Source organism: Vibrio sp. 10N.261.54.E10, from assembly GCF_002877735.2.
GTDB lineage: Bacteria > Pseudomonadota > Gammaproteobacteria > Enterobacterales > Vibrionaceae > Vibrio > Vibrio crassostreae_C.
The window spans coordinates 1-57,671 of sequence record NZ_MCXE02000003.1; the positions used below are offsets into that span (position 1 = coordinate 1).

59 protein-coding genes, 1 tRNA gene and 1 riboswitch (1 of these 61 running past the window's edge) are annotated in these 57,671 nt (G+C 44.8%); of the genes, 33 read left to right on the forward strand and 27 right to left on the reverse strand.

All coding sequences use genetic code 11. The features are described 5' to 3' along the window. Positions 1 to 338: 338 nt before the first annotated feature. The 3 genes from BCU07_RS18795 to BCU07_RS18805 form a co-directional block, all read right to left on the reverse strand. Positions 339 to 1,592 carry an HD-GYP domain-containing protein gene (locus BCU07_RS18795; RefSeq protein ID WP_017063746.1) on the reverse strand — a complete coding sequence of 418 codons (1,254 nt, stop codon included), beginning with the start codon at positions 1,590 to 1,592 and terminating at the stop codon, positions 339 to 341. Positions 1,593 to 1,675: 83 nt separating this feature from the next. Next, complete coding sequence (locus BCU07_RS18800) at positions 1,676 to 2,083, reverse strand: VOC family protein (RefSeq protein WP_017058940.1); 408 nt, start codon at positions 2,081 to 2,083, stop codon at positions 1,676 to 1,678. A 582-nt stretch (positions 2,084 to 2,665) separates the two neighbouring features. Then, positions 2,666 to 2,750, reverse strand: a tRNA-Leu gene (locus BCU07_RS18805). A gap of 194 nt (positions 2,751 to 2,944) precedes the next feature. Between BCU07_RS18805 and BCU07_RS18810 the strand changes: the two genes are divergently transcribed. Next, positions 2,945 to 3,421: an RDD family protein gene (locus BCU07_RS18810; protein WP_102427921.1), complete on the forward strand. Its 477-nt coding sequence runs from the start codon at positions 2,945 to 2,947 to the stop codon at positions 3,419 to 3,421. Positions 3,422 to 3,485: 64 nt separating this feature from the next. On the opposite strand, the gene lptG is transcribed toward BCU07_RS18810, so the two are convergent. Both lptG and lptF read right to left on the reverse strand, forming a co-directional pair. Next, positions 3,486 to 4,556, reverse strand: coding sequence for an LPS export ABC transporter permease LptG (gene lptG, locus BCU07_RS18815; RefSeq protein WP_017058938.1), 1,071 nt, complete (start codon positions 4,554 to 4,556; stop codon positions 3,486 to 3,488). A gap of 3 nt (positions 4,557 to 4,559) precedes the next feature. Next, positions 4,560 to 5,660 carry an LPS export ABC transporter permease LptF gene (gene lptF / locus BCU07_RS18820; RefSeq protein WP_017058937.1) on the reverse strand — a complete coding sequence of 367 codons (1,101 nt, stop codon included), beginning with the start codon at positions 5,658 to 5,660 and terminating at the stop codon, positions 4,560 to 4,562. A 192-nt stretch (positions 5,661 to 5,852) separates the two neighbouring features. Between lptF and pepA the strand changes: the two genes are divergently transcribed. The 5 genes from pepA (at position 5,853) to BCU07_RS18845 (ending at position 12,073) form a co-directional block, all read left to right on the forward strand. Continuing rightward, positions 5,853 to 7,373: a leucyl aminopeptidase gene (pepA, locus tag BCU07_RS18825; protein WP_017058936.1), complete on the forward strand. Its 1,521-nt coding sequence runs from the start codon at positions 5,853 to 5,855 to the stop codon at positions 7,371 to 7,373. A gap of 99 nt (positions 7,374 to 7,472) precedes the next feature. Beyond that, complete coding sequence (locus tag BCU07_RS18830; protein WP_017055302.1) at positions 7,473 to 7,922, forward strand: DNA polymerase III subunit chi; 450 nt, start codon at positions 7,473 to 7,475, stop codon at positions 7,920 to 7,922. Positions 7,923 to 8,024: 102 nt separating this feature from the next. Then, positions 8,025 to 10,898 (forward strand): valine--tRNA ligase, encoded by a 2,874-nt coding sequence (locus tag BCU07_RS18835; protein ID WP_102427920.1) that lies wholly within the window; start codon positions 8,025 to 8,027, stop codon positions 10,896 to 10,898. Positions 10,899 to 11,126: 228 nt separating this feature from the next. Further along, positions 11,127 to 11,531: a DUF2061 domain-containing protein gene (locus BCU07_RS18840; RefSeq protein WP_017058933.1), complete on the forward strand. Its 405-nt coding sequence runs from the start codon at positions 11,127 to 11,129 to the stop codon at positions 11,529 to 11,531. A 47-nt stretch (positions 11,532 to 11,578) separates the two neighbouring features. Next, positions 11,579 to 12,073 carry a GNAT family N-acetyltransferase gene (locus BCU07_RS18845; protein ID WP_017066666.1) on the forward strand — a complete coding sequence of 165 codons (495 nt, stop codon included), beginning with the start codon at positions 11,579 to 11,581 and terminating at the stop codon, positions 12,071 to 12,073. Positions 12,074 to 12,122: 49 nt separating this feature from the next. Here the strand turns inward: BCU07_RS18845 and BCU07_RS18850 are convergent, their stop codons facing one another. Both BCU07_RS18850 and rraB read right to left on the reverse strand, forming a co-directional pair. Continuing rightward, complete coding sequence (locus tag BCU07_RS18850; protein ID WP_017058931.1) at positions 12,123 to 12,917, reverse strand: glycosyl hydrolase 2 galactose-binding domain-containing protein; 795 nt, start codon at positions 12,915 to 12,917, stop codon at positions 12,123 to 12,125. A 125-nt stretch (positions 12,918 to 13,042) separates the two neighbouring features. Beyond that, complete coding sequence (gene rraB / locus BCU07_RS18855; protein ID WP_017058930.1) at positions 13,043 to 13,459, reverse strand: ribonuclease E inhibitor RraB; 417 nt, start codon at positions 13,457 to 13,459, stop codon at positions 13,043 to 13,045. A gap of 576 nt (positions 13,460 to 14,035) precedes the next feature. Between rraB and arcA the strand changes: the two genes are divergently transcribed. From arcA to BCU07_RS18880, 5 genes are all read left to right on the forward strand, one after another. After that, entirely contained in the window at positions 14,036 to 15,256 is a 1,221-nt protein-coding gene (arcA, locus tag BCU07_RS18860) for an arginine deiminase (protein WP_017069412.1), read from the forward strand. Between the two features lie 157 nt (positions 15,257 to 15,413). After that, on the forward strand, positions 15,414 to 16,418 hold the full coding sequence (locus BCU07_RS18865; RefSeq protein ID WP_102427919.1) for an ornithine carbamoyltransferase: 1,005 nt from the start codon (positions 15,414 to 15,416) through the stop codon (positions 16,416 to 16,418). 287 nt (positions 16,419 to 16,705) lie between these two features. Then, positions 16,706 to 17,635 (forward strand): aspartate carbamoyltransferase, encoded by a 930-nt coding sequence (gene pyrB, locus BCU07_RS18870; RefSeq protein WP_012604860.1) that lies wholly within the window; start codon positions 16,706 to 16,708, stop codon positions 17,633 to 17,635. Positions 17,636 to 17,647: 12 nt separating this feature from the next. Beyond that, positions 17,648 to 18,109: an aspartate carbamoyltransferase regulatory subunit gene (gene pyrI / locus BCU07_RS18875; RefSeq protein WP_017058927.1), complete on the forward strand. Its 462-nt coding sequence runs from the start codon at positions 17,648 to 17,650 to the stop codon at positions 18,107 to 18,109. Between the two features lie 136 nt (positions 18,110 to 18,245). Continuing rightward, a complete protein-coding gene (locus BCU07_RS18880) occupies positions 18,246 to 18,635 on the forward strand; it encodes a RidA family protein (RefSeq protein ID WP_004735319.1) in 390 nt (129 codons plus the stop codon). Between the two features lie 125 nt (positions 18,636 to 18,760). Here BCU07_RS18880 and BCU07_RS18885 read toward each other — a convergent pair whose 3' ends face one another. From BCU07_RS18885 to mlaF, 8 genes are all read right to left on the reverse strand, one after another. After that, positions 18,761 to 19,486, reverse strand: a complete 726-nt coding sequence (locus tag BCU07_RS18885) for a 1-acylglycerol-3-phosphate O-acyltransferase (protein ID WP_010435026.1) — start codon at positions 19,484 to 19,486, stop codon at positions 18,761 to 18,763. Between the two features lie 152 nt (positions 19,487 to 19,638). Continuing rightward, positions 19,639 to 20,904, reverse strand: coding sequence for a UDP-N-acetylglucosamine 1-carboxyvinyltransferase (murA, locus tag BCU07_RS18890; protein WP_017058925.1), 1,266 nt, complete (start codon positions 20,902 to 20,904; stop codon positions 19,639 to 19,641). A gap of 8 nt (positions 20,905 to 20,912) precedes the next feature. Continuing rightward, positions 20,913 to 21,167, reverse strand: coding sequence for a BolA family iron metabolism protein IbaG (ibaG, locus tag BCU07_RS18895; RefSeq protein WP_102427918.1), 255 nt, complete (start codon positions 21,165 to 21,167; stop codon positions 20,913 to 20,915). 13 nt (positions 21,168 to 21,180) lie between these two features. Continuing rightward, positions 21,181 to 21,489 (reverse strand): lipid asymmetry maintenance protein MlaB, encoded by a 309-nt coding sequence (locus BCU07_RS18900; protein WP_017058923.1) that lies wholly within the window; start codon positions 21,487 to 21,489, stop codon positions 21,181 to 21,183. After that, complete coding sequence (locus BCU07_RS18905) at positions 21,489 to 22,118, reverse strand: phospholipid-binding protein MlaC (protein ID WP_120459707.1); 630 nt, start codon at positions 22,116 to 22,118, stop codon at positions 21,489 to 21,491. Before BCU07_RS18905 ends, BCU07_RS18900 begins: the two co-directional genes overlap by 1 nt. A 52-nt stretch (positions 22,119 to 22,170) precedes the next feature. Then, complete coding sequence (mlaD, locus tag BCU07_RS18910; RefSeq protein ID WP_017058921.1) at positions 22,171 to 22,662, reverse strand: outer membrane lipid asymmetry maintenance protein MlaD; 492 nt, start codon at positions 22,660 to 22,662, stop codon at positions 22,171 to 22,173. 2 nt (positions 22,663 to 22,664) lie between these two features. Then, positions 22,665 to 23,444 (reverse strand): lipid asymmetry maintenance ABC transporter permease subunit MlaE, encoded by a 780-nt coding sequence (gene mlaE, locus BCU07_RS18915; RefSeq protein ID WP_017058920.1) that lies wholly within the window; start codon positions 23,442 to 23,444, stop codon positions 22,665 to 22,667. A 1-nt stretch (position 23,445) separates the two neighbouring features. Continuing rightward, positions 23,446 to 24,240 carry a phospholipid ABC transporter ATP-binding protein MlaF gene (gene mlaF / locus BCU07_RS18920; RefSeq protein WP_102427917.1) on the reverse strand — a complete coding sequence of 265 codons (795 nt, stop codon included), beginning with the start codon at positions 24,238 to 24,240 and terminating at the stop codon, positions 23,446 to 23,448. A 264-nt stretch (positions 24,241 to 24,504) separates the two neighbouring features. Between mlaF and BCU07_RS18925 the strand changes: the two genes are divergently transcribed. The 12 genes from BCU07_RS18925 (at position 24,505) to mgtE (ending at position 33,777) form a co-directional block, all read left to right on the forward strand. Next, entirely contained in the window at positions 24,505 to 25,470 is a 966-nt protein-coding gene (locus tag BCU07_RS18925; RefSeq protein ID WP_017063737.1) for a calcium/sodium antiporter, read from the forward strand. Between the two features lie 34 nt (positions 25,471 to 25,504). Continuing rightward, positions 25,505 to 26,476: an arabinose-5-phosphate isomerase KdsD gene (kdsD, locus tag BCU07_RS18930; RefSeq protein ID WP_017058917.1), complete on the forward strand. Its 972-nt coding sequence runs from the start codon at positions 25,505 to 25,507 to the stop codon at positions 26,474 to 26,476. Further along, the gene (gene kdsC, locus BCU07_RS18935; RefSeq protein ID WP_017058916.1) at positions 26,476 to 27,033 is read left to right on the forward strand and encodes a 3-deoxy-manno-octulosonate-8-phosphatase KdsC; all 558 of its coding nucleotides are present in this window, start codon (positions 26,476 to 26,478) and stop codon (positions 27,031 to 27,033) included. The genes kdsD and kdsC overlap by 1 nt, the downstream gene beginning before the upstream one ends. Then, positions 27,030 to 27,593 (forward strand): LPS export ABC transporter periplasmic protein LptC, encoded by a 564-nt coding sequence (lptC, locus tag BCU07_RS18940; protein ID WP_004735306.1) that lies wholly within the window; start codon positions 27,030 to 27,032, stop codon positions 27,591 to 27,593. Before kdsC ends, lptC begins: the two co-directional genes overlap by 4 nt. Then, entirely contained in the window at positions 27,574 to 28,068 is a 495-nt protein-coding gene (lptA, locus tag BCU07_RS18945) for a lipopolysaccharide transport periplasmic protein LptA (protein ID WP_017058914.1), read from the forward strand. Before lptC ends, lptA begins: the two co-directional genes overlap by 20 nt. Before the next feature lie 2 nt (positions 28,069 to 28,070). Continuing rightward, a complete protein-coding gene (lptB, locus tag BCU07_RS18950; RefSeq protein ID WP_004735304.1) occupies positions 28,071 to 28,796 on the forward strand; it encodes an LPS export ABC transporter ATP-binding protein in 726 nt (241 codons plus the stop codon). 54 nt (positions 28,797 to 28,850) lie between these two features. Next, positions 28,851 to 30,311 (forward strand): RNA polymerase factor sigma-54, encoded by a 1,461-nt coding sequence (locus tag BCU07_RS18955; RefSeq protein WP_017058913.1) that lies wholly within the window; start codon positions 28,851 to 28,853, stop codon positions 30,309 to 30,311. Positions 30,312 to 30,373: 62 nt separating this feature from the next. Beyond that, positions 30,374 to 30,661: a ribosome hibernation promoting factor gene (gene hpf, locus BCU07_RS18960; RefSeq protein WP_009847742.1), complete on the forward strand. Its 288-nt coding sequence runs from the start codon at positions 30,374 to 30,376 to the stop codon at positions 30,659 to 30,661. A gap of 1 nt (position 30,662) precedes the next feature. After that, positions 30,663 to 31,124 carry a PTS IIA-like nitrogen regulatory protein PtsN gene (gene ptsN / locus BCU07_RS18965; RefSeq protein WP_004738707.1) on the forward strand — a complete coding sequence of 154 codons (462 nt, stop codon included), beginning with the start codon at positions 30,663 to 30,665 and terminating at the stop codon, positions 31,122 to 31,124. Position 31,125: 1 nt separating this feature from the next. After that, the gene (gene rapZ / locus BCU07_RS18970) at positions 31,126 to 31,995 is read left to right on the forward strand and encodes an RNase adapter RapZ (RefSeq protein WP_017063735.1); all 870 of its coding nucleotides are present in this window, start codon (positions 31,126 to 31,128) and stop codon (positions 31,993 to 31,995) included. Between the two features lie 2 nt (positions 31,996 to 31,997). Beyond that, on the forward strand, positions 31,998 to 32,273 hold the full coding sequence (locus BCU07_RS18975) for an HPr family phosphocarrier protein (RefSeq protein WP_017066670.1): 276 nt from the start codon (positions 31,998 to 32,000) through the stop codon (positions 32,271 to 32,273). A gap of 148 nt (positions 32,274 to 32,421) precedes the next feature. Further along, positions 32,422 to 33,777, forward strand: coding sequence for a magnesium transporter (gene mgtE / locus BCU07_RS18980; RefSeq protein ID WP_017058911.1), 1,356 nt, complete (start codon positions 32,422 to 32,424; stop codon positions 33,775 to 33,777). Between the two features lie 96 nt (positions 33,778 to 33,873). Here the strand turns inward: mgtE and pmbA are convergent, their stop codons facing one another. Continuing rightward, complete coding sequence (pmbA, locus tag BCU07_RS18985) at positions 33,874 to 35,217, reverse strand: metalloprotease PmbA (RefSeq protein WP_017058910.1); 1,344 nt, start codon at positions 35,215 to 35,217, stop codon at positions 33,874 to 33,876. A gap of 118 nt (positions 35,218 to 35,335) precedes the next feature. Between pmbA and yjgA the strand changes: the two genes are divergently transcribed. Continuing rightward, a complete protein-coding gene (yjgA, locus tag BCU07_RS18990; RefSeq protein ID WP_017058909.1) occupies positions 35,336 to 35,860 on the forward strand; it encodes a ribosome biogenesis factor YjgA in 525 nt (174 codons plus the stop codon). Between the two features lie 106 nt (positions 35,861 to 35,966). Here the strand turns inward: yjgA and thiQ are convergent, their stop codons facing one another. The 5 genes from thiQ to mpl form a co-directional block, all read right to left on the reverse strand. Continuing rightward, a complete protein-coding gene (gene thiQ, locus BCU07_RS18995; protein WP_102427916.1) occupies positions 35,967 to 36,671 on the reverse strand; it encodes a thiamine ABC transporter ATP-binding protein in 705 nt (234 codons plus the stop codon). Further along, entirely contained in the window at positions 36,671 to 38,284 is a 1,614-nt protein-coding gene (gene thiP, locus BCU07_RS19000; RefSeq protein WP_102427915.1) for a thiamine/thiamine pyrophosphate ABC transporter permease ThiP, read from the reverse strand. The genes thiQ and thiP overlap by 1 nt, the downstream gene beginning before the upstream one ends. A gap of 92 nt (positions 38,285 to 38,376) precedes the next feature. Continuing rightward, complete coding sequence (thiB, locus tag BCU07_RS19005; protein ID WP_017058906.1) at positions 38,377 to 39,369, reverse strand: thiamine ABC transporter substrate binding subunit; 993 nt, start codon at positions 39,367 to 39,369, stop codon at positions 38,377 to 38,379. Positions 39,370 to 39,422: 53 nt separating this feature from the next. After that, positions 39,423 to 39,542, reverse strand: a riboswitch (TPP riboswitch). 43 nt (positions 39,543 to 39,585) lie between these two features. Beyond that, positions 39,586 to 40,209: a flavin prenyltransferase UbiX gene (locus tag BCU07_RS19010; RefSeq protein ID WP_016787846.1), complete on the reverse strand. Its 624-nt coding sequence runs from the start codon at positions 40,207 to 40,209 to the stop codon at positions 39,586 to 39,588. Positions 40,210 to 40,247: 38 nt separating this feature from the next. Continuing rightward, on the reverse strand, positions 40,248 to 41,606 hold the full coding sequence (gene mpl, locus BCU07_RS19015) for a UDP-N-acetylmuramate:L-alanyl-gamma-D-glutamyl-meso-diaminopimelate ligase (protein ID WP_017071296.1): 1,359 nt from the start codon (positions 41,604 to 41,606) through the stop codon (positions 40,248 to 40,250). A 270-nt stretch (positions 41,607 to 41,876) separates the two neighbouring features. On the opposite strand from mpl, the gene fbp reads away from it, so the two are divergent. Next, entirely contained in the window at positions 41,877 to 42,887 is a 1,011-nt protein-coding gene (fbp, locus tag BCU07_RS19020) for a class 1 fructose-bisphosphatase (protein WP_008220458.1), read from the forward strand. 87 nt (positions 42,888 to 42,974) lie between these two features. Here the strand turns inward: fbp and BCU07_RS19025 are convergent, their stop codons facing one another. From BCU07_RS19025 to BCU07_RS19035, 3 genes are read right to left on the reverse strand one after another with little or no spacing between them, the layout of a single operon-like run. Beyond that, entirely contained in the window at positions 42,975 to 43,331 is a 357-nt protein-coding gene (locus tag BCU07_RS19025) for a gamma-glutamylcyclotransferase (RefSeq protein ID WP_017069403.1), read from the reverse strand. Positions 43,332 to 43,349: 18 nt separating this feature from the next. Continuing rightward, a complete protein-coding gene (locus BCU07_RS19030; protein ID WP_102427914.1) occupies positions 43,350 to 47,108 on the reverse strand; it encodes a translocation/assembly module TamB domain-containing protein in 3,759 nt (1,252 codons plus the stop codon). Beyond that, the gene (locus tag BCU07_RS19035; RefSeq protein ID WP_017063725.1) at positions 47,105 to 48,817 is read right to left on the reverse strand and encodes an autotransporter assembly complex protein TamA; all 1,713 of its coding nucleotides are present in this window, start codon (positions 48,815 to 48,817) and stop codon (positions 47,105 to 47,107) included. Before BCU07_RS19035 ends, BCU07_RS19030 begins: the two co-directional genes overlap by 4 nt. A gap of 195 nt (positions 48,818 to 49,012) precedes the next feature. Between BCU07_RS19035 and msrA the strand changes: the two genes are divergently transcribed. Then, complete coding sequence (gene msrA / locus BCU07_RS19040) at positions 49,013 to 49,642, forward strand: peptide-methionine (S)-S-oxide reductase MsrA (protein ID WP_017058899.1); 630 nt, start codon at positions 49,013 to 49,015, stop codon at positions 49,640 to 49,642. 110 nt (positions 49,643 to 49,752) lie between these two features. Here msrA and BCU07_RS19045 read toward each other — a convergent pair whose 3' ends face one another. After that, positions 49,753 to 49,953, reverse strand: coding sequence for a DUF1107 family protein (locus tag BCU07_RS19045; RefSeq protein ID WP_017058898.1), 201 nt, complete (start codon positions 49,951 to 49,953; stop codon positions 49,753 to 49,755). Between the two features lie 253 nt (positions 49,954 to 50,206). Between BCU07_RS19045 and BCU07_RS19050 the strand changes: the two genes are divergently transcribed. The 7 genes from BCU07_RS19050 (at position 50,207) to BCU07_RS19080 (ending at position 55,964) form a co-directional block, all read left to right on the forward strand. Then, positions 50,207 to 50,758: a YtfJ family protein gene (locus BCU07_RS19050; protein WP_017063723.1), complete on the forward strand. Its 552-nt coding sequence runs from the start codon at positions 50,207 to 50,209 to the stop codon at positions 50,756 to 50,758. A gap of 91 nt (positions 50,759 to 50,849) precedes the next feature. Beyond that, entirely contained in the window at positions 50,850 to 51,140 is a 291-nt protein-coding gene (locus tag BCU07_RS19055) for a DUF2607 family protein (protein ID WP_017063722.1), read from the forward strand. Positions 51,141 to 51,180: 40 nt separating this feature from the next. Then, complete coding sequence (gene zrgA, locus BCU07_RS19060; RefSeq protein WP_102427913.1) at positions 51,181 to 51,897, forward strand: zinc uptake protein ZrgA; 717 nt, start codon at positions 51,181 to 51,183, stop codon at positions 51,895 to 51,897. Between the two features lie 141 nt (positions 51,898 to 52,038). Further along, complete coding sequence (locus tag BCU07_RS19065; RefSeq protein ID WP_017058894.1) at positions 52,039 to 52,755, forward strand: ABC transporter ATP-binding protein; 717 nt, start codon at positions 52,039 to 52,041, stop codon at positions 52,753 to 52,755. Beyond that, entirely contained in the window at positions 52,752 to 54,011 is a 1,260-nt protein-coding gene (locus tag BCU07_RS19070) for an ABC transporter permease (RefSeq protein ID WP_102427912.1), read from the forward strand. The genes BCU07_RS19065 and BCU07_RS19070 overlap by 4 nt, the downstream gene beginning before the upstream one ends. 14 nt (positions 54,012 to 54,025) lie before the next feature. Continuing rightward, a complete protein-coding gene (locus BCU07_RS19075) occupies positions 54,026 to 54,541 on the forward strand; it encodes a DUF3299 domain-containing protein (protein ID WP_017058892.1) in 516 nt (171 codons plus the stop codon). Between the two features lie 514 nt (positions 54,542 to 55,055). After that, entirely contained in the window at positions 55,056 to 55,964 is a 909-nt protein-coding gene (locus BCU07_RS19080; RefSeq protein ID WP_017069397.1) for a TIGR03899 family protein, read from the forward strand. A gap of 163 nt (positions 55,965 to 56,127) precedes the next feature. Here the strand turns inward: BCU07_RS19080 and cysC are convergent, their stop codons facing one another. Both cysC and BCU07_RS19090 read right to left on the reverse strand, forming a co-directional pair. Continuing rightward, positions 56,128 to 56,748, reverse strand: a complete 621-nt coding sequence (gene cysC, locus BCU07_RS19085) for an adenylyl-sulfate kinase (protein ID WP_102427911.1) — start codon at positions 56,746 to 56,748, stop codon at positions 56,128 to 56,130. A 24-nt stretch (positions 56,749 to 56,772) separates the two neighbouring features. Further along, positions 56,773 to 57,671, reverse strand: the 3' portion of a protein-coding gene (locus BCU07_RS19090) for an SLC13 family permease (protein ID WP_017067554.1). Its footprint extends 826 nt past the window's final position; only the last 899 of its 1,725 coding nucleotides appear in the window; its start codon lies off the right edge, out of view — the gene reads right to left on this strand; the stop codon is at positions 56,773 to 56,775.

Genomic DNA, 57,671 nt, shown 5'->3' on the forward strand with positions numbered 1-57,671 from the left:
CTTCTCTTCGTTGTGACTTACATCACTTCGGAAGAGGCGGTCATTCTAGCGATTTAATTCTCAGTGTCAAACACTTATTTGGAATTAATTCCTACTTTCTAAAAGTAGAAGCGAATCATCGCTTAAAGCTAGTTGCCTTACTAACATTTCTCGCTGAAGCCTTGTGGCGTCTGCCGTGTCAGTGAGGCGGCATTATAGAGATGCCGCTCATATTGGCAAGCAATAAATGCGTTTTTTATTAAAAAAAGAGGTTAAGCGAAGACATTTCAACCAAGGGCTTATTTATACCACTTTCACCCCAAGTTTCGAACAAATTACCCACAACGACCTGTGGATAACTACTCTCCACTATCAAAAAAGTAAGATAAACGAGCCCTAGGGTTTAGATACTCTCGAACTTGTTCAGGTAATTTGCTTGGATGAACGGCATTAACGATTTTGATCTCTTTAATAAAGAGGTCAATGATCGGAGCTTGGGTTCTTGGCACGCTAGGATCATAGATAAGTACATTTGGATAAAGCATATGTTTAGCGTTAACGGATATCACAATCCCAATAGAATCATTTGAAAGCTGTACTACAGTTCCTGGTGGATAGACTCCCATGAACTTAACTAACAGCCCCAAGTTATCTTGGCTATATAGATGCTTGCAGCTCTTATATAGGTGGGACAGTGCCAAATACGGGATCATTTGTTGAGATTGCGTTTTACCATGGCAAAGGTTATCAAATGCATTAGCCACGGCGACTATCTTGGCAAATTCATCAATCTCATGTTCTTTTAAGCCCTCGGGGTAGCCAGAACCATCATTCATCTCATGATGTTGAGCGATCACCTTTTTAGCACTTTCAGGAAAGTCATCAATTGCCGATACAATATCCGCACCGTATTTAGTATGAAGCTTCAGGTAGTTCTCTTCTGGCACCGTTAGTGCACTCTGCTTTCTTAGTATCGCGACTGGTATTTTGATCTTGCCTACATCGTGAAACAACGCTGCGAATGAGAGGTCTTTCAATTGCTGTGTGTTATAGCCTTTGGCCTTTCCTATCATCAGTGCAACAACCGAAACATTTAGAGTATGAAAGTAAATATCTTCGAAATCTGCTTTAGCATTCATAAGGTGCAAGGTGACGTTATCATCGCTCACTAGAGTTTCAACGATATCATCAACAAGAGCCTTAACCTCCCCTACCGCATCTAAAGGTCTGTTACGGATCTTGGTCATCACAGATCGCATTCGAGCAAGCGAACGTTCAAACTCTCTCTCACAATGACTCACCCTGCGGCGGTAAGAGCTAAGGGTTTCGATACGCTCATGCTTATCTTTCCACATTCTTTCCGTTTCAAGGCTTACCTGTGAATCAATATCGACTTCTTGTTCACCTACGTGATTAACAGGTAAAGGTGAGGTATCACTTTGACTCAGGTTTATATAGACGTGCTTAATCCCAAGATGTCGAATTACTTTTACTTGAGCGTCATCTTTGATTTTAAAGCTGTTGAATAAAAATGGGTGTTCATTCCATTTTACGGGGAGTCGTATATGCAGACCGGGCTGAATGCGATCTACGGTAATCTTTATGCTGCCCATTTTTATATATAATATTGATGATTAATCTCTATTTATAATTCTAATAAAACCAAGCAGCAATTTCACTATCCAATTTCACAGGCTCAACTTAAAGAGTCGCAGTGCACCATCCAGCGTATACCGAATTTATCTTCTACTTTGCCAAATCGAGCCCCCCAAAAAGTATCTGCGAGTGGAGTCATTATCCGCCCTCCCTTCTTGAGCTTTTCAAAGATTTGTTCTTGAGTCGCGCTATCTTCAGTCACAAGAGAGAGAGCGAGATTGTTGCCTTCAAGTTCTTTTGCCTTAACACCATCAGACATCATCAGCTTCATACCAAACGCTTCAAACTCAGCATGCATAACCCAATCAGGTTGAGCGCCCTCGATTACCTGTGGTGCATCACTAAAAAGCTGCTTAGATAAAACCACACCACCAAAGCACTTGTGATAAAAATCCAACGCTTCATTACAACGACCATCAAAAAACAAGTAAGGGGTTACTGTCAGCATATCTATCTCCTCTGTTAGTCCTTTAAACATAGACAATAGAAAAGAGAATGACAGGTAACATCATGATTTAAGATAATTAATTCATTATCAGATCGAATAGCGAAGGGAAATTATGAGATTTAGGAGTGAAACATCAAGATCTGTCTGATTGAAGAGCAACTGCAACGACACGCCGGATTTCAAATTCACATACGTCCAAAACATAGAAAGGTCGCTATAAAAGCGACCTTTCTATGTTTGGTACCGATAGGCGGACTGATTGGACAGGCATTCTTGCCGCCACCGTGAAGGCAATGCTTCCTATACCCCACAACAAAGCCCCGATTTTCATCTAGGCTTTGTCATTTAAATATGGTGCCGGTAGGTGACTTGACTGGGCTTGCATCCAAGCCGACACGCTGGATTTAAAATTCACAAACGCCCAAAACGACGAAAGGTCGCTATAAAAGCGACCTTTCTATGTTTGGTACCGGTAGGCGGACTGATTGGACAGGCATTCCTGCCGCCACCGCGAAGGCAACGCTTCCTATATCCCAGATACAACAAAGCCCCGACTTTCGTCGAGGCTTTGTCATTTAAATATGGTACCGGTAGGCGGACTTGAACCGCCACGCCCGAAGGCAACGGATTTTGAATCCGTCGTGTATACCAATTTCACCATACCGGCATTATCTTGGGGCATTGCCCTTTCGATGTTTGGCATTATACGTATGCGAACTGATGTGGCAAGTATAAAAACTTGAATTCATGTGTGTTTGCCGATAATTTCGCCACTAAGTCATAAGCTGTGCGTCATGTCTCTTTTCAGGCTAAGCCTTAAACTATATTCTGACGCCTCAATTTTTAAAGAAGTAATAACACATGACATCAACAAACACTCTGCCACCAGCAGGAGTCATGCGCCGATTTGGTGCCTTGTTCTACGACGCTCTGATCGTAATCGCTATTGAAATGTTGGCGGCTGGCGTCATTGTCGCTCTACTGCACGCGCTCATGGCTCTCGGCATTTTTAACCACAGCGGTTATGCCGATGTTAGTGACTTCTTAACCAACCATCCGATTTGGAGCCCTGCATATACCTTTTACTTAGTCGCCGTTTGGGTATATTTCTTCGTGTTCTTCTGGACTAGAGCTGGTCAAACTCTCGGCATGAGAGCTTGGAAGCTGCGCGTTCAAAACAAAGATGGCTCAGCGATCACAGTAACTCAGGCGCTGATTCGTTTAGGTACTTCAGGTTTTGGATTGGCAAACCTATGTGTTCCATTCGATCCAAAAAAGCGTGGCTTTCACGATATCTGGGCAAAGACCGAAGTCGTTGTGTTACCACAAGCACGATAATGTGATTTAAGTTAGCTCCAATCAAGATCAAAAAAGGAAGGCGTTATGCCTTCCTTTTTACTATTTACAGTTTCCGCCTCAAGAGCATGATGGCAATTCCAAGGAACACCACGCTCGGGGCTATTGCGCCAAAGGCGGGTGGTATTTGATAAACCAAACTCACTGGGCCAAAGAACTCACTGGATATATAGAAGGTAAAGCCAGCAATAACACCTGACAAAATCCTCGCACCCATGGTCACACTACGCAAAGGACCAAAGATAAACGACAGTGCCATCAACATCATAACCGCGATCGAAATTGGCTGGGTTATCTTTCTCCACAGCGCCAATTCATAGCGTGATGCATCTTGCTCTGACGCCTTCAGATAAGAAACATAATCATACAACCCACTTAACGATAGCTCTTCTGGTTTAACCGTTACTATCGCCAACTTATCTGGAGCTAATGACGTTTCCCAAGAGTAAGTCGGTAAACTTTCTTTAGTAATTTGAAGTTCGTTTTCAAAAGACGTGATCTCTACATCCTTCATCGTCCACACGTTGTCTCCAACGTAATCAACTTCGTCAGAATAAATAGCGGTTTTAAGTGCCTTGTTTTCATCAAAGCGCCACATGTTCATTCCATATAGCTTCTGGTCATCGATTTTGACAATGAAGATGAAGTCATTGGCATCACGAGCCCAGACACCACTTTGCGTCGAAATAATATTACCACCAGCAATCGAGATAGTTCTTAAATCACGAGCCATTTTCTGCGCTTGCGGTGCTCCCCATTGACCAAGCAATGTCACCACGATCATCAGTGGAATAGCTGTTTTAAGTACTGATAGGCCGATATCTAACTTAGAGAAACCAGCTGCCTGCATAACGACAAGCTCAGAACTTGCAGCAAGCATACCAAGCCCTATCAATGCGCCAAGCAATGCAGCCATTGGAAAGAACATTTCGATATCACGAGGGATACTCAATAAAACGAAATACAGCGCTTGTAATAGATCGTATGTACCACGGCCAACTTTTCTTAGCTGTTCTACATATTTGATGATCCCAGAGAGACCAACAAACGTCACCAATACCAGTGACGTCGTTGCGATGATGGTTCTGCCTATATATAAATCGAGAATCTTAAACACGGCTTAAGCCAACCTCTTATTCTTGAATTTTTCTTTCAAACGCCTTACTGGCACGCTATCCATAAAGTTGGCACCAATCGCGACAAATAACAATAACGCATTGATTGGCCACATGCCGATTACCGCAGGAATGCTCCCCTCTTCGATTGAAGACTTGGTTGCACTGATTGCTAAGAAATAGGTGAGATAAATCAGTATTGCTGGGCCGATTTTCGCAAAACGACCTTGTCGAGGGTTTACCGCAGACAGTGGCACGACAAGCATGGTCAACAATGGAATACAAAGTACCAAAGAAATACGCCACTGCAACTCTGCTTTCGCACTATTATTTGAGTTACCAATCAGTTCAAGCGTAGGGATCGCTTCCCAGTCTCGACCTTTCTTCTCAACTTCACGCTGACCAATCAGGCCTTCGTATTCTTCAAAGTGCGTCACCCTGTAGTCGAGGCGAGTCGGAATGCCTTCATGACGAGTACCATCGTACATTACGATCACTTGGCGACCATCACTGAGCTCTTTTACATCACCTGACTTCGAGAACATCACACTTGGCAGTACAGAATCACGCGGACGCATTTGAGCTACGAACACGTTTTCTAACTTATTACCGTCGATATCATCAATAAACACGACAGAAGAGCCATCCGGCGTACCTTCAAACTTACCTTTTGGTAGCAAATCAACGCTGTTCTCTGCAGCTACTTCTTCATACATTTGTTCAACTTTGTCTTGTGACCAAGGAGATAACCAAAATGAGTTAAAGGCTGCAACAGATGCCGTAATTAAAGCGAGGTAAAGCGCAGATTGGATCAGGAATTTATTACCGATACCGGTGGCGTTCATGACCACTATTTCACTTTCAGCGTAAAGGCGGCCAAAAGTAAGCAAAATACCAATATAGATACTGAGTGGAAGCATCAATAGGCCCATCGCTGGCATATTTAAGCCAACAATCGACAATATAAGACTCGCAGGGATATCACCATCAGAGGCATCCGCTAAAACACTGATGAATTTTTGGCTGAGAAACACGAGAAAGAGAACAAAAAAGATCGCAAATTGGCTCTTGATTGTCTCGCGGATCAAATATCTAACAATAATCACGCTCAAATTACCTATACAAAACTTGTTTTTTTGATTGAATCACTATAATTTCCCGTTGAACCTTTTATTTTTTTAAATTTTTAGCTAAGTGTTAGCGTTCTTCTTTAAGGTTAGTTCCATTATAGGATCCAACAAGTAAGAACCCATTATCTAACATTTAGTTCGATTTGTCTTCAGGATGTAGGAGTACGCATGGAGTTCAGTGTAAAAAGTGGCAGCCCAGAGAAACAACGCAGCGCATGTATCGTTGTCGGTGTATTCGAACCGCGCCGCCTTTCTCCAGTCGCCGAGCAATTAGATAAGATTAGCGATGGCTATATTAGTTCACTGCTTCGTCGCGGTGATCTAGAGGGTAAACCTGGCCAGATGCTACTACTGCATCAAGTACCTGGTGTACTTTCAGAACGTGTTCTACTGGTAGGCTGTGGTAAAGAGCGTGAGCTAGGCGAACGTCAATACAAAGAAATCATCCAAAAAACCATCAGCACACTAAACGAAACAGGTTCTATGGAAGCAGTATGTTTCCTTACAGAACTTCACGTTAAAGGTCGCGACACTTACTGGAAAGTTCGTCAAGCTGTAGAAGCAACTAAAGATGGCCTTTACACGTTTGACCAATTCAAGAGTAATAAGCCAGAGACTCGTCGCCCACTACGTAAATTGGTATTCAACGTACCTACACGTCGTGAATTGAGCCTTGGTGAGAAAGCTATTTCTCATGGCCTTGCTATTGCTTCAGGTGTGAAAGCATCGAAAGATCTAGGCAATATGCCACCGAACATCGCAAACCCTGCTTACCTTGCATCTCAAGCTCGTCGCCTAGCTGACGATTATGAAACTGTGAAGACTAAGATCATTGGCGAAGAAGAGATGGAAAAACTGGGTATGACTTCATACCTAGCAGTAGGCCGTGGCTCTAAGAACGAATCGATGATGTCTATCATGGAATACAAAGGCGCTCCGGATCCAGACGCAAAACCTATCGTCCTAGTCGGTAAAGGTCTTACTTTCGATTCAGGCGGTATCTCACTTAAGCCTGGCGAAGGCATGGATGAGATGAAGTACGATATGTGTGGTGCTGCCTCTGTATTCGGTACAATGAAAGCATTGGCGAAACTTAACCTGCCAATCAACGTTGTTGGTATTCTAGCGGGTTGTGAAAATATGCCTGGTAGCAACGCTTATCGCCCTGGTGACATCCTAACTACGATGTCTGGTCAAACCGTTGAAGTATTAAATACTGATGCAGAAGGTCGTTTGGTTTTATGTGATGCTCTAACTTACGTTGAGCGTTTTGAACCTGATTGTGTTGTCGACGTTGCGACACTAACTGGCGCATGTGTTATTGCTCTAGGTCACCACATCAGTGGCGTTCTATCAAACCACAACCCACTATCTCATGAACTTGTTAATGCTTCAGAGCAAGCAAGCGACCGAGCATGGCGTCTACCTATGGCTGACGAATACCATGAGCAGCTAAACAGCCCATTCGCTGATATGGCGAACATCGGCGGCCGTCCTGGCGGCACAATTACTGCTGGTTGCTTCCTGTCTAAATTCACTAAGAAGTACCACTGGGCACACATCGACAGTGCTGGTACGGCGTGGAAGTCAGGCGCAGCGAAAGGCTCGACAGGTCGTCCTGTCTCAATGCTTGTCCAATTCTTATTGAACCGCAGCGGCCAAGAGACTGAAGAGCAATCTTCAAAATAATGAAAAGGGCCTACGGGCCCTTTTTTAATAAGCGCTATTTGTTAGAGTCGATTGACCCAGTAAGATGAATAGCCACGATTTCCAGTTCGAGTATTAAGCATGCAGACAGCTACGTTTTACATAGTGTCATCAGACAGCCCGCAAGCCAGTGAAGAAGGTTTTGCTCACTATGTGCTGTTTCTTGCTCAGCACTTTGCGAAACAAGGCGCTAAACTTTACCTCAACTGTAATGACAAAGAACATGCCGAGCGTATCGCAGAGATTTTCTGGCAAGTTGAACCCAGCGAATTTATTGCGCACAACTTAGTTGGCGAAGGGCCGAAATATTCAACCAACATTGAAATCGGCTACCAAGGTGTAAAACACAATTGGAATCGTCAGCTAGTAATTAATCTGGCCGATAATCATACAACCTTTGCGAACGCCTTTGCTCAGGTGATAGACTTCGTCCCTTGCGAAGAAAAAGCTAAGCAACTCGCTCGAGAAAGGTATAAAATTTACCGTCAAGCTGGATATCAGCTACAAACTATCGAGATTCAACATCCATAGTCAAACCTCATAGTTAAAGCTATCTTTGGATTTAGATTCAAGAAGCTTCACTTATGAAGTTTGACCACGATTAACCATTCACAGTATCCGTTTAAGAGCACTATGGAAAAGACATACAACCCAACATCAATCGAACAAGCTCTGTATAAGACTTGGGAAGAGAAAGGCTACTTTAAGCCACACGGTGACACATCAAAAGAAGCTTACAGCATCATGATCCCGCCACCGAACGTCACTGGCAGCCTACACATGGGTCACGCGTTCCAAGATACGATCATGGATACGCTTATCCGTGCTCAACGTATGAAAGGCAAAAACACGCTTTGGCAAGTGGGTACTGACCACGCTGGTATCGCAACTCAAATGGTTGTTGAGCGTAAGATTGCTGCCGAAGAAGGCAAAACAAAACACGACTACGGCCGTGAAGCTTTCATCGACAAGATCTGGGAATGGAAAGGCGAATCAGGTGGCACGATCACTCAACAACTTCGTCGTCTTGGTGCATCTGTAGATTGGGATCGTGAACGATTCACTATGGATGACGGCCTATCGGCTGCGACTCAAGAAGTGTTTGTTCGTCTATACGAAGAAGACCTAATCTACCGTGGTAAACGTCTAGTAAACTGGGATCCTAAACTGCACACGGCAATCTCGGATCTTGAAGTTGAAAACAAAGACAAAAAAGGTTTCATGTGGCACTTCCGCTACCCGCTAGCGAACGGTGTTAAAACGGCAGATGGTAAAGACTACATCGTTGTTGCGACGACTCGTCCTGAAACCATGCTTGGCGATACTGGTGTTGCTGTTAACCCAGAAGATCCTCGTTACAAAGATCTTATCGGCAAAGAAATCCTACTTCCTGTTGTAAACCGTCTTATCCCTATCGTAGGCGATGAGCACGCAGACATGGAAAAAGGCACGGGTTGTGTGAAGATCACTCCAGCTCATGACTTTAACGATTACGAAGTGGGTAAGCGCAACAACCTACCGATGATCAACATCCTAACGTTCAATGCTGATATCCGTGATGCTGCTGAAGTCTTCACGACTAACGGCGAAGAAAGCGATGTTTACTCAACAGGTATCCCTGCTAAGTACCAAGGTATGGAGCGTTTTGCTGCACGTAAAGCTATCGTTGCTGAATTCGATGAGCTTGGTCTTCTTGAAGAGATCAAAGATCACGACCTGACTGTCCCTTACGGCGACCGTGGTGGCGTGGTTATCGAACCAATGCTGACTGACCAATGGTACGTGCGCACAGCACCTCTTGCAGAACCTGCAGTTAAAGCGGTTGAAGATGGTCAAATCCAATTCGTACCTAAGCAGTACGAAAACATGTACTTCGCGTGGATGCGTGACGTGCAAGACTGGTGTATCTCTCGTCAACTTTGGTGGGGCCACCGTATCCCAGCATGGTACGACAACGATGGTAAAGTTTACGTAGGTCGCACTGAAGAAGAAGTTCGTGAAAAGAACAACCTAGCGCCTGTTGTTGTGCTTAAGCAAGACGACGACGTACTGGATACTTGGTTCTCTTCTGCACTTTGGACGTTCGGCACACAAGGCTGGCCTGAAGATACTGAAGCACTGAAAACATTCCACCCATCTGAAGTACTAGTATCTGGTTTTGATATTATCTTCTTCTGGGTTGCTCGTATGATCATGATGACCATGCACTTCGTGAAAGACGAAGATGGCAAGGCTCAAGTACCTTTCAAAACTGTTTACATGACAGGTCTTATCCGTGATGAAAACGGCGATAAGATGTCTAAGTCGAAAGGTAACGTACTTGACCCAATCGACATGATTGACGGCATCGGCCTTGAAGAGCTAGTAGAGAAGCGTTGTGGCAACATGATGCAACCTAAACTGGCTGCTAAGATCGAAAAGAACACACGTAAAACATTCGAAAACGGTATCGAACCCTACGGTACTGACGCACTGCGTTTCACTCTTGCTGCTATGGCTTCAACTGGCCGTGACATCAACTGGGACATGAAGCGTCTTGAAGGTTACCGTAACTTCTGTAACAAGCTATGGAACGCAAGCCGTTACGTACTGATGAACACAGAAGAGCACGACTGTGGCATGTCACTGTCTGTAGAAGACCGTGCAAACAGGGAATTCTCTCTAGCCGATAAGTGGATTGAGTCTCAGTTTGAAGTTGCAGCGAAAGAGTTTAATGCTCACCTAGACAACTACCGTCTAGACATGGCAGCAAACACGCTTTACGAATTCATCTGGAACCAATTCTGTGACTGGTACTTAGAGCTAACTAAACCTGTTCTTTGGAAAGGTACTGAAGCTCAACAACAAGCGACTCGTTACACGCTTATCACGGTTCTTGAGAAGACTCTGCGTCTTGCTCACCCTGTTCTTCCTTACATCACTGAATCTATCTGGCAGAGCGTTAAGCCGCTAGTAGACGGCGTTAAAGGCGAGACGATCATGACTCAAGCGCTTCCTCAGTTTAATGAAGCTAACTTCAATGCTGAGATCGTTGACGACATCGAATGGGTTAAGACTTTCATCACTGCTATCCGTAACCTACGTGCGGAATACGACATTGCACCAAGCCAAGGCTTAGAAGTAATGATCAAGGTTGCTGATGAGAAAGATGCCGCTCGTATCGAAGCGAACAAGATCGTTCTTACTTCTCTAGCTAAGCTAGACGATATTAAAGTTCTAGCTGATGGTGAAGAGACTCCTGCTTGTGCAACTAAACTGGTTGGCAAATCTGAGTTGATGATCCCAATGGCGGGTCTTATCGACAAAGATGCAGAGCTTGCTCGTCTAGATAAAGAAGTCGCTAAGACTCACGGCGAGATTAAACGTATCGAAGGTAAGCTAGGTAACGAAGGTTTCGTTGCTAAAGCACCAGAAGCAGTTATCGCGAAAGAGCGTGAAAAGCTTGAAGGCTACAAGGAAACTCTTGTTAAGCTTGAAGAGCAAAAAGCGACAATCGCTGCGCTTTAAAACCGAGTGAACGAGAAGGCTTCAAACTTCTCGGTCTAAATAGAAAGGTTGGTCTTGGTGACCAGCCTTTTTTTATGTCCCTGATTCCAATATTCCAATGCTTCTCACTCTAGCCGCACTGATTGATAGGTTTCATCTATCAAATTAATCTCTACTTCCCATTATACTTAATGATAATAATTCTCAATAATAGACCTATCAAAACAACACAACGACTGAGTAATTATCATGAAAAAGACACTAACCTTTGCTGCATTACATTTTACTATCGCATTTAGTGTCGCTTATGTACTAACAGGCGACATCTTAATTGGTAGCTTAATCGCTATGATTGAGCCCTCTGTGAATACTGTTGCCTTCTATTTTCATGAAAAGGCGTGGGCTCAAGTTCCAGCTCTTAAAGCTCGCCAGTGGATGACCAAATTAAAAACAGCAAGCTTTGCTACCATCCACTTTAGTGTTGCCTTTACCGTTGTCTACTTGTTGACTGGAGATGCTTTCATCGGCGGCGTGATGGCTTTGCTAGAGCCAACTTTAAATACCGTTGCTTACTACTTCCACGAGAAAGTCTGGTTACGTAAATCAGGCGACCAAATGGCACAACAACAATTCTGTTTGCACCAACATGCTTAGTCACCATATATTGGGTCACATATTAGTGACCCTTTCATAGGCAGATCATGGAACAAATTGCTGAGTTCACCCTTAGACCCATTACACCGCAAGACAACCCAAGCATCGCACAAATCATTCGCCAAGTTTCGGCTGAGCATGGACTCACAGAAGATAAAGGTTATGGCGTAGCCGACCCAACACTCGATGATATGTACTCTGTCTATAGCCAAGCGAATGCAATGTACTGGGTTATCGAACACAACGGAAAGATCGTCGGAGGCGGTGGCTTTGCCCCTCTAGCAGGTAAACCCAATGTGTGTGAGCTACAAAAGATGTACTTCTTACCGCAAACTCGAGGGCATGGCCTAGCCAAGCGAATTGTCGCTTTGAGCTTAAAGCAAGCCAAGCAACTTGGGTATCAACACATGTATTTAGAAACGACGAAGTGCTTGGGTGCTGCGGTCAAACTCTATGAGAAGCTTGGGTTTGAGCATCTTGAGTCAGCTTGGGGAGAAACAGGCCACGACGCTTGTGAGGTTGTCATGGCCAAGTCGTTATAAGCAGAATGCGCCGCTATAGCGAAAGAAGATAACGCTAAAATATACGGAGTTAACGTAGAAAGTTACTGACGCAAGAAGTTGGGTTCAAGGCAACAAAAGAACTCTCTTCTTGCCCATCAAGTACCACTTCTAATGGGTATAGATACTTGGGGTTAGGATTCTCAATATCAAAAATGATAGGAGCTTCGACCTGGAACACGACGCCAGTATGTTCAGCGCGTACATCAATCGGCATCACGAGAGTCATACCATTAAACTTGATGGATGCCGATACTAACCCCGCCTTTAGCGTTTGATAGATAACATCCACTTTAAACTCACAGCCACCACCGTGGTGCCAGATCTGCTCTGTGACAACTTGCTCTAGCTTGACGTTTCGAACGAACTGCAGGTATGGCGCTTGCCAAATCCCGATGCGTGAATCAGATTTAGCGATAGCCTGTGAAGATACAGAGTCATCCATGTCTTCTTCAAGCAATAGGCTCTCCTCTTCTTCAAGGAAAAGGATCTCGAAACGGTTTCGGCCGGACTGCATATAAGGACGGATATCTTTACGGTATTCAGCTTGGCTACCATCACAATCAAAAACAGCCACACCATTAAGTCGAACTTCAGCAAAATAATCGACTCCAGCCATCACTAACTCAACAAATGGACACGCTAACATAGCGTCATCCACTTCGATGTCGTGCATCAGGTGCCACTCTTGCTCTGCAATTTGACTTTCACTCAAGCTATCAGGGAGCTTTGAGCTTAACGGAGCCGGAAAGGTGATGTCATCTTGTGGGATAGAGAGATCCGTCAGTGGCGAAATTTGCCAAAGACCATCGAGAAGCAACCGCATATCATTCCTTGAGCTAGATCAATTTTGACCGCATTATAATGAATGAATGCATATAAAGACATTTATTTTTCTGAGGGTAAAAAAATGCCAGCTCGAGGCTGGCATTTTTTAAAATTGGGAAAGAATTACTCTTCGCCTTCATCATCTTCGTCTGGGTAGATAGCATCTTCACCTTCGTAGTAAGTGCCCCAACCGTCGTAGATAATGTCAAACTTCTCTGCAAGGTTTACAAGCTTCTCAACTTGCTCATCAATCGCTTCTGCATTCAGAGTACATTGCATCGTTGCATCACAACAAAGTAGCTTATTGCCATCTTCGTCTTCTGTCTCTTCAGCTTCAAGCACTTCAAAGCCCATTTTGAATGCTTCAACAACCGCTTTCTCAAGCACATCGAAATCTTCAGCAAATAGGTGATGCTCGATATCGTATAGAGCTTCAGGATCGCTACCATCTTCAATTAATGCTGTAATGATGTCGCGAGTCTCTTCCTTTTGAAATTCAATTAATTCCGCTACTGATAGATATTCATCTTCGTGAGACATGTGTCTGCTCCAGAGTGTTGACTATGAAAAGATCAAATTTGATTGCCACGAAATATGGCACGGATCGTCCAGAAAAGCCACCCAGATCAGGCCTAGAAAGGTAAGTTTATCGCGAGATCGCAGCGCCAATATCAATTCAAAAGTGAAATCAAAATCACAGAAACAAATTTTCAACATTTTATTAACTGCGCCGTATTTTAGCATTTCGTTTTTGTGGCCACTTTAGGGCTTATTGAATAAAACTTGCGTGATTAGTCACGTTAGGTGCATACGCTAAACCGCTTTGGGGGTGCATAAATCCTCAGCTTGTTATCAAAAAGTGCATAATAGTGAATAAAAAATCACGATTAATAAGCAAAATTCAATTCTAACAAGCCACGAATTGAGCATAGATCCTCAAAAACGTTGTTCCGTTCGATAGCCAGTTAGTTGGAATTTAATCTGTATAAACTTAAAAATAACAGGTTTTATGACCAATTATTACCCAAATACCTTGTATTAACTCAATCTACAAAACTTGCATATTACGGACAAGCTTGTCATAAATAGACGCTGGATTAATAGTAAGGATGCAAAATGAGTAAGCTGTACGTTGGCTCCGAAGTCGGTCAATTGAGACGAGTTCTCCTAAATAGACCTGAAAGAGCACTCACCCACCTCACCCCTTCAAACTGTCATGATCTTCTATTTGATGATGTACTTGCCGTTGAAGCCGCTGGTGAAGAACATGATGCCTTTGCAGAAACGCTGCGCAGCCAAGACGTAGAAGTACTACTGCTGCATGACCTGCTAGTAGAAACGCTTGCCGTATCTCAGGCTCGTGAGTGGTTGCTGAATACTCAAATCTCAGATTTCCGTTATGGGCCGACTTTCGCCCGTGACTTAAGAAACTACCTTGCTCAAATGGATAATGAGCATCTAGCAACGATCTTACTCGGTGGCTTGGCCTACTCTGAGCTTCCTATCAAATCATCATCGATGCTGCCTAAAATGCATCGACCACTCGATTTCGTTATCGAGCCACTGCCTAACCACCTATTTACGCGAGATACTTCTTGCTGGGTTTACGGTGGTGTATCGCTTAACCCAATGATGAAGCCTGCACGTCAACGTGAAACGAACCACCTGCGTGCTATCTACCGCTGGCACCCAGTGTTCGCAGGCCAAGATTTCATTAAGTACTTTGGTGACGAAGACCTTCACTACGACAACGCTAACATTGAAGGCGGTGACGTACTGGTTATCGGTAAAGGTGCGGTACTGGTTGGTATTTCAGAGCGTACGAAACCACAAGGTGTCGAAAACCTAGCGGCTAGCCTATTTAGATCAGGCCAAGCGAGCGAAGTGATTGCGATCGATCTACCAAAACACCGCTCTTGTATGCACCTTGATACGGTGATGACACACATGGATATCGACACGTTCTCTGTCTATCCAGAGATCGTTCGTAAAGACCTCGACACTTGGCGCTTAACGCCAAAAGAAAACGGCGAAATGCGTGTCGAGAAAGCTGAAAACTACCTGTCAGCGATTGAAGGCGCACTAGGCCTTGATCAACTGAAGATCATCACTACCGGCGGTGATAACTACGAAGCTGAGCGTGAACAGTGGAATGACGCTAACAACGTACTGACAGTGAAACCTGGTACCGTGATTGGTTATGAGCGTAATGTTTACACCAATGAGAAATACGACAAAGCGGGTATCGAAGTTCTAACGATTCCTGGCAACGAGCTAGGCCGTGGTCGTGGCGGCGCGCGCTGTATGAGTTGCCCTATCGAAAGAGACGGTATCTAAGTCAAAGAGCTCAGTTAAACAGACTCAATAGTATTATCTAGGCCAGTATTCATTTACTGGCCTTTTTTATCAAATTAATAAAATAAATATTCACAAATATAGCATTTTTATGTTTAACTAAGTTCTTCATTGATTCTATATACGCAAGGAGCGAGAGATGGCCTTTAATCTTCGCAATCGTAACTTTCTAAAACTTCTCGACTTTACTCCTAAAGAGATTCAGTTTTTACTCGACCTGTCTGCTGACCTAAAAAAAGCTAAGTATGCAGGCACTGAGCAGAAGAAACTCAACGGCAAAAACATTGCTTTGATCTTCGAGAAAGCATCAACTCGAACACGATGTGCGTTTGAAGTGGCCGCCTTTGATCAAGGTGCTCAAGTCTCTTACCTTGGCCCTTCTGGTTCTCAGATTGGTCAAAAAGAATCAATGAAAGATACGGCGCGTGTATTGGGACGCATGTACGATGGCATCGAGTATCGTGGCTTTGGTCAGAGTATCGTTGAAGACTTAGGCGCTTATGCGGGCGTGCCGGTTTGGAATGGCTTAACCGATGAGTTCCACCCTACTCAGATCTTGGCTGATTTCCTCACTATGCTTGAGCATGGCCGCGGGAAGCATCTACACCAAATCAGCTTTGCTTATCTAGGCGATGCACGCAATAACATGGGTAACTCTCTGTTAGTCGGAGCCGCGAAGATGGGCATGGATATTCGCCTTGTCGCGCCAAAAGCCTTTTGGCCAGAAGAGCAGCTTGTTGAAGAGTGCCAAACCATTGCGCAAAACACTGGCGCAAAAATCACGTTAACTGAAGACGTTGCTGAAGGCGTGAAAGGTTGTGATTTCCTTTATACCGATGTTTGGGTTTCAATGGGCGAGGCCCCTGAAGCTTGGGACGAACGTGTAGCGGTAATGAGACCATACCAAGTGAATATGGATGTCATTAAGCTCACTGGCAATCCTCAAGTGAAATTCATGCACTGCCTACCCGCTTTCCATAACAATGAAACCGTGATCGGCCAGCAAGTCGCAGATAAGTATGGAATGAACGGTTTAGAAGTTACTGATGAAGTCTTTGAATCGGATTACTCAATTGTGTTTGATGAAGCTGAGAATCGCATGCATACCATCAAAGCGGTAATGGTTGCGACACTGGGTCAATAGCGAATACTGAAAGTAAACAAAAGCTTGATGTAATCGCTTGCGCTCACAAATTGAAAGCGTATAATTCTCGGCAATTTGTCTGAGAGTAATGAAAATGACGCCAAGCAATGTTGTGATAAAACATAATGATATTGTGAAAACACATAGTAATATTGTGAAAACACCAAATATTGCTCGTAAGCTAAGATGCTTACCAGGCCGTCTATTCTGCTTTTCAGCACTTTTTTAAAGCCTCCCATTATGGGGGGCTTTTTTATGGCCAATACATTATTGTGGGGAAGAAGATCATGGCGAACTCGCTCTATCAAAAGCACATCATCTCAATTCCAGAGCTTTCTCGTGAAGAGCTAGAATTAATTGTTCAAACGGCAGGTCAGCTAAAGGCTGAACCAAACCCAGAACTCATCAAGAACAAAGTTGTTGCCAGCTGCTTCTTCGAACCTTCTACACGAACTCGTCTCTCTTTTGAAACTGCGATTCAACGCATCGGTGGTGATGTGATTGGTTTCGACAGTGGTGGTAACACTTCTTTGGCAAAGAAAGGCGAAACGCTAGCGGACTCGGTACAGGTTATCTCTTCATACGTTGACGCTTACGTGATGCGTCACCCTCAAGAAGGCGCAGCGCGTCTGGCTTCTGAGTTCTCAAACGGTGTACCTGTTATTAACGCAGGTGACGGCGCAAACCAACACCCAACACAAACGTTACTAGACCTATTCTCTATCGCTGAGACACAAGGCCGCCTCGACAACCTAAACGTTGCATTCGTTGGTGACCTTAAGTACGGCCGTACGGTTCACTCATTGACTCAAGCACTAGCGAAGTTCGACAACATCTGTTTCTACTTCGTGGCTCCAGAAGCTCTAGCGATGCCAGACTACATTTGCGAAGAGCTTGATGAAGCGGGCATCAAGTACCAACTATTGACGGACATGGAAGATGTGATTCCTGAGCTCGATGTCTTGTACATGACTCGAGTTCAAAAAGAGCGCTTCGATGAGTCAGAATACGCGCACATAAAATCCGCATACATCCTGACCGCTTCGATGCTGGAAAATGCACGCGATAACCTGAAGGTTCTGCACCCTCTTCCTCGCGTTGATGAAATTACTGTCGATGTCGATAAAACACCTTACGCTTACTACTTCCAGCAAGCAGAGAATGGTGTTTACGCCCGTGAAGCATTGCTAGCCCTTGTTCTTAACGAAACGCTGTAGAGGAGAGATATCATGTCTAAAGAGACTCAATTAAAAGTTGAAGCAATCAGAAACGGTACTGTTATCGACCATATCCCAGCCAATATCGGGATCAAGGTGCTAAAACTGTTCGACATGCACAACTCTCATCAGCGCGTGACGATTGGCCTGAATCTACCGTCTTCTGCACTGGGCGGAAAAGACCTGCTCAAGATTGAGAATGTGTTTATCACAGAAGAACAGGCGAGCAAGCTGGCACTTTATGCGCCTCATGCAACAGTGAACCAAATAGAAGATTACGAAGTAGTTAAGAAGCTACCACTAGAACTTCCTGAGCAAATCAACGATGTGTTCGAGTGTCCAAATACTAACTGTATTACTCACAATGAACCGGTTGAAAGCAGCTTTAAGATCTTTGAAAAGAAAGAAGATATTCGATTGAAGTGTAAGTATTGCGAAAAAGTCTTCTCTCGCGAGATCGTGACAGAAAGATAACGTCATACTGCAAAGAAGACCGAATGTAAAAACTATCAAATACCTCGCCTGTGCGGGGTATTTTGCGCTTTACCTATCCAAAGTTTGAAGGCACACTGAAAATTGATTTTTATCTAATAACTGATGGAATAAACCAATGACTAAAGTACTTCACACAGAATCTGCTCCAGCTGCAATCGGCCCATACGTACAAGGCGTTGACCTTGGCAACATGGTACTGACTTCTGGTCAAATCCCAGTAAATCCAGCAACTGGTGAAGTATCTGCTGATATCGCAGAGCAAGCTCGCCAATCTCTAGACAACGTTCAAGCGGTTGTTGAAGCTTCAGGCCTGACTGTAAAAGACATCGTAAAACTAACGGTATTCGTTAAAGACCTAAACGACTTCGGCACAGTAAACGAAGTTTACGGTAAATTCTTCGATGAGCACGGCGTTGCAAACTACCCTGCACGTTCATGTGTTGAAGTAGCTCGTCTGCCAAAAGATGTAGGTATCGAGATCGAAGCTATTGCGGTTCGCAAATAGGTTTTAATCTTTAGATTAAACACCTTCTAATAAACGACTTAGCGTAATACTGGGTGTTTATTAGATACAAAAAAAGGTTGCCCAGTTGGCAACTTTTTTTATTGTTCATCGTTTCGCTTAGATAATTACTTTTTATTAAGCTCAACCACTTCTTTGTCTAACTCTTCAAGTTTCGCAGCCATCTGCTCACGAGCTAAGTTAGCCAGTTGACGAACATTAGACTTGTCGTAGCCTTCAGTGCTGATTGGTGGCAGCATTTCAACAATCACGTGACCATTGTTCCAACGGTTTAGCTTCACGCCACCGGTTGAGCTACACACGATAGGGATGATAGGCAAGCCAGCACCAATCGCAGCATGGAATGCACCTGTTTTGAATGGCAGCAGACCACGGCCACGAGAACGAGTGCCTTCAGGGAACATCCAAACTGAAACATCGCTCTCTTTTAGACTCGTCACGACCTGATCAATCGTACCTACCGCTTTGCTACGGTTAGCACGGTCAATTAGGATGTTACCCGTCAACCAGTAAAGCTGACCAAATAGAGGCATCCACACTAGGCTTTTCTTACCAACAGTTACCACTTTTGGCGTTACCGCTGATGAAATCGTGAATAGATCCCAGCTGTTTTGGTGGTTCGCCACATAAACATGTTGGCCGCGAGAGTAGGCATCTTCTGGGATGCGAAGCTCTAACTTCATGCCGAAGATCTTCGACATGCGACCGAAATAACGGCCAAAGGTAAATACGTGTTTCGGGTTGCGTGGACTTAATAGGCAGTAACCACAACCAAATACAAACATAAGAATCGCAAATATCGCCACTGCGAAAATACGTAATATTGCTATCATTTTGTTCCTCACCGACCGCCAAGTTGATTCATCTATTCGCGCAAAAATGAGCAATAGATTTACTCGCGGTAAATACAACTATAAAAAAGCCGAAACCAAGGTTCCGACTTTTATGTTTTCATCTTACTGATTCATGAATCCACTAACCTAGGTTAGTTCGACTCACTAAATCGTGTAATGTTTGCGCCTAAGGCTGACAATTTATCTTCAATCTTATCGTAACCACGATCGATGTGATAAATACGGTCAACGATGGTTTCACCTTGAGCAATACAGCCAGCAATAACAAGGCTCGCAGATGCGCGAAGGTCCGTTGCCATTACTTGAGCGCCGCTCAGTTTTTCCGTTTCACCACAGATAGCCGTGTTACCTTCGATTTCCGCTTTTGCACCCATTCGCTGTAACTCAGGAATGTGCATAAAACGGTTTTCAAAGATAGTCTCAGTGATAACACCACTGCCCTTCGCCATCATGTTAAGCAGAGTAAACTGTGCTTGCATGTCGGTTGGGAAACCAGGGTGAGGTGCCGTTACGATTTTCACCGCTTTCAGTTCACGACCCGTCATATCAAGACTGATCCAGTCTTCGCCCGTTTCAACCTTCGCACCCGCTTCTTCAAGCTTCGCTAAGGCAGCTTCAAGAAGATGAGCGTTGGTGTTGCGACAAACCACTTTACCGCCAGAAACAGCAGCAGCAACCAGGAAAGTACCTGTTTCAATACGGTCAGCAACCACAGAGTGTTGGCCACCACCAAGACGTTCAACGCCTTCGATAGTAATCGTATCTGTACCTGCGCCAGAAATTTTAGCACCCAGTTTGTTTAGGAAGTCAGCCGTATCAACAATCTCAGGCTCACGCGCTGAGTTATCGAGTACTGTTGTTCCTTCCGCTAGCGTTGCTGCACACATGATAGTAATGGTGGCACCCACACTTACTTTATCCATCACGATGTGCGCGCCTTTCAGACGGCCATCAACACTTGCTTTCACATAACCATCTTCCAACTTAATGGTCGCACCTAGTTGCTCTAGACCGTGGATATGCAGATCAACAGGTCGAGCACCAATTGCACAACCGCCTGGAAGTGACACTTGGCCTTCACCAAAACGAGCGACTAGAGGACCTAAAGCCCAGATAGAAGCACGCATTGTTTTCACTAAATCGTAAGGCGCACAAAATTCATTAATTTCGCTGCCATCAACATGAACACTACCATTACGCGATACTTTTGCGCCTAAACGCTTAAGCAGTTCCATCGTAGTATCGATGTCACGTAGGTGAGGAACGTTACTTACTTCCACTGGCTCTTCAGCAAGAATTGAAGCAAATAAGATAGGTAGCGCTGCATTTTTTGCGCCTGAGATCGTCACTTCACCGCTTAGCGGCTTATCCGATCCAATAACTCGAAACTTTTCCATCATAAACCTTAAAGTGACATCAGTTTCTTATCACGTTCCCACTCTTCCGGCGTGAAAGCCTTAATAGAAAGAGCATGGATGTCATTGCGTTGAATGTATTCCATTAGTGGGCCGTAGATTAGTTGCTGCTTCTTAACTCGATTCATGCCGTCAAAACATGGATCAACCGCAACAACTTCGTAATGACTGCCTTCCCCTTTCACGAAAATTTCCTGAAGGTTCAGTGCTTCTGCTAATAATTCTTGTACTCTTGTGCTGTCCACAAATAGCTCCTGCCTAATTTTTTATGTGTTCTGCCATCATTGGCTGGATATTGCTCAATTGGAACAACGTTCGTAATTGTTCTGGCACGAAACTGAGCATTATATGACAGTTTTGATTTTTTGCATGCTCTAATAAGTGAATTAGCATCACCATTCCTGCTGAATCGACTCGATTTATATGGCTAAGGTCAATTTCAACGCTCGATTCCGTCGTTTGCCACTTTTCCAATATACGCCAGATTGCAGGGACACTGTCTCGGTCTAAATCACCGAACAGTTGATACTCTTTAGAGCTTAGTGCTTGCCATTGAGAATGGCTCATTATTTGTTACTCTCAAAACGAATCGGTTGTGCGGCTAATTTCTCTAGTTCGTCTGCAACTTGTAAGATGCCTTCTTGACGAATCTTAGTATTCCACTCCGATTGCTTGCTCGACAACAAGCTAATACCTTCGGCAACCATATCAAATGCTTTCCACTCGCCAGATTTCTTGTCTTTGCGAAGCTTAAATTCAAGCTTAATGTTTGGTCGCGGCGTATCGATGATGTCGACCTTGATACTGGTAATGCGGCTATCCGCTTTGATTTTTGGTTCTGGACCAAATTCAATCGTCTGATCTGTGTATTGAGTCAGCACTTGGGCATAAGAAGAAACAAGGTATTTACGGAATGAATCGATAAACACGCCCACGTCTTTTCTATCCGCGCCTTTCAAGTTTGGTCCAAGTAACTTAAGAGCTGCATATTGTGCATTCACATAAGGCATCAACTCTTCTTCCACGATGACCTTCAATAACTCTGGATCTTGGTGGATGTTGTCTTGTTCACTCTTCAAACGCTCAAATGCCACTTCGGCAACTTGAGTCATCATCTGGTAAGGCTGAGTACGGTCAATCGATTCTGCAGCAAAGGCTTGGGTAGAAATAAGCAACGCCATTGCCGCCATAAACATTGATTTCAAGTAACCAATAGCTTTTAAATAACTAATAGTTTTCAACATTATCTTATTCCTTAGCTTCGCTGTCATTAGAACCACCAACGCTATACAGCACTTGGCCAATCAAATCTTCTAGTACCAATGCTGACTTAGTGTCTTCAATTGAATCACCATCGACCAACATCTCTTCATCATCAAAAATGAAGCCTGGAACCAGACTAATGTACTGCTCACCAATTAAGCCAGATGTTAAAATTTGAGCACTAGAGGTATCTGGAAATTGTGAGTACTTCCCGTCAATAGACAGTTCAACGACAGGAAGGTAGCTCTCGGTATCAAGCTCAATGCTTTTAACTCGTCCAACAACGACGCCACCCACTTTCACTGGAGAACGAACTTTTAGGCTGCCAATGTTGTCAAAGGTCGCTTTTAGATTGTAAGTATGGTTCGAACCTATGCCTTTTACGTCAGCGACTTGAAAGATCATGATTAAGATTGCGCAAATTCCGGCAATAACAAAGGTGCCGACCCATAATTCTAATTTTCGAGTTTGTTGCATGATTAATTCCCAAACATCAATGCGGTAAGAACAAAATCTAGCCCTAGTACCGCTAGAGAAGAGTGCACTACAGTGCGTGTGGTTGCCTGACTGATACCTTCTGAAGTCGGTACTGCGTCATAACCATTGAAAAGTGCGATCCAAGTTACGGTGATAGCGAAGACCATACATTTGATCATGCTGTTACCAATATCTCGGCCAAGTTCTACTGAAGACTGCATCGCAGACCAGAAACTGCCGTGATCAATGCCTTTCCAATCAACACCAACCAGTTGACCGCCCCAAATACCTACCGCCATAAAAATCATAGCAAGCAATGGCATTGAGATAAGCCCGGCCCAAAGACGTGGTGCAATAATGCGTTTAAGAGGGTCAACGGCCATCATCTCAAGGCTTGAGATCTGCTCTGTTGCCTTCATTAACCCAATCTCTGCCGTGAGTGCTGAACCGGCTCGACCTGCAAATAATAACGCAGTCACCACAGGCCCCAACTCACGCAACAGTGAAAGCGCGACCATTTGACCAAGGTTTCCCTCAGCGCCGTAGTCAATTAACACGACATAGCCCTGCAGGCTGAGCACCATGCCGATAAACAGACCCGAAACTAAAATAATAGCCAATGACTGAACGCCAACGCTATAAAGTTGTTTTACTAATAAGGGGAAGTTTTTTAGTCGCGGGATGCCAAACAAAGCCCCAAATAACATCAGGCTTGCTCGACCAAATGACTCACAGCTCGCAAGTGTACGCTTACCGACACCCGCAATAGTTTTAACAATCATATTAAAACAAATCCTTTTCTAAGCTCTTCGCAGGGAATCTAAATGGTACTGGACCATCGGCTTCGCCTTGCAAAAATTGCTGCACTCTCGGATCGCTATTGTTGTACAACTCATCAGGTGTTCCAGCGGCAATAATCTTGCTATCTGCCATGAGGTAAACCCAATCAGCAATACTCATCACCTCTGGCACATCGTGAGAAACAACAATCGAGGTTAAGCCCAAGGCTTGATTGAGATTTCGTATCAATTCAACCAATACGCCCATGGTGATGGGATCTTGGCCAACAAACGGCTCATCGTACATGATAAGTTCTGGATCCAGTGCGATTGCGCGCGCCAGTGCGGCACGCCTAGCCATTCCGCCAGACAACTCACTCGGCATCAATTGCGCAGCACCACGTAATCCTACCGCTTCAAGCTTAAGTAATACGATGGTACGAATGAATTTTTCATTAAGTTCAGTGTGCTCTCGCAGCGGAAACGCCACATTATCAAAGACATTGAGATCCGTAAAAAGCGCACCCGATTGAAATAGCATGCTCATTTTCTTACGTGCTCGATACAGCTTTCGACGTGATAATGCAGGGACATTGTCGCCATCAAACCAAATTTCGCCTTCATCTGGCGGCAGTTGCCCACCAATCAAACGCAGTAAAGTCGTTTTGCCAATCCCAGACGGCCCCATGATTGCGGTTATCTTGCCTTGAGGCACCTCTAAACTGATGTCATCAAAGATAACGCGCTCACCACGTGAGAAGCTGAGGTTCTTAACTTTCACAAGCTCAGTGTTCAACATATTTTTGTTGTTTCCTTGCTTTAAAAAACGCCAATTATGGCTGCAATAATAATGAGTCTACTTTAGAATTAAAAGCACTGTTCAATTAATTCATATTAAACAGGAATCTATGCAGGGATTTGAAAGCATTAGGAAATTATCTATTGATCTCTCTTTCTTGCCTGCTAACTGGTAATTAATTTGCCGAGTGACTTCCCTTTTATCTAGCAACAGGTCAAAATTAGCGGTTAATTCTCCGTTTTTATTAATTTTTTAGGAATCATCATGCTTGAAGCGATTGCGTTTCTTATTATCGGTCTAGGTTTTTTGGTGTGGAGTGCAGATAAGCTGGTTTACGGTGCCGCTGCTCTTGCTCGCAACTTCGGTATTTCACCACTAGTTATCGGTATGACGATCTTAGCAATGGGGTCTTCGGCTCCTGAAATGATGGTTTCTGCGACAGCAGCCCTTGATGGCAAAACAGATACAGCTGTAGGCAACGTACTGGGCTCTAACATCGCCAACATCGCGCTGATTTTAGGTATTACAGCCCTTATCAAGCCGTTATCGATTAGCTCAGGCGTGATTCGTCGTGAACTACCATTAATGATCGGTGTCACTCTGCTAGCGGGCGCCCTATTGTGGGATAACCATTTAGGCTTCTATGAAGGCGTGTTGTTGTTTGTTCTTTTTGCCGCGTTTTTGTTTGCTATGTTGCAAATCAGCCGCAGCGAGAAAAAGAACGGCGATGCTTTCCTTGATGAGCAAGAATCAGAGATCCCTGAAGGCGTAAGTAACCCTAAGGCTGCAATGTGGGTCGTGATTGGTCTAATCGTCCTACCTTTAGCTGCTGATATGCTGGTAGATAACGCTGTGATCATCGCGAAGTTCTTCGGCATGAGCGACCTTGTCATTGGTTTAACCATCATTGCTGTTGGTACTAGCCTTCCTGAACTTGCAGCATCACTAGCCGGCGTTATGAAGGGTGAAGATGATATGGCTGTAGGTAATATCATTGGTTCAAACGTATTCAACATCCTTGCTGTTATGGGTATCCCGGGCATCCTAAACCCTTCGATCTTGAGCGAGTTCGCTATGGGTCGTGACTTCTGGGTAATGCTAGGCGTATCGCTACTACTTGTTGTGATGGCACTAGGAAAATCTCGTAGTGTGAATCGTATTGAAGGCGGCGTGTTAATTGTGACGTTCGTGGCCTACCAAAGTTACCTATTAATGAACATGTCGGCTTAATTGTTGATTTAACTTCCCGTACTTGGAGTATTTGATGTCTCAGCCATTTGATTACCGCAGCGTTGCAAAACAAGTTTTGGAAACCGAAGTTGCAGGTCTCACTCAATTAGACCAATATTTTAATGATGATTTTTGTAAAGCTTGCGACCTTATCCTGAACAACAAAGGCAAAGTCGTTGTGATGGGCATGGGTAAATCAGGCCACATTGGCAACAAAATCGCAGCAACATTGGCAAGTACCGGGACATCGGCTTTCTTTGTTCACCCAGGCGAAGCGGCGCATGGCGACTTAGGCATGATCGAACCTGGTGATATTGTGATTGCAATATCCAACTCCGGCGAATCGGGAGAAATCCTCAGCCTATTTCCTGTGTTAAAGCGTCTGAGCATCAAGATCATCAGCATGACAGGCAAGCCAGCATCAAACATGGCAACCCTGTCTGATATCCATTTACAAATTTCAGTACCGGAAGAAGCTTGTCCGCTGGGCTTAGCACCAACAACAAGCACCACGGCGACTTTGGTCATGGGTGATGCATTAGCCGTTGCACTTTTGCAGGCTCGAGGCTTCACCGCTCAAGACTTTGCCCTGTCTCATCCTGGTGGCGCTTTAGGTCGTCAGTTGCTGTTGAAGCTCGACGACATCATGCACACAGGCGATTCACTTCCTGTTGTAGCACCCGACGCACTAGTAAGAGACGCTCTACTAGAGATATCTCAGAAAGGCTTAGGCATGACAGCAATCGTTGGTGAAGATGGCCAAATGGCCGGTATTTTTACCGATGGTGATTTACGCCGTATCTTAGACAAACGCGTTGATATCCATAACACGCAGATCGGTGATGTGATGACGCTAAACCCGACGGTAGCCGAGCCAAACATGCTCGCGGTTGAGGGCTTAAACTTGATGCAAGCGAAGAGCATCAATGGCCTGATGTTATGCCAAGAAGGTAAATTAGTCGGAGCGTTAAACATGCATGACTTACTGAAAGCAGGAGTAATGTAATGACACAGACAGTCGAAACTCTATACGGCACTGTTAATTCAGATGTATTTGCAATTGCAAAAGAGATCAAACTGCTGATTTGCGATGTCGATGGTGTCTTCTCTGATGGTCGCATCTACATGGGCAACAACGGTGAAGAGCTGAAAACCTTCCACACTCGTGACGGTTACGGTATCAAATCACTGATGAACGCAGGCATTGAAATCGCGATCATCACGGGTCGCAAATCTCAAATTGTTGAGAATCGTATGACCGCTCTAGGCATTAAGCTGATTTATCAAGGTCAAGACGATAAAGTTAAGGCATACCAAGATATTTGCGATAAGCTTTCTGTAAACCCTGAAAATACAGGTTACATCGGAGACGATCTGATTGACTGGCCTGTAATGGAAAAAGTTGGCTTGAAGGTCTGTGTGGCAGATGGGCACCCGCTACTTGCAAAGCGTGCAAACTACGTGACAACCATTAACGGTGGTCATGGCGCGGTACGTGAAGTCTGTGACCTTATTTTACAAGCAAGAAATGAACTCGACGTGCATAAAGGTTTAAGCATATGAGTTTTACTCGTATTATCTATTTAATACTCATATTTATTGCCTCTTGGTCGACCTATTACTTGTACGACAAAGAGCAAACATCAACGATACAAGTGGCTCCAAATTTGGAGCTGCCCGCGTTTAGTGGCAAAAGCCTGAACAACATTAGCTACGACGAAAGCGGTATTCGCAGCTATCAGGTTGAATCGACGTATTTAGAACACTACTCAGTAGTTGGCGATACGCACTTTCAAAACCCAGTTCTTTCGGTATTCCGTGAAGGGCACACGATTGAATGGCAAGTCACCGCTGATCGCGCGATTATGGATGAGAATCAAGTTGTCACGTTTTATGACAACGTCGTGGCAAAGAACCTGTTGCCAGAAGCCAGCTTCGATACAATGACCACAGATAAAATGGTTGTTGAGCTGCCTAGCCGAGATTTTTATTCAGAGACTCCGGTCCATATGATCGGTACATTTTTTGAAACTGAGGGACAAGCAATGAAAGGTAACTTCGGTACCAACAATGCAACCCTCTTTAATTCTGTTCAAGGTAGATATGAAACTCTTACACCTTAGTTTATTCGCTTTGACCCTTGCGGCACCTAATGTCTATGCTCTGTCTTCGGATAGTGAGCAACCTGTCTACATTGACTCAGACAGCCAGCAATTGGATATGAAAAGTAACCAAGTGACTTTCCTTGGTGATGTGAACCTTAAACAAGGCAGCATCAATATCAATGCCGATAAGGTTATTGTTACTCGTAACGCCGTAAACGGTGAGATTGAAGAAATTCAAGGCTTCGGTAAGCCAGCAACCTTCTCTCAGCTTACTGACGACGGTAAGACACTCTACGGTGAAGCTGACGACCTGCACTACCAGCTTGTTGCCGACCGACTGATCATGACTAAGAATGCGATGTTATCTCAAGATGGCAGCATCATTCGCGGTTCTAAGATCACTTACCAGATCGGTTCTCAGAAATTAGTCGCTGACAGTGGTGAAAACAAACGAGTGTCAACGGTTTTACAACCAACGGAAGTGAATAAGTAACGATGGCTGTTCTTAAAGCAAAAAACCTAGCGAAAACCTACAGTAAACGTAAGGTTGTTACCGATGTAAGCTTACAGGTAGAGTCAGGCCAGATCGTCGGTCTGCTTGGGCCTAACGGTGCAGGTAAAACCACATCTTTCTATATGATTGTTGGTTTGGTGGCGCGTGATGAAGGTACCATCAGCATTGATGACCGAGACATCAGTATCTTACCAATGCACAGCCGCTCTCGTCTTGGTATCGGTTACCTGCCTCAAGAAGCATCGATTTTCCGTAAGTTGTCCGTAGAGAACAACATCATGGCGGTTTTACAAACCCGTGATGAAATGACCAACGAACAACGCCAAGATAAGCTGGAAGACCTGCTAGAAGAGTTCCACATCCAACATATCCGCACCAGCAATGGTATGGCTCTGTCGGGTGGTGAGCGTCGTCGTGTAGAGATTGCTCGTGCACTAGCAGCAAACCCGCAGTTCATTCTATTGGATGAACCATTCGCCGGTGTTGACCCGATCTCAGTAATCGATATCAAAAAAATCATTGTTCACCTGCGTGATCGCGGCTTGGGCGTTTTGATTACCGACCACAACGTTCGTGAAACATTAGACGTGTGTGAAAAAGCTTACATCGTAAGCCAAGGACACCTGATCGCTGAGGGTACTCCTGAAGATGTTCTCAATAACGAACAAGTTAAACAAGTTTATCTAGGCGAACAATTCCGTCTATGATTATATAGAGAGTATCGAGAGTTCTAAGAATAATAACTAGGTAAGTCACACTGAATGAAACCCTCATTACAACTTAAGCTAGGCCAACAGTTAGCAATGACTCCTCAATTGCAGCAAGCGATTCGTTTGTTGCAATTGTCTACTTTAGATTTGCAGCAAGAGATTCAAGAAGCACTTGAATCTAACCCACTACTCGATGTCGAAGAAGGCAATGAAGATACGCCAACATCGGAAGAAAAACCTAGCAGTGACGAAAAAGAAACTGTTGAAGCCACAGAGCAAGACTTACCTGATAGCTCAGACTTAATCGAAAAATCAGAGATTGGCAACGAACTAGAAATCGACACAACTTGGGAAGACGTCTACAGCGCGAACACCGGTAACACGGGTATTGCGATTGATGACGACATGCCGGTTTATCAAGGCGAAACCACTCAAAGCCTGCACGATTACCTACTTTGGCAACTCGACTTAACGCCATTCACTGACACCGACCGAAGCATCGCTTTTGCATTAATCGATGCCATCGACGACTACGGCTACCTCACTGTAACTTGTGAAGACATCCTTGAAAACTTCGACAATGAAGAGATCGAGCTTGATGAAATTGAAGCGGTACGTAAACGAATTCAGCAGTTTGATCCGCTAGGTGTCGGTTCAGTCAACCTGCAAGATTGCTTGTTACTGCAACTGGCAACCTTTCCCCAAGATACGCCTTGGCTTAACGAAGCTAAGTTAGTACTTACTAGCCATATCGACCAACTCGGCAATCGCGATTACAAACTGGTTATCAAAGAGACCAAGTTGAAAGAAGCAGAACTACGTGAAGTTTTGCAACTGATTCAACAGCTGGACCCTCGTCCTGGCAGTAAGATTACTCCGGATGAAACTGAGTATGTGGTTCCAGATGTATCTGTCTTCAAAGACCTTGGCAAATGGTTAGTGACCATTAACCCTGATAGCGTGCCTAAGTTGAAAGTGAATCAGCAGTACGCTGATCTGGGCAGTAAAGGCAACAGCGCCGACAATCAATACATCCGCTCAAATTTGCAAGAAGCAAAGTGGTTAATTAAAAGCCTAGAGAGCCGAAATGAGACGCTACTCAAAGTTGCGCGATGCATTGTTGAACATCAGCGTGATTTCTTCGAACATGGCGAAGAAGCGATGAAGCCAATGGTTCTTAATGATGTTGCGTTAGCTGTTGATATGCACGAATCCACGATCTCTCGTGTGACGACTCAAAAATTCATGCATACGCCACGTGGCATCTTCGAGCTCAAATACTTTTTCTCAAGCCATGTCAGCACTGACAATGGCGGTGAATGTTCATCTACAGCAATTCGCGCACTCATCAAGAAGCTTGTCGCAGCGGAAAATACCGCGAAGCCTCTAAGTGATAGTAAGATTGCTGCTTTACTGGCTGACCAAGGAATTCAGGTAGCTAGACGTACCATAGCGAAATACCGTGAGTCTCTGGGCATTGCCCCATCGAGTCAGCGTAAACGCCTGCTATAAGCTCATTTAGTCGCTAGTTACTTAGCAACTATGATCAGGCAACCAACTGAAAAGGAAAGTCTATGCAAATCAATATTCAAGGCCATCACGTTGATCTTACCGATTCAATGCAAGACTATGTTCACACCAAATTCGACAAACTTGAGCGCTTCTTTGATCATATCAATAGCGTTCAGGTTGTTTTAAAAGTTGAGAAAATCAATCAAATCGCAGAAGCTACCCTGCATATAAATCAGGGGGAAATCCATGCGACAGCAACAGATGAAAGCATGTATGCCGCGATTGATTCATTGGTTGATAAACTCGTCCGCCAACTCAACAAGCACAAAGAAAAGCTAAGTAGTCACTAACATGCAATTAAGCGAAGTACTTTCATTGGACTGCACCAAAAGTGCAGTCCAATGCACAAGCAAAAAAAGAGCCCTTGAGCTCATCAGCCAGATAGCAGCTGAGAGCTGCGGTCAAGATTCAACAGAGCTATTTGAGTGTATGTTGAGCCGTGAGAAGATGGGCAGTACCGGTATTGGTAATGGTATCGCGATTCCCCATGCTCGTATGAATGTCAGTGATAAAGCGATAGCTGTATTACTGCAATGCCAAGATCCTATCGAATTTGATGCGATTGATAATCGTCCTGTCGACCTACTATTTGCCCTGCTTGTTCCTAGCGAACAATGCAAAGAGCATCTAAAAACCCTTTCTTGTATGGCAGAACGACTAAACGACAAGCAGACTCTTAAACAGCTGCGTAATGCTCAGAGCGATCAAGAGCTTTACGACATCATGATTCAAGTGCCAACTTGCGAGCAATAACATGCGATTAATCGTGGTTAGTGGCCAATCAGGGGCCGGTAAAAGTGTTGCGTTACGAGTCCTAGAAGACTTGGGGTATTACTGTGTCGATAATCTACCAGTAAACCTGCTCAACAACTTTGTCGAATCGGTACGCGAAAGCAACCAAAACGTTGCGGTAAGTATTGATATACGTAACCTACCGAAAGAGCCTCAGTTAGTCACCGACACGCTCGAGCAACTCGAGTCAGCTACAAACATCGATGTTGATGTATTGTTCCTCGATGCCAGCAAGCAGACACTCCTTAAGCGCTACAGCGAAACCCGCAGAATCCACCCTTTATCAATTGGCCAAGAAAAGCTCTCTCTTGAGCAAGCGATTGATTTAGAGAAGACACTTCTGACACCTCTCGCAGAGCACGCCAGCATTGTGATCGACAGCAGTGACTGCAACCTCTACGAATTGAGTGAAAAGGTTCGATTTAAAGTTGAAGGCAAAGAGAAGCAAGAGCTGATCATCGTCTTTCAATCTTTCGGTTTTAAGTATGGCTTGCCAAGTGATGCCGACTACGTGTTTGATGTTCGCTTTTTGCCGAACCCTCACTGGGAACCTGCACTACGACCACTAACCGGGCTAGATGCACCAATTCACTCCTTTCTAGAAGAACACTCAGAAGTTCTGGAACTCAAGCAACAGATCCAAGGCTTTGTTGAACAGTGGTTACCAATGTTAGAGAAGAACAATCGCAGTTACCTAACGGTCGCGATTGGCTGTACTGGCGGCAAACACCGCTCGGTTTATCTAACCCAGAAAATTGGTGAGTACTTTGAGCAACTTGGCCATCAAGTTCAAATCAGACACGCCTCCCTAGAGAAGCACCAACAGGGCTAACCATGGAATTAACTCGAACTGTACTGATCCAAAATCGCTTGGGTCTTCACGCTAGAGCAGCCGTAAAGTTGGTTGAGCTTGCACAAAGCTTTGATGCAACCATCACTATCCATAGCGAAGAAGATAAAACAGCAACAGCAGACAGCGTAATGGGGTTACTTATGCTGGAATCAGCGCAAGGGCAACATATTACTATTCAAGCAGCAGGCACCGATTCACAGCAAGCACTGGATGCCGTCTGTCATCTCATTGAAGACAAGTTTGATGAGGGTGAGTAGCGAAAACGCTTCACTCGCAACGCCTAAGACTCAAACAACGAACCAACCAATATTAAATCTTAGTTCTACCTAAGTTTATGATTTAAATAAGCCCTAGAATTAAGTTACTATTCCAAGCATTGTAAGAATAATGAGATAGGAGGAAAATATGGCAGAGCAATTAGAATTCGACCAAGCTCACCAAACCCTCCAAGAAGTCAGCGAAGCCCTAGAAAACGGCCGATTTGTTCACGTACGCCGACAACTTCAGGACATGGAACCTGAGGATATTGCACACCTTTTAGAAGCCTCCCCTCGCAAAAGTCGTGACGTACTCTGGCAACTCACCGATCCTGAAGACTACGGTGAAATTCTTGATGAACTAAACGAAGACGTCAAAGATGCTCTTGTGTCAAAAATGGCACCTGAGACCTTGGCAGAAGCAACCGAAGGCATGGAAACCGATGACGTCGCGTACGTACTTCGAAGCCTACCCGACGATGTTTCTCGCGAAGTCCTTTCTCAAATGGACTCCGTCGATCGTGCGTTAGTTGAAACCGCCCTGTCGTACCCTGAAGATTCAGCGGGTGCGATCATGAATACCGACGTAATCACGATTCGTGGTGATGTCGATGTCGACGTTGTATTGCGCTACATGCGTATGCGTGGCGAACTGCCGGATGCAACTGATGCTCTGTATGTTATTGATGAAGAAGAACGTCTTATCGGTAACCTATCACTTACCACGCTAGTAACGACTCAACCTGATGTCCCTGTTTCAGAAGTGATGGATGATGCCGACGAAGCGATCGCGGTAGAAACTAGTGCGTCAGATATCGCGAGCCTGTTTGAACGTCGTAACTGGGTTTCTGCGCCTGTCATCGATAGTAACCAGCACCTTGTTGGTCGTATCACCATCGATGACGTGGTTGATGTTATCCGTGAAGATGCCGAACACTCAATGATGAGTATGGCGGGTATGGACGATGACGAAGATACCTTCGCACCGGTCGTAAAATCTGCTCGTCGTCGTAGTGTGTGGCTTGGTGCTAACGTACTCGCAGCACTGGCGGCAGCATCTGTATCAAACATGTTTGAAGCAACGCTCGATCAAATGGCAGCGATTGCGGTTCTGATGACTATCGTGCCTTCGATGGGGGGTGTTGCGGGTAACCAAACCGTTGCTCTGGTGATTCGTGGTTTGGCACTCGGTCATATCGGTGACAGTAACAAACGCGAACTGCTACTCAAAGAGGCAGCCATCGGCTTCCTAAACGGCGTTCTATGGGCCGTTATCATTGGTGGTATCGTGGTGGCTTGGAAAGGTAACTGGATACTGGGAGGCATCATCTCAGCGGCGATGATGACCAACTTGATTGTCGCAGGTATTGCTGGTGTAACTATCCCAGTGATGTTGAAGAAGATGAATATCGATCCAGCCCTTGCTGGCGGTATGGCACTGACCACAGTAACCGATGTTATTGGCCTATCGGTGTTCCTAGGCTTAGCGACCATACTGATCTAGTTAGCATAAGCAGTTAGCCAATTTTTGGCGAAATACAGAAAACAAAAAGGGAGCCACGGCTCCCTTTTTTAATTCATCAGATTCGCTTTAATTGAATTACTCACCCGCGACTTTCATCGACTCAAGCAGGATAGAACCCGTTTGAATTTGCGAACGTGTTTCTACGTCGTTACCCACAGCAACAATCTGAGTAAACATGTCTTTTAGGTTACCTGCGATTGTTACTTCTGATACTGGGTATTGGATCTCTCCGTTTTCAACCCAGAAACCTGCAGCGCCACGTGAATAATCACCCGTTACGGTGTTTACGCCTTGGCCCATCACTTCAGTGACTAGGAAGCCAGTACCCAACTCTTTTAGCATCTGCTCAAAGTTTTGACCGGTCGATTTAACGAACCAGTTATGAATACCACCAGCATGACCGGTTGGCGTCATATCCATCTTACGTGCGGCATAGCTCGTTAGTAGGTAAGTTGCTAGCACACCGTCAGTGATGATTTCACGATCTTGAGTGAACACACCTTCGCTATCAAATGGGCTTGAAGCCAAACCACGTAGGATGTGAGGACGCTCAGAGATATTGAACCAATCAGGTAGGATTTTCTGACCTAAATGATCCAATAAGAAAGATGACTTACGGTAAAGGTTGCCGCCACTGATCGCCATCACAAGGTGACCGATAAGACCTGTCGCAACATCGTTAGCGAACATAATTGGGTATTGGCCTGTTGGTAGCTTTTTCGCATCCAAACGGCTAATCGTCTTTTCTGCAGCTTCCTGACCTACACGCTCAGGCGTCCACAGCTCATCACGGTGACGTGCAACGGTGTAGCTGTAGTCACGTTCCATTTCACCGTTAGCGCCTTGCCCAATCACGCAGCAGCTCGTGCTATGGCGACTTGAAGCGTAGCTTGCTAGTAAGCCATGGCTGTTACCATAAACCTTAACGCCATAGTGGCTATCGTAGCTTGCGCCATCACTCTGTTTGATCTTGTCGCTATAAGCTAACGCTTGCTTCTCAGCAGCAATCGCAATCTCAGCGGCATAGTCAGGGTTTGGTTCATCAGGGTGAAAAAGATCCAAATCGGGAATTTCTTTTACCATGTATTCTTTTGCCGCAGGACCGGCAAATGGGTCTTCAGAAGTGTACTGAGCGATATCAAGTGCGGCCGCGACGGTTTGAGCAATCGCCTTTTCACTCAGATCAGATGTAGATGCGCTGCCTTTTTTCTGGCCGCGATAAACAGTAATACCTAGCGCACCATCACTATTAAATTCAACGTTTTCCACTTCACACATACGTGTTGAAACACTTAAACCCGTTGATTTAGTAATAGCGACCTCAGCTGCGTCTGCACTCACTGATGCCATATCCAACGCTTTAGCTACTGCGGCTTCTAGCTCAACTCTTTGCTGGGCGACTTGCTGTTTTACATCCATATCTATTCTAATTTTTTAGGTCAATATTACGTAGGATAACAAGAATTTCGCTTTCTCCCCAAGATTCTTGCTAAAATAGGCAATATATTCGTTTGAGATAGTGACATAGGCAGAAAAGATGGCTCGCAAAAACCAAAAAGCCCCATGGGAACCAGAAGAAGAAATCATCTGGGTAAGTAAGACAGAAATGAAAACGGACATGGATGCCCTGCAAAAGCTGGGAGAAGAGCTTGTTGGTCTAAAGCCTTCTGTATTAGATAAATTTCCGCTGTCTGAAGATTTGGCACAAGCGATTAAAGATGCACAACGCTTTAAAAATGAAGCGAAGCGTCGTCAACTTCAATACATTGGTAAAGTAATGCGTAATGTCGATCCTGAGCCAATTCAAGCGGCTTTGGATAAAGTACGTAACAAGCACTCACAAGCAACAGCTGAACTACATAAGCTTGAGCAACTGCGTGATCGTGTTGTTGCTGAAGGTGATGCGGCTATTTCAGAAGTAATGGAAATGTACCCTGAAGCAGACCGTCAGCGTCTTCGTCAGCTAGCTCGCCAAGCTAACAAAGAGAAATCAGCGAACAAGCCTGCAAAGTCTTCTCGTGAGATCTTCCAAATCTTAAAAGAGCTAAAGCTAGAAGACTAATCTTTGTCGCTTTATTCTGTAAGACAATAAAAGACCTAGCGCATGCTAGGTCTTTTTGTTTTCTACGTACTCAATATCAGAGAGATTAAACAAGAGTGATGAATCGTCACTCACCCGCTTTAACAAATGAGCTTAATTCTGTCTGTGGATGATCCGCCGTCAGTGCCTCTATCGAGTCTTCAACCAACACCTTACCTAGCGCCACAAACACAAACTTATTCGCGATACTGCGTGCGTCACCTAAATGGTGAGTCACCATCAAGACCGTAATATTTCGCTCTGCCGCTAATCGCTTCACTAAGCTAAGCATCTCTTCACGCAGCAAAGGATCAAGCGCAGAGAAAGGTTCATCAAGCAGCCAAATATCATGAGGTTGGACAAAACAACGCGCTAACGCAACACGCTGGCGTTGACCGCCGGATAAGTGCTCAGGCAACCTATCCAAATACTCAGCGACGCCAACTTGCGCTGCGGCTTGCTCAACTTTGAGCTTTTGGGTTGCCGTAAGCTTTAATCCCGGGTGCAGACCTAAACCAATATTTTCACGTACCGTGAGATGGGCAAACAAGTTGTGCTCTTGAAACAACATCGCCAACGGGCGTTGGTGTGCCTCTTTACCAATAAGCGACTGCCCAGCTACTGAAATCTCACCCGATGTAGGCTCGATAAACCCCGCAATTAGCGCCAACAGGGTAGATTTACCAGCGCCACTCGGCCCCATAAGCGCAACAATATCGCCCTGCTCAGCTTGAAAATCAAAGCTAAACAACTCTCTGTGATAGTGGTAATCCACATCTTTCATCACTAACATCATCGGTTCCTTAATTCTTTAGCATCGAGCTTAGATCTTCGAGTAAATAAGAATTCTATTAAGCTAAAGCTGCCGACACTCAATAACAGTAAGCTCACAGAAACTACCGCCGCCGCTTCCATTTGATAGCTGCCTAACAATTGGAATAGGTACAAAGGCAGAGTTCTAAAATCTTGGCTACCAAACAAAGCAATCGCGCTTAAGTCACCCATCGCCAACATAAAGCTAATCGAGAAGGCTTGCGCCATCGGCTTACGCAGTGCTCGCCACTCCACTAACCTAAAACGCGTGAAACCTGTCATTCCCAAGCTTGCACACACATACTGATACTGCTGAGACAAATGCAGCATAGGTTGAGCTAGGGTTTTAATTACGTAAGGCAGCGCCATTAAGCTGTTGACGGCAATCACGATAAAGAAAGCTAAACTAAAGACATCGGTGAATGAACGCAGTAATAAGAAGGTCCCCGTACTGATCACCAGCCCCGGAGTCACTAAGATAATAGTGCCAATCAGCTCGATTTTATCGGCTCGAAAATTCTTGTTCTGTAAACGCCATGCTCGGCTAGTCAGCAGTATGGCGATACCAATACCAACTGCGATAACACTTGCTAATGACGCGACTTTAACCGAGGTAATTAACGCCGCCCAAAACGGCTCGCTGCTGAGTACGGTTAATGCCTGCGAGTTAATTCCACTGACGATAACCATAGCTAATGGCGGCAATACCAGCATTGAGACTATTATGATCCAAAAGCTATCCCAAGCTTTTGACCACCAGCTGTCCTTAACCAAATATTTCTCTTCAGACAACTGACTGGCCGTCACTGAAATAGGTTTCGATAGCCGTTGAATGCTCACTGCTAGCACACCACACAGCAGCATTTGCCATATCGCGAGCAAGGCACCAGCTTGAAGGTCAAAGTCGAATTTAATCGCCTGATAAATAGCGAGTTCGATAGTGGTTGATTTAGGTCCACCGCCTAGTGCCATCACGGTAGCAAAGCTGGTAAAACACAGCATGAAGACTAAGCCACACACATGAGGCAATTGCTGTCTTAAACGTGGCCATTCAACCCATCTGAATTTGTTCCAATGACTCATACCCAAATGAGCACAAAGCTTGTGTTGCTCGGCAGGCACGGTATCTAACGCTTGTAAAAGTAAGCGACTGGCATAAGGCAAGTTAAAGAAAACGTGCGCCAGCAAAATACCATTCAATCCGTATATGGAAAATGGCAATTCAATATCGAAGCTCGCCAAAAACTTAGCTAACCAACCACTATTGCCATAGATCGCAAGTAAGCCAAATACGCCCACTAACACAGGCAGGACTAAGGTCGACGCGAACAGCCTTAACAACAAAGCGCGTCCAAAAAATTGCCTACGACACAGCGCATGAGCAATAGGTATAGCAAAGCCAACACTCAGCACTGTTGAGAGTGTCGCCTGATAAAAACTGAATTTCGTTACATGCCAATAGTAGGGATCGGACCATACTTGGCTGATATCAAGAGAAGGGGCATTGCTAAGCAATGCCCCAACTGCTGAAACCACGAAGGCGGTAATGAGTATCGCTACCCAAATCCCAACCTTAGGTGTTTTCTTTATCATAGATTGATTTTTTACCGTAAATGGTTCGCTCAGTTAACATCGAACAAACCTTTAAATACAGAAAGTTAGAAAGCTAATTTATTAAAAACAAATTAAAAAGTAAGTGCACTCTGCCATTCACGAATCCATGGCTTACGCTTAGCTGCAATTTCTTCGGGCGTAAAGCTTAGCGCTTTCTGAGGAACCGTAAGTTGCTCGAACCCTTTTGGAAGCTCAATATCGGTCACTGGGTACATCCAGTTGCCTGTTGGCATCGCCGATTGGAATTCATCACTTAGGATAAACGCCATAAACTCATCAGCAAGCTTTTCGTTCTTGCTGCCTTTAACCTTAGCGGCCACTTCCACTTGAGTGTAATGCCCTTCTTCGAAGCTTGCTGCTGCATACTTAGAATCGCTTTCAGCAATAATGTGGTAAGCCGGAGACGTTGTATAAGACAACACTAAATCCGACTCGCCTTCTAGGAACATAGAGTAAGCTTCAGACCAGCCTTTGGTTACAGTCACTGTTTTCTGAGCAAGCTTCTTCCATGCTGCTGTCGCTTCATCACCGTATACTGATTTCATCCAAAGCATCATGCCTTGGCCTGGTGTTGATGTACGTGGATCTTGGTAGATGACCTTAAGATCATCACGCTGCTCAACCAGTTCTTTCAAGCTCTTCGGCGGGTTTTCCAGTTTCTCTTTATTGTAAACAAAAGCAAAGTAGCCAAAGTCATAGGGTACAAAAGTGCTGTCGTTCCAACCATTAGGAAGCGTTACCGATGACGTATCAACATTATGCTCAGCCAATAAGCCCGTCGCTTTCGCTTCAGCCATCAGGTTGTTGTCGAGACCTAGCAAGATATCGGCTTTGCTGTTGCCGCCCTCAAGACGTAAACGGTTCAGAATAGACACGCCATCTTCTAGAGCGACAAAATTCACATCACAACCACACTTCTCTTCGAATGCTTTTTCAACGGCAGGACGAGGGCCCCAATCCGCAGCAAAAGAGTCATAGGTGTATACAGTCAAAGTGTTGTCTGCAGCAAAGGCAGAAAAAGAAATAGCTGTAGTAACAGCAAGGGTTGTTAATGTGAATTTCACTGGACGCTCTCCATGGTCTGAGCGGCACAGGTTTGAGGGAGGAGAACGGTAGAGGTTGTTCCTAACTCAATTCCTACGCCAGCATTATCTGGTTCAGGTTTACGGGTCCCAAGCACCTGCTTGATCTCAGCTCGCATTCATTATTTGAATGGTTCGCTCCCCGATGAGTGTTCAGAATTGTAATTTGATTTTTAACAATAAGCTATCAAGTTTGGATCAATTACGTTGATCGTAACCCCAACGTGGCACTAAACCTTGTTCGATACCAAGGTGATCTAGAATACGCGCCACCATAAAGTCGACCAGATCTTCAATTGACTTGGGTTGATGATAAAAACCCGGAGCTGCAGGCATGATCGTTACGCCCATCGTCGAAAGTTTGTGCATGTTCTCGAGATGAAGCGTCGAAAATGGCGTCTCGCGAACCACCAACAACAATTGGCCTCGCTCTTTCATGACTACGTCTGCTGCTCGCTCAATCAGGTTATCTGATAGACCATGAGCAATCGAAGCCAAGCTTCCCGCTGAACATGGACAAACGACCATCTGCTTCGGTGCAGCTGAACCAGAGGCAACCGGCGAGAACCAATCATCTTTGCCACACACCACCAGCTTTTCAGGGTCGCAGCCAAGATGTTTAACCAAAGCTTGTTTCGCCGCATCTGGCCCAGCAGGTAACTTAAGTTCATGCTCGGTCGCCAATACCACTCGCGCTGCCGATGAAATCAGCAAGTAGACCTGATAATCGGCTGCCAAAAGGCATTCAAGTAAACGCAGGCCATAAGGCGCACCGGATGCGCCAGTGAAAGCAAGGGTTATCGCTTTATCGTGTTTTGTCATGTTCTCAATTACTTCAAATTATAAGGTCGTGGATGCCGTTAGCCTTTGAGTGCCAATCCATCCAACAGTTTTTGATGAATGCCACCAAAGCCACCATTACTCATTACCAAAATTTGGTCGCCAGCTTGTGCCTCTGAGACAATTTTAGCAACGAATGCATCCATGTCATCACTCACGTGTGCCGGTTGGTGACAAGCGTCTGCAACATCTTGAACTGACCAATCAATGTTATCCGGTTGGAATAAGTAGGTAGAATCCGCTTGTTTAAGCGAATCAGCCAAGGTTTCTTTATGCACACCACGTTTCATGGTGGCGGAACGAGGCTCTAAAACGGCAATGATTTTTTTCGAGTCGACCTTATTACGTAAGCCGCCGAGCGTAAGTTCAATCGCCGTTGGATGATGAGCAAAATCGTCATAAACAGACACACCTGCCACCTCGCCTTTAAACTCCAAACGGCGCTTAGTATTAATAAAGGTAGCTAGTGATTCACAAGCAAGGTCAGGTGTCACGCCCACATGACGTGCAGCTGCAATCGCCATCAAAGCATTATTTACGTTGTGGTCGCCCACTAAATCCCAATTTACGGTTCCAACACATTCATTTTGGAAGTAAACCTCAAATTGAGAGCCATCTTTGACCAGTTTCTTGGCATCCCAGTCGCCTTGCTCGCCACTCGATTCAGTTTCACTCCAGCAACCGCGAGCTAGAACATCTTCAATAGCGCTGTCTTGCTTAGGTGAGAAAATGCGACCATTGCTTGGCACAGTACGCACCAAATGATGAAATTGTCGCTTAATCGCTTCAAGATCGTCAAAGATGTCCGCATGATCAAACTCTAGGTTATTCATCACTAAGGTTCTTGGGTGGTAATGAACGAACTTAGATCGTTTATCGAAAAAAGCACTGTCGTATTCGTCGGCTTCTACCACGAAGAACATGCTTTCACCAAGGCGAGCAGAGATACCAAAGTTACCCAACACTCCGCCAACTAAGAAGCCCGGTGCATAGCCACAGTCTTCCAAGATCCAAGCCAACATGCTTGATGTCGTGGTCTTACCGTGCGTTCCCGATACCGCTAACACCCAACGGTCATGCAGTAAGAACTCTTGCAACCACTGAGGACCAGAGGTGTATCTAAGATTGTTATCCAACACATACTCAACACACGGATTACCGCGGCTCATTGCGTTACCGATAACCACGAGATCTGGCCTTGGTTCTAATTGGCTAGGGTCGAACCCTTCAATAATTTCAATCCCTTGTGATTCCAACAAGGTGCTCATTGGTGGGTAAACATTCGCGTCACTACCCGTAACCTTGTGACCTAATTGACGAGCCAATACCGCAGCACCACCCATGAAGGTGCCACAAATTCCTAAGATATGAATATGCATAAATTGCTTCCAAACGCTTGGCTAAATAAACAGTGCCTAATTAAAACGGCTTGCACTCATTATCATTAAATGGCGATTAAAAGCGAGCGGCAATGCAAAACAAATTGAGTCGACATAGTAAGTGAGATCTGTGTCGCTTAGTTCATTACCATTAAAAAGATCTAACCTTTAGAATTTAGGTAAGCGTCTAGATGAATAAAGCCCACTCAAGAGGCCGAATCTACAGTGCTCAAATCCCCCCTAATATTGAGAGAAGTTTAAGGAAATAACATGTCTGAGATGCGCACCCTTGGTGAGTTCATTGTTGAGAAACAGAGTGACTTCCCCCATGCAAGCGGTGATCTATCATCCCTTTTGTCGTCTATTCGACTTGCTGCAAAAATTGTTAACCGTGAGATCAACAAGGCTGGCCTAGTCGACATCACTGGCGCTGTTGGTACAGACAACGTGCAAGGTGAAGAGCAGCAAAAGCTAGACCTTTACGCGAACGACAAATTTAAAGCGGCTCTAGAAGCCCGTGACCAAGTTTGTGGTGTTGCAAGTGAAGAAGAAGACGAAGCTGTCGCCTTCAATAAAGAGCTCAACAAAAACGCAAAATACGTTGTACTGATGGATCCACTAGATGGCTCATCAAACATCGATGTAAATGTATCGGTTGGTACAATTTTCTCTATCTACCGTCGAGTATCACCGATCGGTACACCACCAACACAAGAAGATTTCTTACAGCCCGGACACAAGCAAGTAGCCGCGGGTTACGTGATTTACGGTTCTTCAACCATGCTTGTATACACAACTGGTGCTGGCGTAAATGGTTTCACCTACGATCCATCTCTGGGTACTTTCTGTCTATCTCATGAAAACATGATGATTCCAGACGAAGGCAAGATCTACTCGATCAACGAAGGTAACTACATCCGCTTCCCAACCGGTGTTAAGAAGTACATCAAATACTGTCAGGAAAGCGAGCCAAGCGATAACCGCCCTTACACGTCACGTTACATTGGTTCTCTTGTGTCTGATTTCCACCGTAACTTGCTAAAAGGCGGCATCTACTTATACCCAAGTACAGAGAGCCACCCTCAAGGTAAATTGCGTTTGCTTTATGAATGCAACCCTATTGCTTTCCTTATGGAGCAAGCTGGCGGTATTGCATCAGACGGTGCACAGCGTATCATGGATATCAAACCAACTGAGCTACACCAACGTGTGCCTTTCTTCGTTGGTTCAACAAAAATGGTACGTAAAGTAGAAGAGTTTCTTGAGCTGAACCCTGAGTAACCCTCTCATTTCATTCTCAAACTAACGCTATTAAAAAGCCAGCACCTCAGTGCTGGCTTTTTGTTGTCTCGTAAGGTGATTAACTAGTTAGGAATCATTGTTCCGCTGACACCAGTTACCCGAAAGTATTTCTTTATTAGCTGTTAGATCAAGCTGATACAAATATACCCATGCTAATCCAAATATAGTCTCTATTTGCTCACGACGATACTCAACAGGAACATCTTCTAGCCGATCGAGCGACTCTAAAATTTCGTCGTTAATGATATAGACCTCACCAGCGACACTTTTCTTTCCCAAAATCATCGCCGGATAGGCACCTAAATCAAAAAGTGCGTATTCCTTAGGTGTATCAAACTGCCCTAATAAATCGCAGCCCTGCAAATAATGGTGATTGGACTGACCTTGCCTCAAGGTTCCATAGACAAAAACAAGATGCTGCATATGCCCTCCCATACGGCTCTACTCGAACTCAAATTGATAGAGAAGATCCACAGCACTGTCTAGGCCAGAAACAGCTTCAACATAGAGATCCTGCATCAATCTATAACGAACGGTAAACTCACCTAACGAGTTAAAGATACCCACACCATACTTCACCTGTAAGCCAGGCAGGATGTAACCACTTACCGTCACTTGAGAGTCATCGCCAGAGCCTGCAGTATCCAGTTGCAAGTCCTTTACACCAAAGGCTTCACCGATTTCACCAACAACCTTACCACTCTTCGCTAAACTCAAACCGATTAAAGTCGTTGTCATCGAACCGCTCGACTCACCGTCGATATCTTGGCCACGCAAAATATAAGACAGTGCGTTCGCTTGTGGCATCGCTGGGTCAGAATAAATCTCGATGGTAGGCTCTGTCGCAGGGCCAGTCACTCGAATACCAGCGGTCACGTCATCCTGAGTATTATCAGGATTACGAATCGCGTTGATGGCTACGTATGGCTGATCCGGTGGTCCATTCATTAGGATCTTACCCTCTTCGATCAAGAGGTCTTGCCCGAATGATTGATAAGTACCATCGACGATGTTCACTTCACCTGTAATAAATGGACCTTGGTCTTTTTGAGCCACGTTGAGCTTACCGACCAAATCACCTTCAAGACCGAAGGCAGACAGTTTAAAGTCATCACCAATGGAGATATTAATATTCGTCATCACATTGAATGGAATCGTATCTTCGTTTTCTGGCTCTAGATCTTTATTCAAAATAACCTGATCAGAAGAGACGCCAACCGCTGACGGTGGTAAATCTTCAACAACAATTCGTCCCCATGGTAATGCAATATCACCGGTGATTTTCGCCAGATCTGGTGTGACATCAATAGTCATATCAGGTACGACCTTCACCTTAACCATCGGTGGGATATCAACCATCAACTCATCAGCGAAAACTCTAACGTTCGAATGCCATGCTTTAAGATCTTGCCAATCTCCGGTTCCCTCAATATCAAGGTGACCATCAGGTGTTTCGACATTCGCATCCAGTTTTGCACTATAACCATCAAAGTCGAGGTCGATGCGGCCATCTTTCACATCAACAGGCGTAACATCGCCTTTGACTTGAATACCATCAACAGAGAATTGACCAAAGACTTGAGGGTGCATCAGAGAGCCTTTAACTTGAAGATCACTCTCAAGGTCGGCTTTCAATAAGCTGTATTCACCTAGAATTGGTTGTAAGAAATCAAGATGGAACGTGGTCAGCTTAATTGCCGCATCGACCATTTTGTCTTCGGCAAGAATATCCGGTAACGACACCGTGCCAGACAGGTCACCATTGTCGGAAACATCCAACTTAAAATCGGCATCCAGTTTGTTGTCTTTCAGTTGGGCATTCAATGCAACGCTTTCCCAACCCAGTGTGATTGGCTCACCCACTTGTTGAACAACCTGACCTTTCGGCATATCAACGCTTACCGTGACTTCAGGCTCATCTTGTTCAGACCACTTTGCATGAGCAGTCGCATTGACTAAGCCCTGTAATTGCGTCTCTTTAGGCACAAAAGCTTTAATCTGCTCGAAATCGAATTGATTGATGGCTACCTTGGCCTCACCCGATTTTCCGACACGAACGTCTTCATCCAAACACACGCTCGAACCCGATTGTTTCCAACAGTGCGCTTGAACATCGGCAAACTGTTTATCAACATCCGCATTTATCGCGACAGGTTGATCTAACACCCAAGGACCTTGCTGAGTGGTGATTTTGACGCGGTCTAACGATCCATACCAAATAAGAGAAGGCTTTTGAATCAACTCTCCGGAAATAGCTAAGCTTGTAGACACGATGTCGGATATCACATCAAGTGTCACTGTGTGTTTCTTCTCACCACCACTCACCGTGAGATCAATGCTTTTTACGCTCTGATCTTGATAGGTTAGGTTGTTAGCTTTTAATTCAAGATCAGCTTGAGCTTCAGGCAATGGCAGAGGAACCACAGAACCATTAAGCGACAAGGATTCTAGTGTTGCTTCGTTATTCCAATCTACCTTATCCACATTTAGAGCGAGATCGACTTCAGGCTTTTTCGTTGGACCACTGAGCTGGATGTTACCAATCACTTTACCTTTCAAATCAGGGACGCTTTTTACAAGCTCAGGGAAGTGAATCTCAACACCCATGTCCCATTTCTTATCAAGCTCACCCTGAGCCTTAATCGAGTTAACACCGTGAGCTAAGCTCAAACCACTGGTTTTCAGTTTTGGTTCACCGCTCGCGCTGCGATCCGACGCTGACAACTGACCTTCGATATCCAGAGGGTATTCTCGCAAGATCCCTTCAATATCCAATTTAGGCAGTTCAATCGCCCAGCCGCCCGCTTCCGTCAACTCACCTGAGGTGACGATGTTTCCACTAATGTTGCCCTCAGCTTCTGGCCACTGCAGACCCGGTTGAATATCTTTGAGTGTCACGTCAGCTTGCCAGTTAACGAGACTCTTCCAGTTCGCTTTAACGACACCGTTAAGCTCACCGCCTAGCGTGTTGAGCTTTAGACGCTCGAGATCAATTTGTTCCGTCGTGCCTTTACCCTGTAGATCGATGGCTAATTCAGGGATTTCCTTACCATCGGCTTCACCTTTAAGAAGAACATTAAAACCATCTAGTGAGCCATCAGCTTTAAATTGCTCAATTGTCGCTTGGTAATCGCTTTTTCCGGTAAGGGGCCACTGTGCTTGTCCGCCCTCTAAAAGAAGGTCAAATGGCAGAGTCGGTTCTAAGGGTTGAATATCCCCAGACAACTTTGCCTCAATCAGCTCAGAAAATTGGGAGTCTAGGTTTAGCTTAGCCACGCTGCCTTGTGCTTTCAGAGACAACTTCTGCCCAACAAGGTCGGTTTCTTTCATCAACGCATCCAAAGAAAGTTCTAGCGGGTAACCGCCCTTGAGCTCAACCTTCGTGGTTAGATTGGCGCTTGCTTGTGGCATATCGAGTTCGAGAGTTGAAACATCAACCGTGTGTTTGCCCGCGCGAGCTTCTAGCCCAAGGTGGTTAACAACGATTGGTGTTTCTTGTTCTAAGGTGAAACGGTTGAGGTCAAAACGCTCCAACACAACCTGCAGAGGAATCCAGACTTCCGGCAATTCGATAGCCGTTTTAACGGCAGCTTTTGGCTCAACCTTTTCTGCTTGCGGTTCTTCTGTCGACTCCGCGAGTTTAACCTTAAGATCATTGAATAAGGTTGGCGATACAGTTAGCTTTTCGCCCTGCATACTCAAAGCCGTAGAGAACAAGCTCCATTCAATTTCATGCCCTAAGATATTCAACTTGATATCAGACAAAGCGATACGGTTGATTACGATTGGCAACGGTGTTTTTACCGATGTTACGGGCGGAGTAGGTTCTGTTTCTTCTGTAGAGGCCGGAGGCAGTTCAGTAAATGCGAAGTCCAATCCTTGAATCGCTAAACGATCGACACACAACTTAGGGTCGAGCAGACAGCGAGGATTAATCGCCAAGTTCAGCTTTTGAACTTTGGTGTCTATATGCAGGCTGTCATCTTTAAACTGAACATTATTAAGCGTAAAGCTCGGGAACAGAGCCCCTTTAGTGCTTTCCACTTTAAGCTGTGGCAACGCTTTTTCAGCGCCCCACAACACAGTGTTCAACCCTGGATTGGTGAACAAAACAAAACCTAGCAAGGCTATCAACAACAGCAAAATAGACGTCAATGAGATCGACGTCCACTTGATGCACTTGCCCATCACTTTGATCATAATTCTGGCCCTAAACTAAAGTGTAACTGGAACTCATCACCTTTTTCTGCATCTAGACCCCAAGCAAAATCCAAACTCACTGGACCAACAGGTGACGCCCAACGAACACCGACGCCGGTGCCGTGTTTCCATTCGGGTTTGTCATTAAATGCATCACCAATGTCGTAGAATGCTGCGCCCCACCAGTTTCCAACCAAGCGGTATTGGTATTCAAACGAGCTGGTTGCAATGAATTTGGCACCCGTTAGTGCGCCACTTTCATCTCGAGGAGAGATCGACTCATAACCATAACCACGAATGCTATTGTCACCACCAGCAAAGAATCTTAGGGAGGGAGATAGCTTATCAAACTCGTCGGCAAAGTTGCCGCCAAATTGAAGTCGAGTTAAGCCTCGGTGATTGTCGCCAATGCTTCGAATCCAAGCGGTTTGACCTTGAAAACGAACAACCTTAGTTTCAGATAACAAGGTATCATCACCCGCTTCAACCATAATGGTTTGTTTATCGCCCCACATCGGCATCGAACCGCCTCGCGTTCGAGTGCGTGAGAAAGAGATACCCGGCAGCACAAATTGCGCTAAATCATCCTGCAAACCTTGCTCATAGTTTTCGACCAAGTATCGAATGAAGACCGTGCGTTGCCAACCGTTATCCAGTCGCCAATATCTTTCTAGCGCTAAGTTTGACTCCAAACTCTTGGTATCACGATTATCCAAGTTTTTCATACCGTACTTAACTTGATAATAGTCGTTCAGCACGTCATCCAGAGGGATTTTATAGGTAGCGGTAATCGTCTGTTCAGGTTTAGAAATCGACAGGCTGCTATTGAAGCTATGGCCTTGTTCATTAACCCAAGGTTTTTTCCACTTCAGAGTGCCTTTTACGCCAAGGTCGGTGGATACACCGATACCCGTTTCGATTTGGTTACGAGCTTGCGGAGCAAGGCTAACCTTCATCGGGATCTCTCGGCCTTCGCCTAACTGGCTTAAATCTGGTTCAACAAATACCGAGGAGAACCAATCCGTATTGGACAGGTTTTGGTTGTACTCACCGACTTTGGTGATTGAGTAAGGTTCGCCATCCTCAAATGGTTTAAGTGACTGCACCTTATCTTCTTCTATCTGGCTACCAGTAACCTGAGTAGTACCAAAGTGATAGCGGATACCACTGTTATAATGAAGACGAACATAAGCGCGGTTCAATTCAGGAGCGACTTCTAGCTTACTAAGATCATAAGCACCATCGAAGTAGCCTTTCGCTAAGCCAAGGTTGCGGATCGACGATTTCAAAGAGTCATAATTACCATGATTCAGAGTCGAACCTTTAGACAAGCTACTCTTCGCTATCAAGGCTAAAAAGTCTGGGTCATCCTTGGCTTCACCAGTTAGAACGATATCTGAAGTATAAATAACAACAGGCTCTCCCGGCTCAACCGTAACGGTCATTTCGGTATCATCTTCGGAGTGAGTAAATGTGATTTTAGGGTGGTAGTAGCCTAACGCATTCAGGGCTTCTTTAATCATAGATTCCAAGCGGGATTGGAATCTTAGTGAAACCGAATACTCTTCTTCAGGGATCGCACTCAGATAAGCATCAACATTATCCTCAAGCGCTCCATCTAGCCCTTTGATTTCAAGGGAAACGTCAGCGAAAGCGAGCGTCGATGACAATAGAGTGCCAATCAGAACTGGTAAAGTTTTTCTTATCATGTTTAATTGGTGAAGAAGTTATCAATACGTTAATAAGTGAAAAGAAATAATACCGCTAAATAGGCATTGAGTCTGTAATAAATCCTGGAATAACACGGTCTAATTTAAAGACTTATTCAATATTGACCAACAGTTAATATGAACCCACGTTAAATAAAAGCCAGCGCGGTAAACGTATGCGAAAAGGAATATAACATGCTAAACAAACAACAACTGGTTTCTGCAGCAACCGCACTACCGGGAAATGCTGACCCAATTCGAATCACTGAGCGCCATTTCGTCAATCAAACCGACCTGCTCGATGCACCCACGGGCTCTCAACAAGAAGTCCTGTTTGGTATGGGGTGCTTCTGGGGAGCTGAGCGTTTGTTTTGGCAATTGGATGGCGTTATTTCAACATCCGTTGGTTACGCTGGCGGATACACAGTTAATCCCACTTATGAACAAGTATGTACTGGGCAAACCGGCCATACCGAGGTCGTTCGTGTCATATTTGATAGTGAACAAACCTCTCTAGCTCGAATACTTGAAACCTTTTGGGAGCGTCATGACCCAACTCAAGGGATGCGCCAAGGCAACGATTTAGGGACTCAGTACCGTTCTGCGATTTACACCTTCAGTGAAGAGCAACAATCTATCGCTGAGCACTCTAAACGTGAATATCAACGAGCAATGACTGAATCTTTAGGCAACGAGATCACGACGGAAGTTCTGCCTGCTGGAAAATATTTTTTCGCAGAAACCTACCACCAGCAATACCTAGCTAAAAATCCGAATGGGTATTGCGGGTTGGGTGGAACAGGTGTGTGCTTCCCTCCACAATAAAGTGCCGTTCGACATACCATCGTGAACGACACGCATTAAAAAAGGGCTTCCATCAGGAAGCCCTTTTCATTGTTAATCTATTCGGTGCAAGACAAATCGATAAAGCTCAGTTACACCGGCAACGCTGCAATGGTGCCGTTAACTTCTTTAAAAATAGTGAGCTTTTGTTTGTCTGAAACTTCAGGAAGTAGCACCTTGCCTTGGTCGAAGCGAAACTCTCCAACACCTTCAATAGCAAATTGGCCTTTGAACAGGACTTTAACGAAACGCGCCACCTGACGTGGACGGTAAGTAGAAAATTTTCTTAACATAATACAACCTCAATTCCATTTGAGTACTACAGTCACATACCTGAACAGCGTCGCTGTTCAAAGCACATTTAATCGCTAATTCCTTTAGCAAACAGCAAGATAATCTATTGTTCATCTTGATATTGATGCATTATACCTTTTGGTAACAAGCCTGCAACTTCTTTCTACGTCGTACGATAAAAAAGTTAAAGAGGCATTTTTCAAATTTCATATTATACTTCCTGTGCAAACCAATAAGCGGAACAAAAATATAATGAAAAACAAAACTCTACTGGCTTTTCTAGCCGCAGCCTCTCCACTCTTCGCCAATGCTCACAACCTATCAGTAGGCGCTACCCTGCCTGCCGTTGATGTGAGTAACTATGGTGAGATTGTTCTAAACGACGGAAATACTGGATATCAAGCTTGGGCAACCAATGATCTTCTAGGTAAAGTTCGCGTCGTTCAAGCTATCGCTGGCCGCAGCAGCTCTAAAGAGCTCAACGCACCACTGATGGCAGCCATTACCGCATCGAAATTCTCAGAAGACAGCTACCAAACCACCACTATCATCAACCAAGATGATGCGATTTGGGGTACTGGGTCTTTTGTTAAGTCGTCTGCCGAAAGCAGCAAAGAAGAATTTCCATGGTCTTCTATGGTCCTAGATGAAGACGGCGCCGTTGCGTCAACATGGGCTCTAAAAGAAGAAAGCTCAGCGATTATCGTTCAAGACAAGCAAGGTAAAATCTTGTTTGTAAAAGAAGGTGCATTAAACGAATCAGAAGTCACTCAAGTCATTGAGTTGATTAAAGCGAGCCTTTAATAAGATATTCGCGTCTTTTTCGAGACCTAACCAAAGGATATTGTTATATTATAACAGTATCCTTTTTTTAATTCTGTGGTTAATCATCCTGATGTGGCAAAACACACCCAACAATGTGAAACGCAAAACAGGCTTCTTGCTTGGGCTTATGCTCATGTTAAGCGTGTTAGCCGCAACACACATTGTGGATATCGCACCAGAGCACCACACTTCACACCATTGTGAGCTGTTTTCGCTTAATCAGTTCATCACAGCGCACTCACTACCACAGATTCCAGAGTTCCATTCGGAATTTACTGTCGCTATTACAGAGTCAGTAACTTCACTACAGCGGCTATATTTCGCTTATTTGGCACGCTCACCTCCTGTAAATATCGCTTAATTACCACTACTTTTTAATTAACCTTTATTCAGGAAAAAACATGAAACCTACTTTTTTAGCCGTTGTTATCGGCATGACTGTCTCTACAAATGCTCTAGCTAACGAAGAATTCCGCTCTCATGATGCACACGTACATGGCCAAGTTGAAGTAAACATCGCGCAAGATGGGCAAGAATTGCTTGTTGAAGTAACAGCTCCAGGCGCAGATGTGGTTGGGTTTGAACATGCTCCAAAAACTGCAGAACAGAAGAAAGTGTTTGAACAGGCTATCGCACAATTAAACAAGCCAGAAGAGCTGTTTAGTTTTAACAATGCGAGTTGTACTCTGAAGTTCAAGTCAGTAGCAAACACCTTAGAAGGCGGTCATGACGACCATGAAGGCCATGAAGGCCATGACCATGCGGAACACGGTCATGGCGACCACAAAGACCATGATCACGCTGAACACGATCATGACGACCACAAAGACCATGACCACGCTGAACACGATCATGATGACCACAAAGACCATGACCACGCTGAGCACGATCATGATGACCACGAAGGTCACGACCACCACGATCACTCAGAAGGTGGCCACGGTGAGTTCACTGTTGAGTACTACTATGAATGTTCAGATGTTGCTAAGCTAGACACAGTTAGCACTCAGTGGTTCTCTAAGTTCAGCAACACTGAAAAAATGACGGTGAACCTACTAACAGACACAGCTCAAGTACAAGAAGTGCTTAACGCAGAGCGTATTAGTTTCCGATTCTAATCACTCCTAGATCGGATTAAACGTAAAATAAACAGCCAGGTAAGTCATCGCTTACTTGGCTGTTCAAATCGGTGTGTTCCTGGGAATTTATGTTTCAAATTACTGTCCAGTAGATACACCGCTTTAATTATTGGAGCTAGCATGTCTTCTGACAGTTCATCACTTGTGGTCAAACTCGAAAATATCAGCTTTCGTTGGAAGCCTGAATTACCACCAACGCTAGAGATCCCCTCTCTTCACATCCAAGCCCAAGAGCACCTTTTTATTAAAGGGCCAAGTGGTTGTGGAAAATCAACTTTGTTAGGGCTACTGACCGGAATCAACCAAGCTGAGCAAGGAGAAGTCTCTATCCTTGATCAAGACCTCACTCAGCTTACACCTCGTCAAAGAGATAAATTCAGAGCCGATCATATTGGTTATATTTTCCAACAATTTAACCTGCTTCCTTATCTATCAGTTATCGATAACGTGACGCTTCCTTGCCAGTTTTCACAGATTCGTAAACAGCAAGTCGCTGAAAGCCAGAAAAGCTTACAAGAGACGGCTCGAGAGTTGTTACTCCGATTAAAGCTACCTCAAGCTTTAATGGACAAGCCCGTTACCGAGTTGAGCATCGGTCAACAACAACGTGTTGCTGCCGCTCGTGCTTTGATCGGCCAACCCAAAATCATTATTGCCGACGAGCCAACCTCGGCTTTGGATCATGACAACCGAGAAGCTTTTATCGAACTGTTGTTAGAACAAGCCAACCAGGCAGGTTCTACTCTTATCTTTGTTAGCCATGATCCAACACTAGAAAAGTTGTTCACTCGAACCATAGATTTAAAAACCGTTAACCAAGCTAAGGTTGTCGTATGAAAGTAATTACTCACTTAGCCTTAAAAAGCGTACTCAACCGTAAAGCCACAGCCATTCTAACTATTCTCACTGTGGCTGTATCCGTCATTCTATTACTCGGTGTGGAACGTGTAAGAACCGAAGCTAAGAGCAGCTTCGCCAATACGATTTCAGGTACTGACCTTATCGTTGGTGGCCGTTCTGGTCAGGTCAACCTGCTGCTTTACTCAGTATTCAGAATCGGTAATGCGACCAACAACATCGACTGGAAAAGCTATGAAGAATTTAGCCAGCACAACGCAGTAAAGTGGGCGATACCAATATCATTGGGCGATTCACACAAAGGCTTCCGTGTGATGGGTACAAATCATAGTTACTTTGAAAACTATCGCTATGGAAGTAAGCAATTACTTACTTTCCAACAAGGTAAAGAATTTGAACAGCTATTTGACGTAGTGATTGGTGCCGACGTCGCGAAGAAGCTAGATTACAAAATAGGTGATCAAATCATTCTTGCGCACGGTATCAGTGATGTTGCGTTTAGCCGTCACGATAATCTGCCCTTCAAGATTGTGGGAATACTCGCGCCAACAGGAACACCAGTAGACAAAACCGTACACGTATCGCTAGAGGCAATCGAAGCAATTCATGTTGGCTGGGAATCAGGTGCCAACCTCGGGCACACACCGAATGCTGAAGCGCTAAAGCAACGTGACTTCCAACCGAAGCAGATTACCGCGATGATGGTTGGCCTTAAATCGAAGATCCAAACCTTCGCACTGCAACGAGAAATCAATAACTACCGCCAAGAACCTTTAAGCGCCATTATGCCGGGCATTGCGCTTCACGAATTGTGGGGAATGATGGCTGTAGCAGAACAAGCACTACTGATTGTTTCAGGGTTTGTTGTCGTCGCCGGTTTATTGGGCATGCTCAGTAGCCTACTCACTAGCTTGCAAGAAAGGCGCCGAGAGATGGCCATCCTACGTGCGATGGGCGCAAGACCTCGTCATGTGTTTGGTTTACTGATCAGTGAAGCCAGTGCGCTAACCTTCCTTGGTATTACATTAGGTGTTGCAGTATTGTTTGCGCTGATCGCAGTGGTTGCTCCTATTGTGCAACAAAGTTATGGTATCAACATATCGATATCCGCAATCACACCGCATGAGTGGAAACTGCTTATGCTGGTACAAGTTGCTGGAATCATTATCGGCTTTATTCCCGCTTTCAGGGCTTACCGCCAGTCATTGTCTGATGGCATGACGATTCGAATCTAAAATAGGAACCTACGATGCAACGCAAATTCCTACTGATACTTGGGCTACTTCTGTTCCCATTTATCAGTACAGCTCACGCTGAAACCACTCAGAATGACGAATCGGTATTAACACTTGAATGGATTGATTTGATTCCAGAATCAGAACGTGCTCAGCTAGATTCATTTGGTATGCCGATGGTTGACCACAATAGTATGGACAAACCTCAACAATCGACACTTGGTGCTGTTCGCCCAGAGCTGAATGGCAGCACAGTGAAGATTCCTGGCTTTGTGATTCCATTGGAAGGTGATGAGAATATGATCACTGAGTTTCTGCTGGTACCGTACTTTGGCGCATGTATCCACGTGCCACCGCCGCCACCGAACCAAATCATCTACGTGAAGTTCCCGAAAGGTGCACCAATACAGCAGTTATGGGATGTGATCTATTTGGTCGGAACGCTGAAAACTGAGTCAATCAGCCATGACTTAGCGCAAACCGGTTATCTTATTGAAGGTACTGCGATTGAAGAGTATGACGACATGTAGTCATTAGAAGGGTGGCTCAAGGATGAGCTGCCGTCACTGAACGAGTGTGATCATTCAATAACAGTTTAATAACGATAATTTTCTTCTGAATTACGCGATGTAATTAGATAAGTAAGCTAGAACAGCGACATAAATCGCGAGTAATAACCCTATACTAAGCTGTTTCTTCAGCTTGTTATCATTGACTTGATTCATAACTCCTCCTTGAGAATTACAACAAATTTAACATTTTATTATCATTAACAAAAGTAAAATTTTGTTGAAACCTTCAACTATGCTCGCAAAATCTAGCCACCAATAAGATAAAGAGTTACATTTTAGACAGTTATACCAATCACAATAAGTAAGTGTTCAGAAATAGCGTAGGAAAAAGCCTTGAGAACAAGGCGGAGCTTTTTGATAAGTAGTTATTCTACAATCAAAAATTGTAGCTCAGTTATCAAGCGTTTTAACAAGCTAGGCTGAGCAATTATTTACTACGATTGGTTTTGAGTCGTCTCCTAACGGTACTCTTATGTCAAAAACCAAACAGCCAGTGATCATTGAGCATGCTAGCGACACACAGCATAAGCATGAGAAAAAGCCTCATATTGCCGACAGTGCCAGCAGAATGCTGCACATCGCACAAAGCTTCGGCCTCGATTCCTTAATTAGTCATAGTGCCAAGCCAAAGGATAAAGCTGAGAGTACGCTTATCGAACGGGCACTATTGCGAGAGAAAAAACGTAGAGAGCTTCGCCAAAAGAACCTAGAACAGATTCTAAAGTTGGCGCACTCTTCATGTAAGGATGAAGCGGCTGGAGACCCGGATCAGGACTGGTTATACCGTTTCTTCGACATGGCACAAGAGATCCACAATACATCGATGCAGAGGCTATGGGCTCAAGTACTGAAACGAGAAGTCACCAACCCAGGCTCGACGTCGATGAAGGCACTGCAAATCTTAAAAGACATGACACCAAAAGAAGCGTTAACCCTACAAAGGGCAGCATCACTGGGTTGTAGCTTTGGTAGCGATAACAGCAGAAAGCTCTTACTCGGCTTTAAATCTCATGCTGGGCTATTCAACTTTGGCAAAAGGGACACCACCAACACCATCAACCTTGGTGGGCACAACCTGCCCTACTCCAGCTTGCTCCACTTGATAGAGCTCGGGATTATTCTGGGCACAGAATTAGAATCCGGAGAGATTGATTTCGATCCAGCCCTGCACCTAACCTATCAAGGTAAGAGCATGTCACTGGCACCATTATCAAAAGGCGTGAAGCTGGTTTACTACCGATTCAGCCCTACAGGCAATGAGCTTTGTACCTTGCTCGGTAACAAGCCAAACACGCAGTATTACGATCAACTGATTGCACTATTGAGCCAGAAATTCACAGTACAGACAGAAGTGAAAAGCAGCGTAAATTACACCGTCTAGACACTCGACGGAGCTAAAATAGACGGTGTAAAAAGTGAAGTATAGAGAGGAATAAAGAGAATCTAGAGGATAGGTTTCTTGTCTCGGTAAACTAAGGCTGCACTATTTATCGGTCGTGAATAAACAGATAAACAGCTGAGTAGCCTTAGTCATACCAACGATCTCAATTGGCTAAAATATTTCGCTTCTCCAACGCATCAATACACAGTTCGACCAATTCATCGAGTGTCTTCTCACCTGCAGGTAGATCAATCTCAGGGCTCAGAGGCGCTTCGTACACTGAACTAATACCTGTGAAGTTCGGGATTTCTCCGGCACGTGCTTTCTTATACAGACCTTTAGGATCACGCTGTTCGCAAACCTCTAATGGCGTATTGACGAACACCTCAAGAAACTCACCTTCCGGCAATAAATCTCTCACGAGTTGCCTTTCAGCTTGATGCGGAGAAATAAAGGCTGACAACACGATCAAGCCTGCATCTGCCATCAATTTAGCAAGCTCACCAATACGACGGATGTTCTCTCGACGATCTTGCTCAGAGAAGCCAAGGTCACTACATAATCCATGACGCACATTGTCGCCATCCAATAAATAAGTATGGTAACCAAGCTGTGCCAAGCGATTTTCTAATGCTCCAGCGACTGTCGATTTACCAGAACCAGACAACCCCGTGAACCAGAGCACGGCTGGCTTTTGTGATTTCAGATCCGCGCGAAATGTTTTATCAATCGAGTGTTGATGCCACACAACATTCTCATCTTTGGATTTGAGTACTGCGGTCATAATTAGTCCTTTAAATAAACAGCATTAAAATGGGAAAAAATAAGGAATTAGGGTCAGCACCAAGCCCGAATATACAATCGAGATTGGAATGCCGATACGCAGATAATCCGTTAAATGGTAATTACCTACGCTATAAACAAGTAAGTTGGTTTGGTAGCCGTATGGAGAGATAAAACTGGCACTGGCACCAAACAGTACCGCCATGATGAACGGCATAGGGTCAACGCCATAACCTACTGCCATACTGTAGCCAATCGGAAATGAGAGTGCTGCAGCCGCATTATTGGTCACCAGCTCTGTCAAAACCAAAGTCATAAAGTAGGTAGCAACTAACGCACCGAATACGCCCCAGCCATTAAACGCCTCCATAAACATCAGCCCCATCCGCTCAGATAAACCCGATGAAATCATCAGTTGAGCAATAGAAAGTGCAGAGCCCACGATCACCACAATATCGACTGGGAAACGGCGGCGGAGCTCACCCAGTTGCACCACGCCAAATGCCACCAGCAACAGTAGAAAACCAGCTAAGCCTTTGATAATAGGTACTGCATCGATAAGGGCTAAACCAATCACGCTAGCAAAGCCGAGCAACACGAACGTCGATTTGTCGGCATCAAGCTTGGCACTCGAATCTAAGTCATTCATCAACACAAACTCTTTGTTGTGTTGTTGGCGCTGTTCTTCAAAGCGTTTACCTGGAACCAAAATCAAGGTATCACCAGCGGTCAATGTGATATTCCCTAGCCCACCTTCTAGGCGTTCATGGCCACGACGAATAGCAACCACAACCGCATCGAAACGATCTCTAAATTGGCTGGTTTTCAGGGTTTTGTTACAAAAACTTGCCGACGAACTCACCACCACTTCAACAAAGCTCTGGCCATTCAAATGATGCTGACCAAACAGGGTTAAACCTTGGA

Coding starts and splice junctions, on each gene's coding strand:
- BCU07_RS18795 (WP_017063746.1), bottom strand. CDS start 1,592: ATGGGCAGCATAAAGATTACCGTAGATCGCATTCAGCCCGGTCTGCAT.
- BCU07_RS18800 (WP_017058940.1), bottom strand. CDS start 2,083: ATGCTGACAGTAACCCCTTACTTGTTTTTTGATGGTCGTTGTAATGAA.
- BCU07_RS18810 (WP_102427921.1), top strand. CDS start 2,945: ATGACATCAACAAACACTCTGCCACCAGCAGGAGTCATGCGCCGATTT.
- pepA (WP_017058936.1), top strand. CDS start 5,853: ATGGAGTTCAGTGTAAAAAGTGGCAGCCCAGAGAAACAACGCAGCGCA.
- BCU07_RS18830 (WP_017055302.1), top strand. CDS start 7,473: ATGCAGACAGCTACGTTTTACATAGTGTCATCAGACAGCCCGCAAGCC.
- BCU07_RS18835 (WP_102427920.1), top strand. CDS start 8,025: ATGGAAAAGACATACAACCCAACATCAATCGAACAAGCTCTGTATAAG.
- BCU07_RS18840 (WP_017058933.1), top strand. CDS start 11,127: ATGAAAAAGACACTAACCTTTGCTGCATTACATTTTACTATCGCATTT.
- BCU07_RS18845 (WP_017066666.1), top strand. CDS start 11,579: ATGGAACAAATTGCTGAGTTCACCCTTAGACCCATTACACCGCAAGAC.
- BCU07_RS18850 (WP_017058931.1), bottom strand. CDS start 12,917: ATGCGGTTGCTTCTCGATGGTCTTTGGCAAATTTCGCCACTGACGGAT.
- rraB (WP_017058930.1), bottom strand. CDS start 13,459: ATGTCTCACGAAGATGAATATCTATCAGTAGCGGAATTAATTGAATTT.
- arcA (WP_017069412.1), top strand. CDS start 14,036: ATGAGTAAGCTGTACGTTGGCTCCGAAGTCGGTCAATTGAGACGAGTT.
- BCU07_RS18865 (WP_102427919.1), top strand. CDS start 15,414: ATGGCCTTTAATCTTCGCAATCGTAACTTTCTAAAACTTCTCGACTTT.
- pyrB (WP_012604860.1), top strand. CDS start 16,706: ATGGCGAACTCGCTCTATCAAAAGCACATCATCTCAATTCCAGAGCTT.
- pyrI (WP_017058927.1), top strand. CDS start 17,648: ATGTCTAAAGAGACTCAATTAAAAGTTGAAGCAATCAGAAACGGTACT.
- BCU07_RS18880 (WP_004735319.1), top strand. CDS start 18,246: ATGACTAAAGTACTTCACACAGAATCTGCTCCAGCTGCAATCGGCCCA.
- BCU07_RS18885 (WP_010435026.1), bottom strand. CDS start 19,486: ATGATAGCAATATTACGTATTTTCGCAGTGGCGATATTTGCGATTCTT.
- murA (WP_017058925.1), bottom strand. CDS start 20,904: ATGGAAAAGTTTCGAGTTATTGGATCGGATAAGCCGCTAAGCGGTGAA.
- BCU07_RS18900 (WP_017058923.1), bottom strand. CDS start 21,489: ATGAGCCATTCTCAATGGCAAGCACTAAGCTCTAAAGAGTATCAACTG.
- BCU07_RS18905 (WP_120459707.1), bottom strand. CDS start 22,118: ATGTTTATGGCGGCAATGGCGTTGCTTATTTCTACCCAAGCCTTTGCT.
- mlaD (WP_017058921.1), bottom strand. CDS start 22,662: ATGCAACAAACTCGAAAATTAGAATTATGGGTCGGCACCTTTGTTATT.
- mlaE (WP_017058920.1), bottom strand. CDS start 23,444: ATGATTGTTAAAACTATTGCGGGTGTCGGTAAGCGTACACTTGCGAGC.
- mlaF (WP_102427917.1), bottom strand. CDS start 24,240: ATGTTGAACACTGAGCTTGTGAAAGTTAAGAACCTCAGCTTCTCACGT.
- BCU07_RS18925 (WP_017063737.1), top strand. CDS start 24,505: ATGCTTGAAGCGATTGCGTTTCTTATTATCGGTCTAGGTTTTTTGGTG.
- kdsD (WP_017058917.1), top strand. CDS start 25,505: ATGTCTCAGCCATTTGATTACCGCAGCGTTGCAAAACAAGTTTTGGAA.
- kdsC (WP_017058916.1), top strand. CDS start 26,476: ATGACACAGACAGTCGAAACTCTATACGGCACTGTTAATTCAGATGTA.
- lptC (WP_004735306.1), top strand. CDS start 27,030: ATGAGTTTTACTCGTATTATCTATTTAATACTCATATTTATTGCCTCT.
- lptA (WP_017058914.1), top strand. CDS start 27,574: ATGAAACTCTTACACCTTAGTTTATTCGCTTTGACCCTTGCGGCACCT.
- lptB (WP_004735304.1), top strand. CDS start 28,071: ATGGCTGTTCTTAAAGCAAAAAACCTAGCGAAAACCTACAGTAAACGT.
- BCU07_RS18955 (WP_017058913.1), top strand. CDS start 28,851: ATGAAACCCTCATTACAACTTAAGCTAGGCCAACAGTTAGCAATGACT.
- hpf (WP_009847742.1), top strand. CDS start 30,374: ATGCAAATCAATATTCAAGGCCATCACGTTGATCTTACCGATTCAATG.
- ptsN (WP_004738707.1), top strand. CDS start 30,663: ATGCAATTAAGCGAAGTACTTTCATTGGACTGCACCAAAAGTGCAGTC.
- rapZ (WP_017063735.1), top strand. CDS start 31,126: ATGCGATTAATCGTGGTTAGTGGCCAATCAGGGGCCGGTAAAAGTGTT.
- BCU07_RS18975 (WP_017066670.1), top strand. CDS start 31,998: ATGGAATTAACTCGAACTGTACTGATCCAAAATCGCTTGGGTCTTCAC.
- mgtE (WP_017058911.1), top strand. CDS start 32,422: ATGGCAGAGCAATTAGAATTCGACCAAGCTCACCAAACCCTCCAAGAA.
- pmbA (WP_017058910.1), bottom strand. CDS start 35,217: ATGGATGTAAAACAGCAAGTCGCCCAGCAAAGAGTTGAGCTAGAAGCC.
- yjgA (WP_017058909.1), top strand. CDS start 35,336: ATGGCTCGCAAAAACCAAAAAGCCCCATGGGAACCAGAAGAAGAAATC.
- thiQ (WP_102427916.1), bottom strand. CDS start 36,671: ATGTTAGTGATGAAAGATGTGGATTACCACTATCACAGAGAGTTGTTT.
- thiP (WP_102427915.1), bottom strand. CDS start 38,284: ATGATAAAGAAAACACCTAAGGTTGGGATTTGGGTAGCGATACTCATT.
- BCU07_RS19010 (WP_016787846.1), bottom strand. CDS start 40,209: ATGACAAAACACGATAAAGCGATAACCCTTGCTTTCACTGGCGCATCC.
- mpl (WP_017071296.1), bottom strand. CDS start 41,606: ATGCATATTCATATCTTAGGAATTTGTGGCACCTTCATGGGTGGTGCT.
- fbp (WP_008220458.1), top strand. CDS start 41,877: ATGTCTGAGATGCGCACCCTTGGTGAGTTCATTGTTGAGAAACAGAGT.
- BCU07_RS19025 (WP_017069403.1), bottom strand. CDS start 43,331: ATGCAGCATCTTGTTTTTGTCTATGGAACCTTGAGGCAAGGTCAGTCC.
- BCU07_RS19030 (WP_102427914.1), bottom strand. CDS start 47,108: ATGATCAAAGTGATGGGCAAGTGCATCAAGTGGACGTCGATCTCATTG.
- BCU07_RS19035 (WP_017063725.1), bottom strand. CDS start 48,817: ATGATAAGAAAAACTTTACCAGTTCTGATTGGCACTCTATTGTCATCG.
- msrA (WP_017058899.1), top strand. CDS start 49,013: ATGCTAAACAAACAACAACTGGTTTCTGCAGCAACCGCACTACCGGGA.
- BCU07_RS19045 (WP_017058898.1), bottom strand. CDS start 49,953: ATGTTAAGAAAATTTTCTACTTACCGTCCACGTCAGGTGGCGCGTTTC.
- BCU07_RS19050 (WP_017063723.1), top strand. CDS start 50,207: ATGAAAAACAAAACTCTACTGGCTTTTCTAGCCGCAGCCTCTCCACTC.
- BCU07_RS19055 (WP_017063722.1), top strand. CDS start 50,850: ATGTGGCAAAACACACCCAACAATGTGAAACGCAAAACAGGCTTCTTG.
- zrgA (WP_102427913.1), top strand. CDS start 51,181: ATGAAACCTACTTTTTTAGCCGTTGTTATCGGCATGACTGTCTCTACA.
- BCU07_RS19065 (WP_017058894.1), top strand. CDS start 52,039: ATGTCTTCTGACAGTTCATCACTTGTGGTCAAACTCGAAAATATCAGC.
- BCU07_RS19070 (WP_102427912.1), top strand. CDS start 52,752: ATGAAAGTAATTACTCACTTAGCCTTAAAAAGCGTACTCAACCGTAAA.
- BCU07_RS19075 (WP_017058892.1), top strand. CDS start 54,026: ATGCAACGCAAATTCCTACTGATACTTGGGCTACTTCTGTTCCCATTT.
- BCU07_RS19080 (WP_017069397.1), top strand. CDS start 55,056: ATGTCAAAAACCAAACAGCCAGTGATCATTGAGCATGCTAGCGACACA.
- cysC (WP_102427911.1), bottom strand. CDS start 56,748: ATGACCGCAGTACTCAAATCCAAAGATGAGAATGTTGTGTGGCATCAA.